We start from the raw sequence: 57,671 nt of genomic DNA on the forward strand, positions 1-57,671 counted from the left end.
AAAGATCCCGGCGGTGAAGGCCGTGTTCGACGATATCCGCGCGACGCGGAAATCCGACTTCGTCAACAATTTCTGGCGCGGGCTGGCCAATGATCCGGCGTCGCTGAAGCGGGTGTGGGAGCAGCTCAAGGTGGTGATGGTTGCTGATAGCGCCATCGATCCGTTGACCAAGGAGATGATCTACATCGCGGTGTCGACGGCCAATGGCTGCTCCTACTGCGTTCATTCGCACACGGCGGCGGCACGCGCGAAAGGTATGACCGATGCGCAGCATGGCGAGCTGGTGTCGATCATCGGGCTCGCCGGCCAGACCAACCATCTGGTGACGGCGATGCAGATCCCGGTCGATTCGCAATTCGAGGTGAAGTGAGCCGGACTTTCCGCTGCGCCGCCACAAGATTGTGAGCGCGGCCGATGTGTAATCGAACTGCGGCAAACGCCTGAAATCTATTCGGTTTCCCGCGCTGCGGCGATCTTCGCTGAGCCTCTTCGTCGGCAGCTGTTCGCAATTGCACAATTTATCCCAGCCGCTGTTAAGGAAGTGACATGGAACGGCACTAAGGAAGCCCCATGCGATGCCGCTCGCCTGGGGGCGCGGCTCGCATGGTGGAGCCGGCATGAAAATCGTTCAGATCACAGACACCCATTTCAGCCCGACCAAGCCGCACTTCAACGGCAATTGGCAGCCGCTCGCCGCCTGGATCGAGCAGAGCGGCGCCGACCTTGTCATCCACACCGGTGACCTCAGCGTCGACGGTGCCGACAGGGACGACGACATCGCCTTCTGCATGGACCTGATGCGGGAAATCACCAAGCCGATGCTGCTGGTACCCGGCAATCACGATGTCGGTCATCTCCCGGGTTCCCTGCAGCCGGTCAATGCCGGACGCCTCGAGCGCTGGCGCCGGCTGGTCGGCCCGGATTACTGGATGGAGGACACTGGCAACTGGCGTTTTATCGGGCTCGACAGCCTGCTGATGGGTTTTGACGATGCCGAGGACGAGGCGCAGTTCGACTGGCTGCGGACCGTGCTGGAAAGTCGGGGCGGCCGGCGCGTCGCGATGTTCGCTCACAAGCCGCTGTTCATCGATGAGCCCGGCGAGGGCGATACCGGCTACTGGAGCGTCAGGCCGGCCCAGCGCCAGCGCCTCTACGATCTGATAGCGGCTCACGATGTCGCGCTGTTTGCAAGCGGCCACCTGCACCGGGCTTGGCAAGGCCAATACGAAAACACGTCGCTGGTATGGGGGCCGTCGGCCGCCTTCGTCGTCGGCGACATGGAGCGCGACATGCCGGGCGAGCGGCTGCTTGGCGCCGTGATTCATCAATTCGGGCATCAATCCGGCGACACGGTCGCCAGCGAGATTGTCGCCATCCCCGGCATGACTATCTATGCCCTCGATGACGTCGTTGCCGAGGTCTATCCGCACGAGGCGCACAAGGTTCGAAAGCGGGTCGCGTCATGAGCGCGCTGTCGCTTCGCGGTCTCAAAAAATCCTTCGGCGGCAACGTCATTCTGAATGGCGTGAGCCTCGATGCCGAAGCCGGCGAATTCATCGCTCTGGTCGGTCCTTCCGGGTGCGGCAAGAGCACCTTGCTGCGCATCCTGGCCGGTCTCGATCACGCCGACAGCGGCGACATCTTCGTCGATGGCAGGGACATGTCGCCGGTTGCCGCGGCCGACCGCAACATCGCCATGGTGTTTCAGTCCTACGCGCTTTACCCGCATTTGACGGCCGGCCAGAACATTGCCGTGCCGCTTGCCATGAAGCGGCTGAGCGGGTCGCAGCGCCTGCCGCTGGTCGGCTCGCTGCTGCCCGGCCAGAAAGCGATCCGCACCGGCATTGCGCGCGATGTCCGCGAAATGGCTGCCTTGCTCAAGATCGACCATCTGCTCGATCGCAAGCCGGGACAGATGTCGGGCGGCCAGCGGCAACGCGTGGCGCTCGCACGCGCCATGGTGCGGCAGCCCAGCATCTTCCTGATGGACGAGCCGCTCTCCAATCTCGATGCCAATCTGCGCGTTCATGCCCGCGGCGAGATCGTCGAACTGCACCGCCGTGCCGGCGTGCCGACGCTTTATGTGACGCATGACCAGGCCGAGGCGCTTTCAATGGCCGACCGCGTCGCGGTGATGATCGGCGGCAATCTGCTGCAGCTCGCCGCGCCCGAAATCATCTACAATGATCCCGCCCATATCGAGGTCGCGCGTTTCGTCGGCCAGCCGAGGATCAACATCATCCCGGCGCAGGCCGAAAACGGCCGTGTCGTGTTCGAAGGCATCCGGCTGGCCTTGCTGGAGAAAGTGGCGAACGGCCCGGTCAGCCTCGGCATCCGGCCCGAATTCGTCAAACTGTCCCCCAGCGGGCGCAGTGGCCTTGCCGGGCGGATCGAGCGCCTCGAATTCCTCGGCTCGGAAGTCATTGCCCACTGCCGACTCGACGCCTCCGACGACAGCGTCATCGCCAAGCTGGCGCCGCATGAGGCGAGGGACCTGATCGCCGGAATGCCGGTAGGCATCCTTCTGCCCCCCGAACAAGCGATGGTCTTCGGGCCGGAGGGACGGCGGCTGCGCATGGCGGATGTGGCAGGCGCGCGGCAGGAGCCGGCCTATGTCTAGCGTCGCGCTGGCGGGTCACATCCCGAGCGCCGCAGCACTGCGTCAGCGCAGCGAGAACCGGACCGCCTGGCTGCTGGCGGCGCCGGCCATCGTGCTGTTGCTGCTGTTCGTGCTGTTGCCCGTGGCTGCCGTCATCTTCCTTGGCTTCACCGACTTTGAACTCGGCTACGGCAAGTTTCGCTTCGTCGGTTTCGAGAATTACGCCCATCTCCTGAGCGACCGCACCTTTCGCCGGTCGTTGTGGAACACGTCGGTCTACACGGCGATCGTCGCGCCGGTCTCGATCGTGCTTGGCCTCGGCGTTGCCATCCTGATCGAAGGCGAGGGGCGGGCGCGCGGCTTTTTCCGCACCGTCTACTTCCTGCCGGTCGCCTCGCTGATCGTCGCCATGGCGACCGTCTGGCAATACATCTTCCATCCGACGATCGGGCCGCTCAACGCACTGCTTTCGCTGGCCGGCATTCCAGGCCCGAACTGGCTCGGCGCGTCGAACACGGTGCTCTACAGCCTGTCGATCATCGGCATCTGGCAGTCGGTCGGCTTCAACATGGTGCTGTTCCTGGCGGGCCTGACGGCGATCCCGCGCGAGCTCTATGCCGCCGCGCACGTCGACGGCGCGAAATCGGCACTCGATCGGTTCTTCCTGGTCACCTGGCCGATGCTTGGGCCGACGACGCTGTTCGTCGTCACCATCAGCATCACCAATGCGGTGAAGGTTTTCGAAACGGTGAAGATGCTGACCGATGGCGGCCCCAACAAGGCGTCGGAAGTGCTGCTTTTCACCATCTACCAGGAAGGCTTCGTCTATCTGCGCGTCGGCTACGCCTCGGCGATGACAGTCGTCTTCCTGGCGATCCTGGTCGTGCTGATGCTTCTGCAATACCGCGTGCTCGACCGAAGGGTGCACTACACATGAACAGCACCGCCATTCCGGCCGGCCGCATCATCCGCTTCGCGCTGCTTTCGCTCGGTGCGCTGATGATCCTTGCGCCCTACATCTTCATGATCTCGACGGCGGGCAAGACGCAGAGCGACATCTTCACCTCGTCGCTGACGCTCATCCCGCAGCATTTCTACTTCGCCGAGAATTTCGCCAAGGCGTTTGCCAAGGTGCCGATGGCGACGCTGCTGTGGAACGGCGTCGTCGTCTGCGGCCTGATCTTCTTCTTCCAGGTCGTGGTCGCGATCCCGTGCGCCTATGCGATGGCCAAGCTGAAATTCCACGCCGCGCGGCTGATGATGGTGCTCGTCATGCTCGGCCTGCTGGTGCCGATCCATGCCACCGCGCTGCCGCTCTATGTCGCCTTCGACAGGATGTCGCTGCTCAACAGCTACACCTCGCTGGTCGCACCCTTCACCATATCGGTGTTCGCGATCTTCATGTTCCTGCAGTTCTTCCGCGCCATGCCCGACGACCTGCTGCACGCCGCACGGCTCGACGGTATGTCCGAACTCGGCATCATCGCCCGCGTCATCGTCCCCAATGCGTGGCCGGCGGTCACTGCGTTTGCGATCTTTTCCGTCGTCGCGCACTGGAACGATCTCTACTGGCCGCTGATCGTCGTCAGCAAGCAGGCCTACGCCACGCCGCCGCTCGGCCTGATGTATTTCCGGGCCGCGGAAGCCGGCGACGACTACGGCGCGCTGATGGCCGCCACGCTGATCATCACCCTTCCTCTCGTCGCCGCCTTCCTGCTCGCGCAGAAGCGCTTCGTCGAGGGCATCACCATGACCGGTCTCAAAGGCTGATCTGCCTACAACCAATTGGGCCAACAAGGAGCAGGAGCAATGAAGCATTTTTCCAGGATTTTCGCCGCAGCGGCGGTGTCGCTGGCGGCGGCCCTTCCGGCCTATGCCGAAACGACGCTGACGGTTCACTATCCGATGCCCGGTTTCTTCAAGAACGTGATGGACACGATCTCGAAGAAGTTCATGGAGGAAAATCCCGACATCAAGATCCAGTTCGCCAGCCCGTCGGCGACCTATGAAGAAGGTATCCAGACCATTCTTCGCCAAGCCGGCACCGACGAGATGCCCGACATCACCTTCATCGGCCTCAACCGCTTGCGCATGCTCAATGAGCGGGACGTTGCCGTCGATCTCGGCCCGCTGGTCAAGAAGGAAGGCAACATGGCGGAGCTCGGCTTCTCCGACACGATCCTGAAGCTGGCACAGGTCAACGGCAAGCAGGTGGGCCTCGCCTTCGCGACGTCCAACCCGATCATGTATTACAATGCAGACCTTGTGAAGGCGGCCGGTGGCGATCCCGACAATCCGCCCAAGACCTGGGACGAGGTCATTGCGCTTGGCGGTAAGATCAAGGCGCTTGGCAACGGCGTCGACGGCATCGATTTCCGCTGGCAGGGCGACGACTGGATGTTCTCGGCGCTGCTGTTCGGCGCCGGCGGCAAGATGCTGAACGAGGACGAAAGCAAGGTCGCCTTCAACGGGCCGGAAGGCGAGAAGGCGATGGAGATTCTCGAGCGGATGGTGAAGGAGGGCGGCATGCCGGTCTTCACCAAGCCGGCGGGCGAGCAGGCCTTCGCGGCCGGCAAGGTCGGCTTCGAATTCCAGACCACGGGTGCTTTGGTCAACACGATCAAGAATGTCGGTGACAAGTTCACGCTGCGCACCGCCAAGATCCCGCTGATCGATCCGGTCAACGGCCATCTGCCGACCGGCGGCAATGCCGTGGTCATCCTGACCAAGGACGCGGCCAAGCAGGACGCCGCCTGGAAGTTCGCGAAATTCGCCGCCGGCCCCTATGGCGCTTCCGTCGTCGTGCCCGGCACAGGCTATGTTCCCAACAATGAGCTGGCTGCGAAGTCTCCTGACTATCTCGGCGATTTCTACAAGAAGAACCCGCTCTTCCAGGCCGGGCTCAGCCAGATGCCGCTGATGGTTCCGTGGTACGCTTTCCCGGGCACCAATGGCGTGAAGGTAACGCAGACGATCGTCGACAATCTGTCGCGCATCGTCGACCAGTCGGCCACGCCCAAGGAAGCGCTCACCGACGCGGCCAGCGATGTCGAAGGCATGCTGCCGACGCAGTAAGGGTTTTCCAGAGCAGCCGCCGCGCCAGCGCGGCGGCTGCTCTGTATCAGAAGGGCCTGTAAACCTTCTCCGCCGTGTTCCAGAAGATATCGGCCTCGGCCGTCGTGCCGTGCTTCGCCACCGCATTGCGGTGCGCCCTGATGAGCTCGACGTGGCTGGTCCAGAGCTTCTCGATCGGGAAGTTCGAGCCGAACATCAGATGGTCCGCGCCCAGGATATCGATCGCGTTGTCGATGATGTAGGCGATCAGGGCCGGATCGTTGCGATGGACGAAGGTGCCGAGACCGGACAGCTTTGCGTAGAAATTGGGTGCTGCCGACAGCGTGCGCAGGCCGGCTTTCCAGGCCTCTGTGGTTTCCGGCTCCATACCGGTCAGCATGCCGGCATGGGTGAGGATGAAATTGGTTTGCGGGTTTTCGCCGACCAGCGTCAGTCCGTCCTTCATCTGGGCAGGGAAGAGCTGCAGGTCGAACGATAGTCCGTAATCCTTCAGCCTCGCCACGTTGGCTCGCACTTTCGGATCGATGACCTGATCGGCAGAGGCGGCGAAGCGGAAGGCCGGCGTTTCGTGCCAGTGGAGTTGCATGCGCACGCCGCGCAACAGCTTGTATTTCGTCAGCCGGTCGATCTGCGGCCTGACATCGTCGACCGTCATGTCGGCATAGCCGACGATGGCGTGCGGCCAGCCGGTTTCATCAGCGGTCTTCTGCAGGAAGGCGACTTCCTTCTCGAAATCCTCCTTGGCCCAGTTGGTCTGGACATAGACCGCCTTTTCGACGGCCGAGCCTTTCTGATCTTCAAGGAATTCCCCGATCGGATAGTCGCGGCGGATCGGTTCGTAGGGGCCGAAGATGCGCGGCACCATCGGGCCGACCAGCCAGGGCTGATCCTTCTGGCGCCAGATGTGGAAATGCGCGTCGATGGCTTTCTGCATCACGATACCCTTTTCCAGATTGTCGATGCCGCCGGGGCAGGGCGGGCAAGCGACAGGATGAAATCGGTGAGGCTTTTTACCGACGAGCCGTCGATGAGGTCGTCGAGGTCAGGCAGGATGGCGCGAAGCGCCGCCGTGGCCGGCCGGAAGCGCGGGTCGCTGGCCAAGGGAGTCGCCAGCGACAGCCGGAAGGCGCGCGCGCTCAGCCTTCGCATCGCCGTCTCCAACTCGCCATGGCCGCCACGCTCCAGCGCGTCGGAGAGGATGACGATCGCGGCGCCGCGCGCGAAGGACGAGAAGCGCGGCACCGAGAGAAAGGCCAGTAATGTCGGTCCCATGCGGGTGCCGCCGTCCCAGTCGTCGACCTGGGCGGCCGCGCGTGCCAGCGCCTGATCGCGGTCGCGAATGCGCAATGCCGTGGTGATGCGGGTCAGCCGCGTGCCGAACGTGAAGATCTCGGCGCGGTCGGCGCCTTGCACGGCGGCATGCGCTAGCTTGAGGTAGTCCGCCGTGTGCAGTTTCATCGAGCCGGAGACATCGATCAGCAGCAGCAGCTTGCGCGGCACGCTCTGGCGGCGGCGCAGCAGCGGCGAGGGCACATCGCCATCGGCGCTGACGATTTCCCGGAGCGACCGGCGCAGGTCGAGCTTGCCGCGCGAAGGGGTGCGCACGGTGCGGAAGGAGCGGCGGGCGGGCAGGGCGGCGGAGAGTTTGCGGCGGAAGGCGGTCAGCCTGTCGTCGTCGCGCTGGAAATCGCGGGTGCTCAATTGCTCCAGAGCGGAGGATAGCTCGCCGCCTTCCTGGCTTTGCTCGGTCTCGGTCCGCTCGTCATCGGCGCCGCCATCGTCCTTGATGCGGGTTTCCTCGTCGGCATCGCCTTCGACCACGGCTGAAGTGTTGTCGTAGAAATGGCTCTGGAAATGCGCTTCGAATTCGTCGCGGCGGTCGGGCGGTGGTGCTAGCGTGGCAAGGGCGGCCTCGCGGATGTCGGCCATCGAGCGGGGGCCGAGCAGTGTCACGGCCTGCATGAAGTTGGAGATTTGCTCGGGTGCGACGGCGAGGCCGTAGCGGCGCAGCAGGCGGGCAAAGCCGAGCAGGGGGGCCGCGGCGCGGGGGAAGCTTTCCAGTCTCCGCTGGCGATGCCCCTCATCCGCCCCTTCGGGGCACCTTCTCCCCGTGGACGGGGAGAAGGGATTGTCGACGTCCCGCATCACCCCATCGCCTCCTCGACAATCCGGCCAAGCTCCGGCGCGATGTAGGACAAATCTTCCTCGTCCTTGATCAGCACACCAATGGCGCGGCGGAAGGCTTCCGGCCAAGGGCTGCCGCCTTTTTCGAGGATGGTGGCGGCGTTGGCCCATTCGACCGCCTCGGCGATGCCGGGCGGCTTGGCCAGTGGTCGAGCGCGGATGGTTTGCACCGCTGTGGCGACAGCGCGCGCGGTGGCCCCGGCCACATCGCCGGCGCGCAGCATGATGATGGCGGCCTCGCGCTCGGCATCAGGATAGCCGATCCAGTGGTAGACGCAGCGCCGTCGCAGCGCCTCGGCGAGTTCGCGGGTGCGGTTCGAGGTCAGGATGACGATCGGCTGGGCGGCAGCGCGGATTGTGCCGCGCTCGGGAATACTGATCTGGAAGTCGGAGAGGAATTCGAGCAGCAGCGCCTCGAATTCATGGTCGGAACGGTCGATCTCGTCGACCAGCAGCACGCGCTGCTCGGGCGCCCGCAACACCTGCAGCAACGGCCGGGCAATGAGAAAACGGTCGTCATAAATGTCGATCTCATGATCGCCGGCATGGCGGATGGCGAGCAGCTGGCGCTGGTAGTTCCACTCGTAGAGCGCGTGTGCTGCATCGATGCCTTCGTAGCATTGCAGCCGCACCAGATCGCGGCCGAGAAATTCGGCGATTGCCTTCGCCGCTTCCGTCTTGCCGACGCCGGGCGCGCCTTCGAGCAGAAGCGGCTTGCCCAGCCGGATGGCCAGGAAGATGGCTGTCGCCAGGCTGTCATCAGCCAGATAGCGCGAGGCGGCGAGATGCTGCGCCACCGCCTCCGGCGAGGTCGCGACCGTCTCAGCGCTTGTCCCGTTCATTTCGATCCTCAGTTCGTCGCTTGCGCCTTGAGCGCGCGCAAGATGCGCTCCGGCGTGATCGGCAACGTGTCGATGCGCACGCCGACGGCGTCGAAGACGGCATTGGCGACGGCGGGGATTTGCGGGTTGGCACACATTTCGCCTGGCCCCTTGGCGCCGTAGGGTCCGTCGGCGGAAGGCCGCTCCAGCACGATGATCTCGGTCTCGGCGAGATCGCCGGGGCCTGGCATGAGATATTGGTTGAAGTCGGTGCCGCCATGATCGCGGTTGGGATAATAGGGCTCGGTCGTTTCGTAGAGCGCGTGGCTGATGCCCATCCAGGAGCCGCCGACCAGTTGCTGCTCGACCATTTTCGGGTTCAGCGCGCGGCCGATCTCGAAGACGTTCTTCACCGTCAGCACGGTGACCTCGCCGGTCTCGTCATCGACCTCGACTTCGGCCACCGTGCAGGCATGCGCGTAGCAGGTCGACGGCTTCATCGCGCCGGTCTCTTTCTCCGGATAGGAGCGCGGGATCAGGAACATGCCGCGCCCCGAGATCGAGCGGCCACGCTTGAAATGCGCCGACAGTGCGACGTCGAAGATCGAGATCGACTTCTGCGGCGCGCCCTTGACCAGGATGTTGCCCTGGCCGTCGGTATCGAGGTCGGAGGCGTTCACTTCCAGCTCCTCGGCCGCCACTTCCAGCATCACCTGGCGGGCTTCCTTGGCGGCCTGGATGACGGCATTGCCGGCGCGGTGCGTGCCGCGCGAGGCGAAGGTGCCCATGCAGTGTGGGCCGGTGTCGGTGTCGGCGGTGTCGACGACGACGCGGTCGGTCGGCACGCCGATGGTTTCGGCGCAGATCTGCGCCATGATCTGCTTCATGCCCTGGCCGAGATCGACCGACGACAGCGTCACCATGAAATTGCCGGTCGGCGTCGAATGCACCAGCGCTTGCGTCGGGTCGCCGCCGAGGTTCATGCCCGTGGGATAGTTGATCGCGGCAACGCCGCGTCCACGCCGGATCGCCATCTCAAGCTCCGTTCTTGTAGGAGGACATCGCCATGTATTTTTCCGCCACAGGCCAGTTGGCGGCACGCGAGGCTTCCTGCATGCATTCGATCAGGGCCGCGCCCTCGGTCGGCTGGCGATGCGCCTTCATGTCGCCGTCGCGATAGGCGTTGATGAAGCGGAATTCGAGCGGGTCCATGCCGATCAGCCGCGCCAGCTTGTCCATCTGCACCTCCAGCGCGAAGTCGCCGATTGTGACGCCGAAGCCGCGCATGGCCGATGACGGCGTGCGGTTGGTGTAGACGCAATAGGTGTCGATCCAGACATTGGGGATGGTGTAGGGGCCGGGGTAGTGGCCGGCACCCTTCTGCGCGCCATAGGGCGAATGCCGCGAATAGGCGCCGGCATCGGTATAGCCGGTGACTTTCCGCGCGACGATGCGGCCGTCCTTCATGACGCCATCCTTGATAACGACCTTTTCGGCCGCGCGCGGCGAGGAGATCTGCATCTCCTCCTCACGGCTGTAGATGAAGGATACCGGCCTGCCGGTGAGTTTGGCGCCGAGGATAGCGATCGGCTCGACGATGACGTCGACCTTGCCGCCAAAACCGCCACCGACGGTGCCGCCGACGAAGTGCAATTTGCTGCCGGGCATCTGCAAGATGATCGAGGTGTTGTCCAGGGTGAAGAACATCGCCTGCGTGTTGGTGTAGCAGGTGAAGCGGTCATTGCCCTCGGGCATCACCACGCAACCGGTGGTCTCGGTCGGCGCATGCTCGATCGGCGAGGACTGGTAGCTCTGCTCCAATATGTGGTCGGCGCCGGCAAAGCCCGCCTCGACATCACCAAAACGCACCTTGCGGCATTCGCCGCTGTCATAGAGATAATAGTTCTGGCCATGATATTCGTTGACCAAAGGCGCGCCGGGCTTCAGCGCTTCCTCCATGTCGAAGACGGCCGGCAGCACCTCGTAGTCGACCTTGACCTTGGCGGCGGCTTCCTGGGCAGCGCGCTCGGTTTCGGCCAGCACCGCCACCACGGCCTCGCCCTTCCAGCGCACCTTGCCGTCGGCCAGCACCGTCTCGTCCTCCGGTCCGACCTGGATCAGGATCAGGATGGTGTAGACGTTGTGCGGCACGTCCTTGGCGGTCAGCACCTTGACCACGCCCGGATGTTTTTCGGCTTCCGAGGTGTCGATCGAGCGGATGCGCGCATGGTGATGTGGGCTGCGCACCATCTTCAAATGCAGCATGCCGGGAAAGTTGCGGTCGGCGAAATAGGCTGTCTTGCCGGTGACATGGCCGGGTGAGTCCGAACGCGGACGGGGCTGGCCTATCTCGTGCAGATCGTCCTTGCGGACATCGGCGAAATAGCTCTTGCGCAGTTCCATTCTTCTGGTCCTCAGGCCGCGTTTTGCGAATTGGCGCGAGCGGCCGTGAGCACCGCCTGGATGATCGGCTCGTAGCCGGTGCAGCGGCATATGTTGCCCGACAGCGCCTCGACCACTTCGTCGCGGCTTGGGTTGGGCGTGTGGTCGAGCAGCACCTTAGCGGCCATGATCATGCCCGGCGTGCAGAAACCGCATTGCGTGGCAAAGGTGTCGAGGAAGGCGCGCTGCAGCGGATGCAAGACGCCACTTTCCGATAGTCCCGACGTCGTGGTGATTGTTGTCCCGTTGCAAGCTTCAGCCAGTGTCAGGCAGGACAGCCGAAGCTCTCCGTCGATGATGACCGAGCAGGCGCCGCAGGTTCCCTGGTGGCAGCCGCCTTTCGGCGAGGTGTCACCGATCTTGTCGCGCAACGTGTTGAGCAGCGTCGTGCCGCCATCAATGAATTCGGCTTTTTCGGAGCCGTTGAGCGTGAACTGGACCGGGACCTTCGCCATGTTTCCTCCTTGCGCGCCTGCCCGACGGATCGGACAGGCGCGCGCCCCCCAACGGGTGATTTCAGGTCAGCAGCAGCCGGCCGAGATGGACCGGCAGGACTTCAGCGCGATACCAGGCGCTGGCGATCGGATCGGTGATCGGCGCGGTGCCTTCAGTGACTGCGGCCAGCGCTGCCGCGATGCCGTCCTGGTCGAGCGCCTTTCCCGCGAGCGCTTTTTCCGCCGCCCTGGCGCGCATCGGCCGGTCGGCCATGCAGCCAAGCGCGATGCGCGACGAAGACACGGTGCCGTCGGCAGCCTGTTCCAGAACGGCGGCGATGCTGAGCACCGAGACGCCCTTGGGCTTGACCCGCGACACTTTCAGGAAGCGGAAGCTGTCGGCCTTCGGCAACGTGAAGCTGACTGACGTGACGATGGCACAGCTGTCGTTCCGCCCAGCCAGAAACGTCTCGATAGGCAATTCGCCATCATCGGTGCTGACCATGGCGTCGAGCGCCAGCAAGGCAACGGCGAAGTCGCCATAGGGCGCCGGCGCGAACAGATTGCCGCCGATCGTCGCCATGTTGCGGATCGCCGGGCCGCCGACGGCGCGGGAGGCCTTGGCGAGCGCGCCAAGATCCGGATGGCGGGCGATGGCCGCCATCGTCACCGAGGCACCGATGCGGATCTTGCCGCCGGAGACCACGATGGCCGACAAAGCCGGGTCGGTCGACCTGACAAGGCCGGAAACCGAAACATCGCCTTCATTCGCCGCGCGGACCACGAGCGTGCCGCCGCCGAGATAGCGGGTGCCGGCCGACTTCAGCGCCACGTTCGCGTCCTTAACCGTTGCAAAAGTCTGGAGTGCCAGCGCCATGGCCCGCTCCTTCAGCTCCGGCTGGCAAAATGGCTTTTCAGCGCATTGAAGCCGCCCTGGAAGACGTTGGCGCCCATGCCCGCGGCGATCTTGTCGGCTTCTTCGGGGGGCGCATCGAAGCTGGCGGTCCATTCGGCATAGGTACGATCGCCATCGGTGACACGGCGCAATTGCAGCGTTGCCTTGTGGTTGGTGAGCGGCTGCGGCGTTTCCAGGATGGAATAGCTGACGAGGAAGTTCTCATCGGAGAAGTCGAGCAGCTTTTCACGGATGCGCGCACCGCTGGCGAGCTCGAAATTGCGCACGCAGCCGATCGTTGAGGCGTCCTTGCCGTCCTCGATATGGCTCTCGACCATGCGCGGATGCCAGCCCGGCAGGCCGTTGAAATCGCGTATGCGCGACCAGACCTTTTCGACCGGCGCGTCGATGACGCTGGAGATGGTGACTTTGGCCATATCGGTGTCCCTCGCGAATAATCGTTGCGGCAAGGGTAGGGCGGTGATGGCGGCGGCGCTTATCAATGCGTCTTGAGCGCGTATCAAGCAGTCTGAAAAAGGACTGGCGGTTCAGGCCGTTGCCCGCGCCGCCTCACGGTAAAGCGTCGGTGGCACGCCGACATGGTCGCGGAAGAAGCGCGAGAAATTGCCTTGGGTGGTGAAGCCGAGATTGCAGGCGACCGAGATCAGCGGCTCCTGCGACCACTGCAGCTGCCGTACCGCTTCTTCCATACGCAGCGTGTTCCAGTAGACGTTGGGCGTCAGATTGGTCTGTTCCTTGAACAAAGCGAAGAAATGCGGCCGCGACAGGCCGACGCTGCGCGCCACATCGTCGAAGGAGATGCGCTCGCAGACATTGGCCCGCATCAGCTGGATCGCCTTGCGGACGCGGAAATCCTGCATGGTGTTGATGCGGGTGCGCGCCTCGTGCGGCGCCGACGCGTCGGCGGCGTCAAGCACTGAGTCGATGAAGCGCTCGATCTCGTAGTTGGCGATGTCGTCGACGCTTTCATTGTCGGTCAGATGGTCGAGCAGGCTGGCGGCGGCCTGGTGCAGCCAGGGCTCCAGCGTGATCGCCGCCTGCGAAAACAGCGGCGCGGAAGAGGGCAGGTCGCGTCGCCGCCGCGCCCAGTCCGGGTCGATATAGAAGGCGAGGAACAGGCCCGACCTGCCGTTCTGCGACAGGACGTGCCTGTGCGGCTGGAAGGAATTGATGCCGGCGGCGGTGTGTGGTCCAAGCTTAACCGTTTCGCGGCCGATGGTCATCTCGCCGGCGGTGCCTTCGAGCCAGATGATCAGATGTGCCTCGACATGGGCATGGGTGACGAAGTCGCTTGCGACATTCAGGACAGAAACATGTCCGAACCGGCCCCAGTAGAGCCTGATCGCGTCCGTCATGGGCATATCCTCCCGCAGACGACCGGCCTCCCTTCGCCTGCAAGGAGATTGTGCGGCTGAGTTCGGGCACACGTCAAGGTGCGGGTCCCCCGGCCGGCTTGCCTGACGTGGCGTACGGCCGGATTTTCAGACTGAGCGATAGGAACCAAAGTGAATAACGCTTTGATTCCTGCATGGATACGTCAGTCGCTGCGCCTGAAGTTGCGGATGCGGTCGAACAGCACTGCCAGCAGGATGGCGCCGCCGATGAACACGCCTTGCCAGAAGGCGTTGATGCCGAGCAGGCCAAGGCTGTTGCGGATCACCTCGATGAGGGCAGCACCGACAATGGCGCCAAAGGCGGTGCCGACACCGCCGGCCAGATTGGCGCCGCCAATGACGGTGGCGGCAATGACCTGCAGCTCCATGCCGGTGCCGAGATTGGTGGTGACCGCACCCAGCCAACCGGTCTGGATGATGCCGGCAATGCCGGCCGCCAGCGCCGAAATCATGTAGACCGCGACCTTGATCGGCTTCACCGGGACGCCGGTCAGCGTTGCCGCGTGCTCGTTGCCGCCAATGGCGAAAATGTGGCGGCCAAATTTTGTCCAGCGCAGCACGAAGCCGGTGATCAGCGCCAGAACGATGGTGTAGAGCACCGGATTGGCAATGCCGAACACCCAGGCCCCACCGCCGAGTGCCAGCAGCTTGGCGTGGTCGGGCCCGAACTGGAAGACGACGGTGTTGTTGGAGGCAACCATGGCCAGGCTGCGGGCGATGGACAGCATGCCAAGTGTGACCACAAAGGGTGGAAATCCGATATAGGCGATCAGGATGCCGTTGAAGGCGCCGATGGCAAGCGCGGTGGCGATCGAGGCCAGGATGCCGATTTCGATCGAGTAGCCGGCATGCATGGTGACGGCCAGCACCATTGACGACAGGCACAGCACAGAACCAACCGACAGGTCGATGCCGCCGGTGATGATGACGAACGTCATGCCGAGCGCGATGATAGCGACGAAGGTGACATTACGGGTGATGTTGTAGAGGTTCTTCGAGGTGGCGAAGGCGTCGGTGGCAAACGACAGGAACAGGCAGGCGAGGATCACGGCTATCACCACCCAGAAGGTCTGGCTGGCGAACATCCTTGTCAGCAAGGATTGCTGCTTTTGCACGATCGGCTGGTCAATTGTCAGTGCCATCGTCGACCTTTACCCCATAGAGAAAACGCTTGAAAATCAGACCTGTTCGATGGCGCCGGTGATCAGCCCTGTGACTTCCTCGGGCGAGCTCGACGCGATCGTCTTGTCGGCCACCTTGCGACCGCGCCGCATGACGATGACGCGGTCGGCGACGTCGAAGACGTCGGGCATGCGGTGGCTGATCAGCACGACTGATATACCCTGGTCGCGCAGCCGGCGGATCAGGTTCAGGACCTCGGCCACCTGCCTGACGGAAATTGCCGCGGTCGGCTCGTCCATCAGCACGATCTTGGCCTGCGACAACCTGGTGCGGGCGATCGCCACCGCCTGGCGCTGGCCGCCGGACATCTGCTTGACGAGGTCGCGCGGCCGGGTCTCGGACTTCAGCTCGGCGAAGATTTGGCCGGCGCGCTTGTACATCGCGGCATAGTCGAGAATGCGGAACGGACCGATGCCGCGCCGCAACTCGCGGCCGAGATAGACGTTCGCCGCCGCGGTCAGATTGTTGCAGAGCGCGAGGTCCTGGTGGACGATCTCGATGCCGTGCTGGCGCGCCTCGACCGGCTTGTGCAGGATCAGTTCCTTGTCGTCCATGCGCATCGAGCCGTGGCTCGGCCGGAAATTGCCGGCGATCATCTTGACCAGCGTCGACTTGCCGGCGCCGTTGTCGCCCATCAGGCCGACGACCTGGCCGGGCTCGATCGACAGCGACACGTCGTTGACCGCCTGGATGGCGCCGAAATGCTTCGAAATATTCGTGAGTTCGAGAACCGCCACCAGCCTGTTGCCTCCCTATGCCTGCCTGCTTTCCCGGTCGACCGGGCGCGGCTTTCGCGGCGCTCTTCCAGCTCCTCCCGGAAGCAGCGCTGACGCGCATCTACGCAAATGCCCGCGCGGGCGTCAATTGTCAGACGAATAAGAACCGGCAATTGTCGGAGAAATAAGGTCGACGACTTCCGCGACGCGGGTTCTGCCATTTCGAAAAATCTGTTTTGTAGGACAAATGGCATTGACGTTGGCTTCGCGCCGTTATTAGCTGAGTGCTGGAGGAGTACTCTACCGACCCTGTTGGCGGTTTGCCGCGCGAGGTCTGGTGGAAATTGTCGGTCCTTGCCAGCCCACTCTGGATCTGGCTGACCGAACTGAAAAATGCTTATCGGCCTGGCTTGATGATACGAGCGCTCGCATAACGATCCTCTGTCATCGCTTCCGGGTTGGTCTGTGTGGCGGACACGCCGTGTCCGTCTGTTTCCAAGGGAGGACTGATATGAGGAAAACAGTTTTGCTTGCCGCCGTCGCCGCCATGGCGCTGGGCGCCGGGCCGGCTTTGGCCAAGAAGCAACTCGTCATCGTGGTGAAAGGTCTCGACAATCCATTCTTCGAAGCCATCCACCAGGGTTGTGAGAAGTGGAACAAGGAAAACGCCAGCTCGGAATATGAATGCTTCTACACCGGACCGGCATCGACTTCCGACGAGGCCGGCGAGGCGCAGATCGTCCAGGATATGCTGAGCAAGGCCGATACGGTAGCGATGGCGATTTCGCCGTCCAATGCGCCGCTGATCGCGCAGACGATCAAGACCGCCAATCCGACGATCCCGATCATGACCATCGACGCCGACCTCGCCAAGGAGGATGCAGCCCTTCGCAAGACCTATCTCGGCACCGACAACTATCTGATGGGCAAGAAGATTGGCGAGTACATCAAGAAGGGCAAGCCGAACGGCGGTACGATCTGCACCATCGAAGGCAATCCTGCGGCTGACAACATCCTGCGCCGCGCGCAAGGCATGCGTGACGCGCTGTCGGGCAAGGAAGGCCTCGCGGCACTTGCCGGCGAAGGCGGCTGGACCGAAGTCGCCGGCTGCCCGGTGTTCACCAATGACGATGGCGCCAAGGGCGTGCAGGCGATGACCGACATCCTCGCCGCCAACCCGAAGCTCGATGCCTTCGGCATCATGGGCGGCTGGCCGCTGTTCGGCGCGCCGCAGCCCTATCGCGACCTGATCGGACCGCTAAAGGACCGTCTGGCCAAGAACGACTTCGTCATTGGCGCCGCCGACACGATCGGCGACGAAGTGGCGATCGCCCGGGATGGGCTTGTGACCGCTCTCGTCGGCCAGCGGCCGTTCGAAATGGGCTACAAGGCGCCTTCGGTGATGATCGATCTCATCAAGGGCACCAAGGTCGCCGATCCGGTGTTCACCGGCCTTGATGAATGCACCAAGGACACGGTCGACACCTGCATCCAGAAGTAGTTTTAAGATGACGGGGCGCCCGGCAGCCGGGCGCCCCGTCAATTCCTCAATGAGACGCTGTGGCGGGGGCCAGAGGCTCCGGCTTTGACGCGTCCATGGTTTGGATTTTCGGCAACAGGATCGGCGCGCCGAGCGGGTTCGGATCCTTCCGGACGACAGACGGCCGACGCATTGGAACGTGGATGCCGGACGAGACGTCAAAGAAAAGAACCAACCGGGCCAAGGCGCAAGCCAACCGCGATCCGGTGGTCGTGCGCAGGGCGGATGCGGCGCACTTTCCTGGATCGAGCGTTCACGCCTCGCTCGCCAGCGAGATTGGTCTGCGGATCGTGCGCGGCGATTATCCGCCCGGCAGCATCCTGCCCAACGAGGCCAAATGGGCCGAAACCTTCAATGTCAGCCGCTCGGCGGTGCGCGAAGCGATCAAGATGCTGATGGCCAAGAGCCTTTTGGCATCACGTCCCAAGATCGGCAGCTGGGTCGAACCGAGGGAGCGCTGGAACCTGCTCGACCGCGACGTGCTTGCCTGGTACGCGACCGCACCCGACCGCGAAGCGTTCCTGCGCACCGTGCAGGAGTTCCGCCACATCATCGAACCGGAAGCGTCCGCCTTCGCCGCCATGCGGCGCAGCGACGAGCAAATGGCCGAGATCAGCCTGGCCTGCCGCGAGATGGGCGAGGCGGCAAACCTGCCGGAACGCATCCGCGCCGACACGCGCTTTCACCTCGCCATCCTGCGGGCCTCGGGCAACGACCTTCTGGTGCCGCTCGGTGTGCTGATCGAGTCCGCACTCGACCATCTCTTCGTCTTCACGACGCGCCAGGTCGGCGATCAGCGGCGGGCGCAGATGCTGCACGAGGCGATCGAGAAGGCCATTCGCCTCCAGCGGCCCGCTGCGGCTCGCAACGCCGTGCACAAGCTGCTCGCCGACACGGATGAAGGGATCGGAAGCCGGCGGCGGTGACGCTGGCTTGCGCCGGCCCTTCGCAGGCTCAGGGCCTTCGAAGTTCGAAAAGCCAAGCAATTGGCTTTTCGTCTGCTGCGCGGACCACTTCTCACTTCAAATCGTCTGCTTCTTGCCATCCTTCATCGGCATCAGGTCGACGCCGTTCACTTTGGCGATATGCGTTGCCAGCATCGGCACGAACTGTTCGGCGGGGCCGGTGGCATGGGCGCCAGCGAAGGAGTTCTTGGTGGCATTGCCGAGCGGGTTGGCGATGCCGGCGGCACCGGCCATGGACTCCAGATAGGTCAGGTCCTTGAAGGCGTTGGCGATGGTGAATTTGTGGGCGTCGCGGTCGCCTTCCAGCGTCCAGCGCATGAAGGTCTGGTAGAAGCCGCAATCCATGCGACCGTTGCGGATGACGCTGTCGAAACGCGGCGGTGAGATACCGACCTTTTCCGCCAGGGCCAGCGCCTCGGAATAGAGGGCGGCATAGCCCAGGGAGATGAAATTGTTGAGCAGCTTCATGCGGTGGCCGTCGCCGGTGTCGCCGATATGGACGATGCGCCCCGCCCAGGTTTCGATCACCGGCTTGACCCTGGCAAAGAGTGCGTCGGGCGCGCCGACCATGGCGTCGAGCGTGCCTTCCCAGGCCTCCTTCGGCGTGCGGCTCAGCGGCGCATCGACATAGTCGATGCCCAACGCCTTGAGCTCGGCTGCAAGGGCCACGGTCGAGACCGGGTCGGAGGTCGAACAGTCGACGACAACCGAGCCCTTCTTCAAGCCTTCCTTGAGGCCGCCGGGGCCGCGGATGATGGCTTCCACCTCGCGCGAACCGGTGACGCAGATGAAGACGATGTCGGATGCCGCCGCCACATCGCGGGAGGTCGCTGCTTCCTTGGCGCCACGGCCCAGCAGGTCCTCCGCCGGCTTGCGGTTCTTGCGGCCAAGGAATGTCAGGGGATAGCCCCTGTCGACGATGTTCTTGGCGATGCCGTGCCCCATCAGGCCTAGGCCGATGAAGCCGATATTTTCGCGCGCGGTGGTGGTGCTCATGACGTCGGTCCTATCCCGGATTATCGATAATGATGTAGCCGTTTTAGCCATATGTGGTTGCAGAACGCAATATTGTCTGACAATACACGTCAATTCCAGAGCCTGTCATGGAGACCAGAATGACGAAGCGGATCATGTTCACCGGCGGCAGCGGCAAGGCTGGGCGTCATGTCGTGCAATACCTTGTCGAACAAGGCCATCAGGTGCTCAACATCGACACCAAGCCGCTCGACAATCCCAAGGTGCGCACGCTGATCACCGACATCACCGACAGCGGGCAGGTGTTCAACGCGTTGTCGAGCTACATGGGCCTGCACGAATTCGACCCGTCGCTGCGCCCGCAGCCGGTCGATGCGGTTGTGCATTTCGCCGCCATCCCGCGCATCATGATCACGCCCGACAATGAGGTGTTCCGCATCAATGCGATGGGCACCTACAATGTTATCGAGGCGGCGGTGAAGCTCGGCATCCGCAAGGTGATCGTCGCCTCCAGTGAGACGACCTACGGCCTGGTGTTCGCCAACGAGCCGCGCGATCCCAAATATTTCCCGCTCGACGAGGAGTATGACGTCGATCCGATGGACAGTTATGCGCTGTCGAAGATCGTCAACGAGAAGACGGCTCGTGCCTTCGCGCAGCGCAATGGCACCGACATCTACGCCTTGCGCATCGGCAATGTCATCGAGCCGCATGAATATTCGCTGTTCCCGAAATGGTTCGCCGATCCGGGTTTCCGCAAGCGGATCGCCTGGAGCTATGTCGACGCGCGCGACCTCGGCCAGATCACGCTGCGCGCCATCGAAAAGGATGGCCTCGGCTATCAGGTCTTCAACGCCGCCAATGACGACACCTCGTCCGACCTGCCGACGGCTGAACTCCTGAAGCGGTTTTATCCCAACGTGCCGGTCAAGGCTGAACTTGGCGAATTCGAGACGCTGCTGTCGAACCGCAAGGCGCGCGACATGCTGGGTTTCCGCCCGGAGCACAACTGGCGCAAATATGTGAAGTAGGACCGGTGGGCGCTGGACAGCGGCCTGATCTGTGCACAGCGGACCCCTTTGGGGATGAACCCGCTTGCCGCGCTTGACAGCTTCCGTAAACCGGCCTTTCTGAAGTGTATGCGGGACGCGAAGCCGAACAAGGAAAAATCGCCGAAAAAGCCGGCAGCCGCCGAGCGGCCGGCCGGTGTTCGCCGGCCCGACGCGGCGCGCATTCCGGGCGCCAGCGTGCACGGCTCGCTGGCCAGTGAAATTGGCCTGCGGATCGTGCGCGGCGACTATCCGCCCGGCACCATCCTGCCCAATGAAGCGAAATGGTCGGAGACCTTCAGCGTCAGCCGCTCGGCGGTGCGCGAGGCGATCAAAATGCTGATGGCCAAGAGCCTGCTCGCGTCACGCCCCAAGATCGGCAGCTGGGTCGAGCCGAAGGAGCGCTGGAACCTGCTCGATCGCGATGTGCTCGCCTGGTACGCGACCTCGCCCGACCGCGAGGTGTTCCTGAAGACGGTGCAGGAATTCCGCCACATCATCGAGCCTGAGGCGACTGCCTTTGCCGCCATGCGGCGCACCGAAGAGCAGATGGCCGAGATCAGCCAGGCCTGCCGCGAGATGGGGGCGGCGACCAGCCTGCAGGAGCGCACCCGCGCCGACACGCGCTTTCATCTGGCCATCCTGCGTGCCTCGGGCAACGACCTGCTCGTGCCGCTCGGTGTGCTGATCGAATCCGCCTTCGATCATCTGTTCGCCTATACGACGCGGGCGGTCGACGATCTCAACCATGCGCAGAAGCTGCATGAGGCGATCGAGAAGAACATCCGCCTGCAGCGGCCCGACGCGGCGCGGGCGGCTGTGCGCAAGCTCCTGGCCAACACCGACCACGTCATCAAGTCGCGTTAGGCGGGTTAGTTTTCCTTGTCGCGGCCGAAAGCCACTCGCAGTTCGTCCTTGGCTGCCTCAAGCACCTTTTTGCGCGCGGCGGGAAGCTTCTTGCCGGCGCGGTTGCTGCGGGCTGAGAATGCACCGATACTGGTGCAAACGACGGCCGATTTTCGAGACCGCCGACAGGAAACGCCTTTGACCCGAACCGATCTGAGCCGGCCAAGCCCCGGCATCGACAGCTCCTACGCCTGGACGCGGCTGGCCATCTCGATGGTGCTGGCGACAATCGGCGCGGTCGGCATGTGGGCCGTCGTCGTCGTGCTGCCCGCCGTGCAGGCCGAATTCGGCGTCGACCGCGCCGCGGCGTCCATGCCCTACACCGCGACCATGGTGGGCTTTGCCGCCGGCAACGTGCTGGTCGGCCGTGCCATCGATCGTATAGGCTATTGGATCCCGGCGCTGATCTCTTCCGTCGCGCTCTCCGCCGGCCTCCTGCTCGCGGCGCTGTCGACCTCGATTCTGCAATTCACCCTTGCGCAAGGCGTGCTGATCGGTGTCGGCACGTCGGTGATCTTCGGACCGCTGATCGCCGACATCTCGCACTGGTTCAACCGCCGGCGCGGCGTCGCCGTCACGGCGGCGGCGGCCGGCAACTACCTCGCCGGAGCGCTCTGGCCAACCATCATGCCGACGCTGATCAAGGCGGAAGGCTGGCGCTTCACCTATGCGGCCATCGGCATCTTCTGCCTGGTCACCATGGTGCCGCTGGTGCTGCTGCTGCGGCGCGGGGCTCCGGACGCGGCCGCCGCAGGCTCGCCGGGAAGCCGGCCGGTGCAACCGATTCCGATGTCGCCAGCGGCGTTGCAGGGGCTGCTGGTCGTCGCCGGTCTCGGCTGCTGCGTGGCTATGTCGATGCCCCAGGTGCACATCGTCGCCTATTGCATGGATCTAGGCTACGGCATCGCACATGGCGCCGACATGCTGTCGATCATGATGGCGGCGGGCGTCGTCAGCCGGCTTGCTTCGGGTTTTATCGCCGACCGCATCGGCGGGGCGAAAACCTTGATCATCGGTTCCGTGCTGCAATGCCTGTCGCTGCTGTTTTACATCCCGTTCGACGGTCTTGCCTCGCTCTATGTCGTGTCGCTTGTGTTCGGCCTGTCGCAGGGCGGCATCGTGCCTTGCTACGCGATCATCGTGCGCGAATACCTGCCCGCCAAGGAGGCCGGGCAGCGTATCGGCATCGTCATGATGGCGACCATCTTCGGCATGGCGATCGGCGGCTGGATGTCAGGCTGGATCTACGACCTGACCGGTTCCTACGCTGCGGCATTTCTCAACGGCATCGCGTGGAATCTGCTGAACATACTGGCCATCGGGCTGTTCATGTGGAAGGCAAGGAACAGGGCCGTCATGGCCGCCTGAGGCAAGGGGCGGGCACGGCTCCTGGACATCCTCCGCTTGACAACGGACACGCAACTGCGCGACGCCAGAGGCCGAGGGGTGCGGCAACGGGCCGGTGAGATGGCGACAGCTGGGATGAATGTATTGCGGGCGCGCTTCGGCGGCTGCGAGCGGTGGCTTTGATCAAGCCGCGCTCGCGCCGGGGCGGCGGCCGCCCGACCATATCGGATGTCGCGCGCAAGGCCGGCGTCGGCGCCATCACCGTGTCGCGTGCGCTGCGCGAGCCGGAGCGTGTCTCCGAGGAATTGCGCCGACAGATCCAGGCCGCCATCGACGAGCTTGGCTATGTGCCGGACCCCAATGCGCGGGCGCTGGCCTCGGCGCGGGCCGAAGTGTTCGGCGTGCTGGTGCCGTCGCTCACCAACAACGTCTTCGCCGAAGTGGTGCGCGGCATCTATGACAGCCTGTCCGACAGTCCGTTCCGCATCCAGCTCGGCAACACGCACTATTCGGGACTGGAGGAAGAGCGGCTTTTGCAGGTGTTCGGCTCGCAGCGGCCGGCGGCACTGATCGTGGCCGGCATCGACCAGACGCCGACCTCGCGAAAACTGCTGGAAAATGCCGGCTGCCCGGTGGTGCAGGTCATGGAGACCGGACCCGAACCCGTCGACATGATGGTCGGCTTCTCGCATCTCGACGGCGGCAGGGCGGCGACCGAACATCTGATCGAGGCGGGATATCGGCGCATCGGCTTCATCGGCGCGCGCATGGACCCGCGTTCGCAGCGGCGCCTGGCCGGTTACCGCGCGGCGATGGAAAAAGCCGGCCTCTTCGACCCGCGCCTGGTCACCACCACGCCGGTGCTGTCCAGTGTGTCGCTCGGGCGCGAACTCTTCCGCGATGCGCTGGCCAAGATGCCGACACTCGACGGCGTGTTCTGCAACAATGACGACATCGCGCTCGGCGTGCTGTTCGAGTGCCATCGGGCCTCGATCGACGTGCCGAAGACGATCGGCATCGTCGGCTTCAACGATCTCGACATGATGCAGGTGGCCTTTCCCTCGATCACCAGCATCCGCACCTACCGCTACGAAATCGGCAGGCGCGCCGTCGCCATGGCACTGGCGGCAATCTCTGGCGACAGGCCGCAGGAGCGGATCGTCGACCTCGGCTTCGAGCTCAAACGCCGCGAGAGCACCGCACGCTGAACACGCTTTCGAGACCGCCCGCAAATGGCGCTTTACACAACGTCATGGTAGCGCTACCATTTTTATCGAGCGGGTATAACCACTTAGATGCTGAGCCTGTTTATTATACATAAGCAACAGCTCATGCTTGTTTATTATGTATAATATGATAGATTTCACCCCGCTGAAGGGGGGCGGCAGGGGGAGGGATCGCGGAGGCCTTCGGCACCTGGTAGGCGTGACTGGGCAAGGCGGAGGGGCCAGCCGGAAGCGCGAAAATTCCATAAAACTGAACAGACAAATCAGAACTGCAATCGGGAGGATTATCGATGATCAAGTCACTTGTTGGTGGCATCGTTGCCGCCACTGCATTCGTCATGTTGAGCTCGTCTGCGATTGCCGCAGGCCCTGAAATCGTCAAGGGCCCGGCTGCCGAGCCGGATTGCTTCTCACCCTGGGCCGCGGACACGCTGTTCTTCAAGTTCCCCAAGAAGGCCGGCCCATACCGCATTGCGCTCGCCAACGGCTATATCGCCAACACCTGGCGCATCCAGATGGTGCAGACCGCGAAGGCCTATGCCGCGCAGAAGGACGTCGCCGCGAAGCTGAAGGAATTCAAGGTCGTCTCGACCGGCGAAGACGTGCCGGCGCAGATTTCGGCGATCAACAACTTCATCGATTCCGGCTATGACGCCATCGTCGTCAACGCGCAGAACCCGACCGCATTCGGGCCCGTTATCAAGCGTGCCAAGGAAGCCGGCGTCGTGCTGGTTGCCTTCGACAATATCCTCGACACCAAAGACGCCATCAACGTCAACGTCGACCAGAAAGGCCTTGGCGAACTGTGGGGCAAGTGGCTCGTCACCCATGTGCCGAATGGCGGCAAGGTGCTCGAAGTGCGCGGCGTTGCCGGAACGTCGGTCGACACTGACCGCCACAATGGCATCCACGAGGTTCTCGACGCCTCCGGCAAGAAATGGGCGGTCACCGAGGTCGTCGGCAAGTGGGATGACGGCGTCGCGCAAAAGGCTTCGGCCGATGCGATCGCCACCAACGGCCCCTTCGACGGCGTCACGGGACAGGGCGGCGACACCGGCATCGTGCAGGCGATGATCGATGCCAAGCATCCGTTCGTGCCGTTCGGCGGCGAGACCGAGAACGGCTTCCGCAAGTTCTGCGCGGCCCACGCGGCCGACGGGTTGAAATGTTCGTCAGCCGGTACCGGCCCGGCGCAGGTGGCGGTTGCCATCAAGACCGCGATCGCAGCGCTTGAAGGCAATGTCGTCCCGCAGTCGGTCAAGCTGCCGCTGGCGATCGTCGAGGATCCCAACTTCAAGGCCGGTCAGGATTTCTTCCCCGACCAGTCCGACAATTTCTTCGTCGGTAATTCCTTCCCGACCTGCGGCATTAATTTTACTGCGCAGGAAATCATGGGTCAGACCAAGGCTGACCAGTAGGCTGTACACCCGGCGCCGCAGGATCTCCTGCGGCGCCGACCACTCGATATCCTTGGTCGTCAAAGTGCCTCGGGAGGGCCGATGGACGGTGCGGTTCCGCTCTTCCAGATGGAAGGCATATCCAAACGCTATGGCGGTGTGCGAGCGCTGGAAAAGGCGGAGCTTGTCGTCACGTCCGGCAGCATCCACGCCATCCTTGGCGAAAACGGCGCCGGCAAATCGACGCTGATCAAGGTGATGGCGGGCGTCGTCGCGGCCGACGAAGGCCGCATGATGCTGGATGGCCGTGAGGTGACCTTCGCTTCGCCGGCTGCCGCCAACAAGGCAGGCATCGTCTGCATCTTCCAGGAACTGTCGCTTGTTCCCGAACTCGGCGTCGCCGACAACATCGTCATATCAGACCCGCCCAAACGCTTCGGCATGATCGACCGCAAGGCGCAGCGCCGCATCGCCGAGGAGGCATTGGCGCGCGCGGGAGCTGCCGATATCCACCCGCTGGCATTGGTCAAGGACTTGCCCTTGTCGCGCCGGCAGATGGTCGAGATCGCCAAGGCGCTGGCCAGGAAGCCGCGCATCCTGATCCTCGACGAGGCGACATCCGCGCTCACCGCGGCGGATGTCTCGAACATTTTTGGCGTGCTGAAGCGGTTGCGCAGCGAAGGACTGGCGCTGCTCTACATCTCGCACCGCATGAACGAGATCGCCGAACTCGCCGATCAGTGCACGGTGTTCCGCAACGGTCGCAACGTCGCCAGCTACAAGGCCGGCTCGAAGAGCGACAATGAGGTGGTCGAACTGATGATCGGCCGCGAATACAGTCATATCTTCCCGCCAAAGCCGGCGACCGTGCCAGCTACAGCCGCACCCAGGCTTGAAGCCCGTAAGCTCTCGTGGACCGATCGGCTGGACAATATCTCGCTGACGATCAGGGCAGGCGAAGTGGTCGGTCTCGGCGGTCTCGACGGCCAGGGCCAGCGCGAATTGCTGCTCGCTTTCTTCGGCGTGCTGCGCGGTCTTTCCGGCGAGGTGCTGATCGACGGCAAGCCGGTGACGATCGGCAGTCCGGCCAAGGCGCGGCAGGATGGTATCGGCATGGCGCTGATCCCGGAGGACCGCAAGACCGAAGGGTTGATGCTGCCGATGACGGTGCGCGAAAACCTGTCCTTCGCCGCGCTCGACCGGCTGTCCAGGGGCGGCATCATCGACCGCGCCGCCGAACAGCGGCTGATCGACGATATGGTCGGCCTGCTGGCCATCAAGACGGCGGGCCTCGACATTCCGGTCGGCGCGCTGTCTGGCGGCAACCAGCAAAAGGTGGTCATCGCCAAATGGCTGATGCGCCAGCCGCGCATCATCCTGCTCAACGATCCGACGCGCGGCATCGATGTCGGCACCAAGCAAGAGCTCTACCAGCTGATGCGCAAGTTGGCGGATGCCGGGGCGGCGATCCTGTTCTACTCGACCGACTATGACGAACTGATCGGCTGCTGCGACCGGGTGCTGGTGCTCTATGACGGCGCCGTCAAGCGCGAGCTGGTCGGGGCCGAGATCACCGAACGGGCGCTGATAGCGAGCGCGCTCAACATCCATGGCGAGGAGAGCCCGGTGGGCCTGGGAGCAAGCGCGTGAAAGATTGGCGCTATTGGCTGGCCGAGCAGCGCGGAACGCTGCTGGCGCTCGGCATCTTCATCGTCATGTTCGTCATCTACACATCGAACCATCCGGCCGGCTTCACCGCCAATGTCGTGCAGACGGCGGCGAACAAGGGCGTGCTGCTCGCCTTCGTCGCCATGGCGCAGACACTGGTGGTGATCACCGCCGGCATCGACCTGTCCGTCGGCATGATTTTTCTCCTCACCAACTGCCTGGCGTCCTGGCTGGTGGTGGGCACGCCGATGCAGACGACGCTCGGCGTCATCGCCGTGCTGGCGGTCGGCCTTCTCTGCGGCGCCATCAACGGCGCCATCGTCATCTACGGCCGGCTGCAGCCGATCGTCGCCACCATCGCCACGGGGGCCATCTATTACGGCATCGGCCTTTTGCTGCGGCCATTCCCTGGCGGTTCGGTCAATGAGGACCTGGCCGATGCGCTGACCGGCCGCGTCTTCGATGTGGTGCCTGCGAGCCTCGTCGTGCTGCTCGCCATCGTGCTGGTGATCTGGGTGCCGTTCAGCCGCTCGGTGCTTGGCCGGGCAGCCTACGCGGCGGGATCGTCGGAGACGGCGGCCTACATGTCCGGCGTGCCGATAAGGCGCGGCAAGTTCGCCGCCTACACACTGGCCGGGCTGCTGGCCGCGATCGGCGGGCTGTTCCTCACCTTCTTCACCTATACGGGCGACGCGGCCTATGCCAGTGGCAACGCCTATACGCTGTTCTCGATCGCCGCCGTGGTGCTGGGCGGCGTCTCGCTGTTCGGCGGCAAGGGCAGTGCCATCGGCGCCATCTTCGGTGCGCTTGCCTTCCGCACAATCGGCGATTTGTTGTTCGTGTTCGATTTCGATCCGCTCTGGCAGCCGCTGTTCCAGGGCGTTATCCTGCTGATCGCCGTCAGCCTCGGCGCCTTCGCCCTGTTTCGGGTCCGCAATCGGCTGGAGTGGTTCCTGTGAGCGAAACGACGCCGATGGTTGGGAAGAGCGACGGCGGCATTGCCGGCCGCATGCCGAAATTCATCCGCCGCGCCGATCCCGCGGTCCTGACGGCGTTCGCCTGCATCGTGCTGCTGCTGTTCCTCGGCAGCCTCTATTCCAGAAGCTTCCTGTCACCTGAATATCTGCTGCAGCAGCTCAAGGTCGCCTCGTTCCTCGGCGTCATCGCCACCGGCATGATGCTGGTCGTGCTGCTCGGTCAGATCGACTTGTCTGTGCCGTGGTCGGTGGCGGCCGGCGCAATGATGGCTTGCGCTGCGGCTGCCTACGGTCCGGTCGGCGTGGCTCTAGCCATTCCGTTCGGCATCTTCTGCGGCGTCCTGATCGGCGTCGTCAACGGCATCGGCGTCGCCTATCTGCGCATTCCCTCGATGATCATCACGCTGGCCACCAACGCCGTCGCGCAAGGGCTGATGGTCGTCTACACCGGCGGCTTCTCACCCCAGGATTCGGCAACCCGCGCAATGCGCTACCTCGCGACGGGTTTTACAATTCCGGGCGTGCCCAACGCGGTCATCATCTGGGCTGTCATCGGTGCGGCGATGGTGTTCGTGCTGACCCGCACCGGCTTTGGCCGCACCGTCTATGGCATCGGCAACCGCGAGCGTGCTGCCTATCTCTCAGGCATCGACACAAGGCGCGTGGTGATGATCGCGTTTGCCGTCTCCGGCGGGCTCTCCGCTTTCGGCGGCGTGCTTCTGGCCGGCTATGCCTCCAAGGCGGCGCAGTCGATGGGCGACGCCTATCTCTTGCCGTCAATCGCCGCGGTGGTGCTCGGCGGCACCTCGATCCTCGGCGGGCGCGGTTCCTATCTCGGCACCGTCGCCGGCGTCATCCTGATCACACTCCTGCAATCCATCCTGTCGGTCATGCAGATGCCGGAGGCGGGGCGGCAGATCATTTATGGCGTCGTCATCGTCGCCATGCTGTTGCTCTACGGCCGCGCGCCGGCAAGCCGCTAGATTCAGATTTCAGGTCGAATCGACCTGAAATCTGAATCCGCCTCTAAATCAAGGAGATAGAGCATGATGTCGTCCGAAAACCGCTTCGCACTTTTCGGCACCATGCTCTAGTCGTGGACGAGGAAGCAGCGCAGGCGCCAACGAGCGCTCCCGGTTCAGTGCCTCCGGCCATCGTGGTGATGGGCGTCGCCGGCTGCGGCAAATCGGCGGTCGGCATCGCGCTGGCAGCCGCGCTCGGCGCCGTCTTCATCGAAGGCGACAGACTGCATCCACCCGAAAATGTCGCTCGCATGGCAAGCGGCGAGCCGCTCACTGACCAGTTGCGCGAGGGCTGGCTCGATGCCATCGGCGAGCGCATCGCGGCATCGGTTGGCAAAGGGCAAGGCGTGGTCGCTGCCTGCTCGGCGCTGAAGCGCAGCTATCGCGAGCGCCTGCGACGTTTTTGCCCCGAGATCGTCTTCCTTTACCTTGAGATCGATCCGGCGACGGCAAGGCAGCGGGTCGCCAGCCGCAAGGGGCATTTCATGCCGGCCAGCCTGGTCGACAGCCAGTTTGCCATTCTGGAACTGCCGGGGACGGATGAGCAGGCCCTGACGATCGACGCGACGCGTCCCGTTGCCGATGTCGTTGCGGACGCGACCCGGCTGCTGGCTAGAGCAATTCCAGGAAAAGTGTGAAGCGGTTTTCGCGGGAAAAGCGCATAGCGCTTTCCCCTGGGAATTGCGGCAAAACAAAGAGTTAGAGCGGTTCGCCGTTTCTGCGAAACGGTGAACCGCTCCAGCTCATGAGCCGCTTTCATCGCCTGTCATGGTATCGGAGGCTTCCGTCAGCCGCCCGCTGCGGGACCAGATCAGCATCTGTTCGGGAAACAGTTTCAGCGCCTCGAGCAGCTGGTCGCGCTTGAGCAGGATATAGCGTGCCTGCAGCACCATGTCCTTGGCTCCGTCCCGTCCCATCCCGGCTTCAGCCGGCAGCAGTTCCGGGCTGATGACGGCCCGGTATTCGCGGAAGGGAATGGTCTCGAAGGTCGACATGGCAAACAGCGCCGCTTTGCCCCTTGCGGCAAAATTCGCCGGTGCCGAAGCCAGATGCGTCCAGCCGCTTTCGCCAATCGCCACCTCGGTGAAAGTCGAGCCTGCATGGATGGTGTTGGTCATCAGCACCACGCCATTGCTCTTCAGGATTTTCTGGATGCGGATGGTCACCTGGTAGGCATCGTCGCGCTCGAAGACGATGCGGCTCTTCAGGTAGCGGTTCTCGACCTTGACCAGCGGCGGGTTCAGGAAACGCAGGCCGAACGCCGATTCCGAGACACCGTGGGAATTGACGCTGACCTGATGCGCCTCGATATCCGCCTCGTGCAGCGCGCGCTTGCCGAAAATGGTCTGGGAGGTGAACTGATCGCACCAGACGATGGCGCCGTGGCCGCGCCGCAAGGCCGCCTGCAGTCCTTCCTGTCCCTCCAGCCGGACGGTCGGGGACCATCGGAAGCCGGCGACGTGCGCGGCAAGCTGCAGCCGGCGCCGATGGCGCGCCGCGAGCAAGGCCTCGAACAGCTTGCGCGCGTCGATGCTGCTGCCGAGCACCGCGCGCGTGGCGTCGGCATAGGCTGGAAATTGCTTGCGCACATGGCGTTTCAGGCGAAGCTTGGAGATTCGATCGCAGATCGACGCCCACCAGCGCACGGGCACTGCAGCTGCGACCACGAGATAGAAGATGGCGAGCAGGCTTTCGCGAAGGTCCCGGTTCGAGAACCTGCGCACCCTGCCGGGGTGGACGACCTTGCGGCTGAAGAAGCGCACGCTCTCAGCTCTTTCCGGCACAGGAACGTCGGCGATGATTTCAGTTTGGAACAAGGCCGTGGCGGGCGGCCTGCGGGCAGTTTTTCGGGATTTCGCGAACTTCGACAGCCTCATCCGGCGGGCGTCCATCCGTTCTGTTGCAAAACCGCTTTATGCGCCTGAGCGCATCTTACGATGATGAACGCCGCGCGCCAGTGGTCGATCTAAAGCGCGTCGCGTTGATATGGATTCATGCGCCGCGCTTTAGTTCTTTGTTTTTATGCATGTCGTTCTCCCAAAACCGAGGTCACTTTTGGGCGACATGCATTAGATTTGCGAAGACAGCTCGACCGGAAAATCGTCGTTGTCGGCATCGCGCATGGCGGCGAGGCTTCTGTTATCAAGCACCTCCGCGATGGCCTGGCGCACTTCCAGCATCATGTGCCGGACTTGGCAGGTGGCTTCGTCGCAATCCTCGCAGCGCTGGTACTGTGTGCGGCTGGCGCAAGGTATCGGCGCCAGCGGCCCGTCCAGAACGCGCACGACATGGCCGATCTTGATCTCGGAAGCCGGGCGGGCGAGGCGATAGCCGCCTTCCTTTCCCTTGCGGCTCTGGACGAAGCCGGCATTGCGCAATTCGCCCAGGATGGCATCGAGGAATTTCTTCGGGATGTTGTTGGCGACCGCGATGTCATTGACGAAGGCCAGTTGGCCAATCGGCAGACTGGAAAGATGCACGAGGGCCTTGAGGCCGTATTTGCCTTTTTTCGTCAGCATGCCTGAGTCAACCCATGAAAACCCCAACCACCCGCATCTGGCGACTGTTTGTGTGCAAATAATGACGTTTTGATCACACGATGATGTTTCGCCAAAACAAGCCGGCCGATTGGCACATTAGGCACAAACGCGTTGATTCTTCGTAACGTTTTGCAGGAATGACGCTGATATCCAGGGATAACAGGCCTGAAACGAAAGAAGGCCGGCAAAGCGCCGGCCTTCTCGCTGAGTTCAAATGCTGAAACCGTCAGCGGCTGCCATAGGCCTGGTCGAGCAGGCCACCGGCGGCGAAATGCTCTTTCTGAATCTTGTCCCAGCCGCCGAAGACGTCTTCCACCGTCAGCAGGCGTACCTCCGGGAAGTCGGCCTTGTATTTGGCGGCAACCGCTGCGTCACGCACCCGGTTGCCATTTTGGGCGAGGATGTCCTGGCCTTCGGGCGTGTAGAGGAAGTCGAGATAGGTCTTGGCCAGATCGCGCGTGCCGTGCTCGTCGGCGACCTTGTCGACGATCGCCACCGGGAATTCGGCAAGCAGGCTGACCGAGGGCGTGACCTGCTCGAACTTGTCGTCGCCGTACTCCTTGCGGATGCCGCGCGTTTCGGACTCGAAGGTGATCAGCACGTCGCCGATCTCGCGCTGCACGAAAGTGGTGGTCGCGGCGCGCCCGCCCGTGTCGAAGATCGGCACGTTGTTGAACAGCTTGGTGATGAACTCCTTCACCTTGGCGTCGTCGCCCTTGAAGGCCTCCTTGGCGTAGGCGGTGGCCGCCAGATAGGTGTAGCGCGCATTGCCCGAGGTTTTCGGGTTGGGGAAGATCACCTGCACGTCGTCGCGCACCAGATCGTTCCAGTCCTTGATGTGCTTGGGGTTGCCGGCGCGCACGAGGAACGAAGGCAGCGAATAGAAGGGCGAGGCATTGTTGGCGAAATCCTTCTGCCAATCGGCCGAGACAAAACCCTTCTTGACCAGGAAGTCGATGTCGGTGACCTGGTTGAAGGTGACGACATCGGCGCCAAGGCCCTCGGCGATGGCGCGCGCCTGAGCGGACGTGCCGGCATGCGACTGGTCGATGGTCACGCCCGGATGCTGGGCAATGAAGGCCTTGTTGACCTGGACGAAGAGTTCGCGGCCGACGTCATAGGAGGCGTTGAGCAGCTTGTCGGCCGACCAGGCTTGGGAGGATGCGAGGAACAGGCCGGCGACGGTGGCAACGCCAAGGAAAAATCGCTTCATGAAAATAGGGCTCCGGATGCAATGCGTTTATGGGTTGAGCATAGCCGTGCGGGACGATAGGCGGCGAGGTACACAGCGCAGCATCATCGCTTTGTCGCGAGAAAAGACATCGCTGAAACGGCGAGTGCCTGGAATTCTGTTCCAGCGGGCGGTTCCCAGAGCCCGATTCTTTCTGCGCCTTGAACGGTTACGGTATTTGGCATATACATATGGCATATACAAAGCGAGGTGCCATCATGTCCCAGCACCGTCATCCAACGACGCCACCGAAGGAGGCAAAGCTCTTCCGCAACAACCGCAGCCAGGCGGTGCGCATTCCTGTGGAGTTCGAGCTGCCGGGTGACAAGGTGCTGATCAGCCGCGAAGGTGATCGCCTTGTCATCGAGCCGGTTCGCAAACCTGGCCTCAGCGCGTTGCTTGCCCAATGGGCGAAGGAGCCACCGCTCGGTCCTGACGACGAATTCCCCGAGATCAACGATGCGCCGGTCCAGGCCGAGGACATTTTTTGATGCGGTTCATGCTGGACACGAACATCATCAGCGACATGATCCGAAACCCGGCCGGCAAGGCTGCCGGCGCTATGGTGCGCGAGGGAGACGCAGCCGTCTGCACAAGCATCGTCGTCGCCTCTGAGTTGCGATATGGCTGCGCCAGGAAAGGCTCGGCCAAGCTGCTCAGGAAGGTCGAGGAATTGCTGGCCGAAATCCCTGTTCTGCCGCTCGATGTGCCGGTGGATGCAGAGTATGGCGCACTTCGCGCCGAGCTGGAGGCCATTGGCCAACCCATTGGCCATAATGACCTTTTTATTGCCGCTCACGCCTGCGTGCTGGGTACCATTTTGGTGACGGCCAACATGGGGGAGTTCACCCGGATACGGAAGCTGAAGGTCGAGAACTGGCTGGAATAGCCGTTGGCCGAGGATCAAGCGGCCGGAAACAGCTTCCAACGTCCCGGGCGGAATGCCACCCGGCTCTTCTGCGCTGCGGGATGGCCGACCGGCAGTTCGATCTCGACCCGCTGGCGCTGGCCGCCGATCTCGAGCTCGACGCGCCGCGTGCCGGCAACGCGACGGCTGGCGGCGACCGTGCCGGCGATGCAGCCGCTGCAGCCGTCGAGCAGTTCGACATCGTGCGGACGGAAGTAGAGCGTCGCATCGCCCTCTGGCGCATGCGGCGCTGCCAGTCCGATCGGACGGTCGGCAAGCCAGATTTCGCCATTCTCGACCTTGACCGGAAGCGCGTTCGATTCGCCGATGAAGCCGTAGACGAAAGGGGAGTTCGGGGTGTCGTAGATGTCGTCGGCGGTGCCGACCTGCTCGATGCGGCCCTGGCTCATCACCACGACGCGGTCGGCAAGTTCCAGCGCCTCTTCCTGGTCGTGGGTGACGAAGACGGTGGTGTGGCCGGTGCGGTCATGGATCTCGCGCAGCCAGCGGCGCAATTCCCGGCGCACCTGCGCATCGAGCGCACCGAACGGCTCGTCGAGCAGCAGCACCTTGGGTTCGATCGCCATGGCGCGAGCCAGCGCGACACGCTGACGCTGGCCGCCGGAGAGTTGCGCGGGGTAGCGCTTCTCGAGCCCTGAAAGCTGGACCAGGTCGAGAAGCTCGGAAGCGCGGCGGCGGATTTCCTGTGCCGGCGGCCGCGACGACCCATGCCGGACCTTCAGGCCGAAGCCGATATTGTCGGCCACGGTCATGTGCCGGAACAGCGCGTAGTGCTGAAACACGAAGCCGACATTGCGCTCCTGGATCGATTTCTGCGAAGCGTCCTCGTCGCCGAAGAAGATCTTGCCACGCGTCGGCCGCTCGAGCCCGGCGATCAGCCGCAGCAGCGTCGTCTTGCCGGAGCCGGACGGCCCCAGCAGCGCGATCAGTTCGCCCGACTTGATGTCGAGCGACACGTCGTGGAGCGCGGGAAACCGCTCAAACTCCTTGCGCACATTGGCAACGCGAACTTCCATACAAATCCCTCTGCTAATGTCCGCGCGTCGCGGCAAGCTCGGCGCCGTAGCGCATCTCGAGCAGTGTTTTCAAGACCAGTGTGACCAGCGCCAGCCCGGCCAGCAATGAGGCGACGGCAAACGCGCCCACTGCGTTGTACTCGTTGTAGAGGATTTCGACATGCAGGGGCATGGTGTTGGTCAGGCCCCTGATATGGCCCGACACCACCGACACCGCGCCGAACTCGCCCATGGCGCGGGCGTTGCACAAGAGCACGCCGTAGAGCAGGCCCCATTTGATGTTGGGCAGCGTCACGTACCAGAAGGTCTGCCAGCCATTGGCGCCAAGCGAAAGGGCCGCCTCCTCGTCACCATTGCCCTGTTCCTGCATCAGCGGGATCAGCTCGCGGGCGACGAAGGGGAAGGTGACGAAAACGGTGGCGAGCACAATGCCCGGCACGGCGAACAAGATCTGGATGCCGTGCATTTTCAGCCAGCCGCCAAGCAATCCCTGGGCGCCAAATAAAAGCACATAGACCAGGCCGGAAATGACGGGCGAGACCGAGAAGGGCAGGTCGATCAGCGTCGTCAGGAAGGCCTTGCCCTTGAACTCGAACTTGGCGATGGCCCAGGCAGCGGAGATGCCGAAGACGACGTTGAGCGGCACCGAGATCGCAGCGACAAGCAGTGTCAGGTGGATGGCCGAGCGTGCGTCCGGTTCGACCAGCGCTTTCGTATAGGCACCGATGCCTTTCGCCAGTGCCTCATGGAAGACGATGATCAGCGGCAAGAGCAGAAAGATGCCGAGGAAGGCAAATGCGATGGCCATCAGCACGGCTTGCGCCGGACGGCTTTCGGTCACCGCCGCCGAGCGGCTCTCATGGTAGGGTTCGTAGGATTTGATCTCGGGGTCAGCCATAGCGCTTGCGGCTCCATGTCTGCACGAGATTGACAATCAGAAGCATGACGAACGACAGAGCGAGCATGATCGCCGCGATCGCGGTCGCCGCCGGGTAATTGTATTCCTCCAGCCGGATAACGATCAGAAGTGGCGCGATCTCGGATTTGTAGGGCAGATTGCCGGCGATGAAGATGACCGAGCCATATTCGCCGACGCCGCGGGCAAAGGCCAGCGAAAAACCGGTTATGATGGCCGGCGCCAGGCCCGGGAACAGCACGCGGGTGATGATCTGGAAGCGGCTGGCGCCAAGCGTGGCTGCTGCCTCCTCCACCTCCTTGTCGATTTCCTCCATGATAGGCTGCACGGTGCGCACGACAAAGGGCAGGCCGATGAAAATCAGCGCGATGACGATGCCGAGCGGCGTATAGGCGACCTTGATGCCGAGCGGCATCAGCAATTTGCCGATCCAGCCGTTTGGTGCGTAGAGCGTGGTGAGCGCGATGCCGGCCACCGCCGTCGGCAGCGCGAAGGGCAGGTCGACCATGGCGTCGACGATGCGGCGGCCAGGGAAGCGGTAGCGCACCAGCACCCAGGCGACCAGCGTGCCGAAAACGACATTGACGGCCGCCGCGATGAAGGCGGTACCGAAGCTGATTTCAAGCGCATTCAGCGTACGGCGATCGGTGGCGATGGCCCAGAACTCGGTCCAGCCGAGTGAGGCCGAGCGCCAGACGAGCCCGGAAAGCGGGATGAGAATGATGAGGGTGAGGTAGGCAAGCGAGAAGCCGAGCGTCAATCCGAAACCCGGAATGACACTCGGCTGCTTGAAACGCCACCCCGCCTGCGCGGGTGCTGTGGTCATGTCGTCCTGATCTAGATTTAGCTCACTGGGCCGGCTTGTAGATCTGGTCGAATATACCACCGTCGCCGAAATGATAAGGCTGTGCCTTCTTCCAGCCGCCGAAAAGCGGATCGTCGATGGAGATCAGCTTGATATCAGGCGTCTTCGGAATATCCGCCGGCGCCACCAGTTCGGGCTTGGCCGGACGATAGTGGTTCTTGGCGATGATCGTCTGCGCTTCCTTGGAATAGAGCCAGCCGAGATAGGCTTCGGCTACTTTGCGCGTGCCCTTGGCATCGACATTGGCGTCGACAATCGCCACCGGCGGCTCGGCCAGGATCGAGGTCGGCGGATAGACGATCTCGAAATTGTCGGCGCCGAATTCGTCGAGCGCCAGATAGGCATCGTTTTCCCAGCCGATCAGCACGTCGCCAATGCCCTTTTGCGCGAAGGTCACGGTCGAGCCGCGGGCGCCAGTGTCGAGCACCGGAGCATTGGCGTAGAGCTTGCCGACGAATTCCTTGTTCTTGGTCTCGTCGCCGCCATCATGGGCGTTGGCGTAGGCCCAGGCGGCGAGGTAGTTCCAGCGCGCGCCGCCCGAAGTCTTCGGGTTCGGCGTGATCACCTGGACGCCGTCCTTGACCAGATCGCTCCAGTCGTGAATGCCCTTGGGGTTGCCCTTGCGGACCAGGAAGATGATGGTCGAGGTGTAAGGCGCTGAATTGTTTTCGAATTTCTTGCGCCAGTCGGGGTTGATCTTCTTCGACTTGGAGACGATGGCGTTGATGTCGCCCTCAAGCGCCAGGGTCACCACGTCGGCGTCGAGGCCGTCGATCACGGCACGGGCCTGTGCGCCTGATCCGCCATGTGACTGCTGGATGGTGACCGTCTCGCCGGTCTCAGCCTTCCAGTGGGCGGCAAACGCTTCGTCATAGGCTTTGTAGAGCTCGCGTGTCGGATCGTAGGACACGTTGAGGATGGTGGTGTCGGCAAACGCGAAACCGAGCGTGCCTGATAGAACCGATGTGACGACCAGTGCGCCGAGCAGTTTCCTGAAATGAGGTTTGGTCATTTCTGCCTCCGTTGAACCCGCGCCAAATCTACCGAATTGATAGAAATTAGATGCATCGAATGTTGCCTTTTTTGCCCTCCTGAAGAAAATCTTCGATGAGATTTTGCGGATAGGAGAAATATTTTCCCTTGTGCGCGACGATCGCGAATCCACGCCGCCACCTGACCTATCTAGAAATCCGAGGTGTCGAGGCAAGGTCGTAGGGGATTGATGGGGCGGATCACTCTGCGGAAATGGGAAAGTCGAAGCGCTGCCGGGCGAACGGTTCGTTTGTCAGCGTGAAGTGCCACCATTCGCGCGCATAGTTCTTGAAACCGCCGGCACGCATGACATCGACGAGCAGCTTGCGGTTTGCCGCTGCTACGTCGCCGAGCGGGCGGTGGTCGGTTTCGCTCATCGAGTCGAAACAGTCGAAGCCGGTGCCGAAATCGAGCGTGGCGGCGTCGATAGCGCCGCAGGCCGGTTTCGGCGCAGCCGTGCTGCCGACAGGCGCGATGGCGACATCGACTGTCGAGCCGCGGGAATGGGTTGACAGTTCGCCGACATAACCTTTGGCGATGAGGTCGCCGCGCTTGACCTTCGGATACCATTGCGGATCGGGCGGGCCACCTTCACGCGTCCATTCGCCCATGTCGGTCACCGCACGGGCAGGGCGGTAGCAGTCGAACACGACCAGCGTCAGGCCCTTCACGGCGATCGACTTCTGGACACCGGCGAGAGCTTGCGCCGCCTGCAAGGTGAGAATGCAGACCGGCGCGTCATAGCCGCTCACCTTGCGGTGCAGGAAATCATCAGATCCGGCGTAGCGGATGTCCTGGCGGATCGAGGGGTCGATATCGGCAAGCCGAACAAAGCCCGCAGGGAGGGGGCTGGCATGCGCGGGCAGAACGAAAGCCGCAACAGCCAGCGCGCAAAAGCCAATGCGTTGAATCGCCTGGCGCATTCTATTCAAGGAAGGCTTTCATTCAACAAACACTTTCACGCTCGCCGCCCGCCCGGCCGCGTCGATCACGGTCAGCGTCGAGTAGCCTGCGCCGTCTGGCAGCCAGGTCGCGGTGCGGCGGCGGTCGATACCAGCGAGCGGCTTGCCATTGGCCAGCCAGCGGAACGGCGCGCGGCCGCCTTGCAGTTTGAGCACCAGCGGCGAGGCATCGGCCGAATTCGTGGCGAGGTCGACGCGGGCGCCGTCCGGCGGGAAGATGATGGTTGGGGCGGGTTCGGTCGCTGTTGCCTGCACCAGGCCGTCGGCGCCGGCGCCGAAGCGGGCGAGCGTCACCGGCAGGTCCTCGCGCTTGGGGGTGAAGGCGCCGGGCGGCTTGCCCGGCAGCGGCACGGTGGCAAGGCCGGAGCGTACAAAGCCTTCGAACAGGATGGGGGCGGCCGAGACATAGCCGGAAAGGCCCGGCACCGCGCCGGCATCGGGGCGGCCGACCCACACGCCCAGCACATAGCGGCCGTCGAAACCGACCGACCAGGCGTCGCGGTAGCCGTAGGAGGTGCCGGTCTTGTAGGCGATGCCGCGCTGCAAGGCGCCTTCCGGCGGTTTGACCCCCGACAAGATGTCGATGATCTGCCAGTTCGCCTGGTCGTTGAGAATGGTGGCGGCGGTGCGTTCGGCATTGGCCGGCTCGGTGCCGTCATGCAACGTGTGCGTCTTGCCGCCATTGGCGAGCCCCGTATAGAGCTGGACCAGGTCGCGCAGCGTGACGCCAACGCCGCCGAGGCCGATAGCCAGGCCCGGTGCTTCGTTGACCGGCAGGATCGGGTTGACGCCGGCCTGGCGGAAGCGCGCCATCAGCCGCGCCGGACCGACCGCGTCGAGCACGCGGATCGCGGGCACGTTGAGCGACAGCTGCAGCGCCTGGCGGATGCTGACATCACCCTGGTAACCCATGTCGAAATTCTTGGGCCTGTAGCCGCCGAAATCGACCGGGCTGTCCTCGATCAGCGTTTCCTGCGCCACCAGTCCCTGTTCGAAGGCGAGGCCATAGATGAACGGCTTCAGCGTCGATCCGGGCGAGCGCACGATCTTGGTCATGTCGATCCAGCCGGAGCGGCTGGCGTCGAAGAAATTGGCGGAGCCGACTTCGCCAAGAATGTCGCCGGTGCGGGAATCGGCCAGCACCATGGCGACGGACAGACGCGGTCCAAGCTTGGTGGCGGCGTCGCGCGCCACCTGTTCCAGCCCTTGCTGGACACTTTTGCGGATCGTCAGCTTGAGCGGCTGGCCGGGAACGGCCCTGGGCAGCATCGCATAGGCGGCGTGCGCGGCGAGTGCCGGCAAGGTGCGGCGCAGGCCCGACACGTCGTCAAGTGCTGCGCGCGCCGCCTCGCGTTCGCCGATCAGGCCTGATGAGACCATGCGGGTCAGCACCCGGTCGCGGGCGGCATGCGCGATCTCCAGGTTGCGGTCGGGGCGGCGCTTTTCCGGCAATTGGGGCAGGGCGACGAGCAAGGCGGCTTCCGAGACGGTGAGCCGCTTCGGCTCCTTGCCGAAATAGGCGAGCGAGGCGGCCCGCACCCCTTCGAGATTGCCGCCATAGGGCGCCAGCGTCAGGTAGCGTTCGAGGATCTCGCGCTTGGACAGCCGGCGCTCGATCTGGATGGCGCGCAGCATCTGCTTGATCTTGGAGCCGAGGCTGCGGCTTTCGCGCGGCTCGATCAGGCGTGCGAGCTGCATCGACAAGGTCGAGCCGCCTGAGACGATGTGGCCGCTGGTGATGAGCTGGCCGGCGGCGCGGCCAAGCGCCAGCAAGTCGATACCCTCATGATCCCAGAAACGCTTGTCCTCATAGGTGACCAGCATGTCGACGAACTGCTTGTCGACCTGGTCGAGATGGGTTTCGAGCCGCCAGTAGCCGTCCGGCGTGGCGAAGGCACGCAGCAGCTGGCCATCGCGGTCCTGGACTTCGGTGGAGACCGTGAGTTCCGCCGGAAGTGGGGGCGGGAAGGCACGATCGAGTTCCCAGAGGGAAGCCGCTGAAACGGCGAGGATGCCGGCGCAGGAGGCTAGCGTTATGGCTGCCCGGCGAAGGAATTTTCTGGAGAGCATGGCGCTGCCCCCTCATCCGCCTGCCGGCACCTTCTCCCCGTCCTTGGACGGGGAGAAGGAAGCTGTCATGAGCGCAATCGCCATTTGCATGATCGCCACCATCGGCACCTTACGGGGCCTTGATCTCCATCACGCCGGTGGCGGTGCGGGCCGAGTATTGCGGCCGGTACATGTCTTCCACCGTTGCCGCCGGGTGCGCATAGGTACCAGGCGTCACGGCGCGCACGACATAGGCCATCGTCAGATTGTGGTCGTGGTCGCCGTCAGCCGGGTTGAATGCCGCGACGAACCGGTCGTCGCGGAACTCGAGGTGCGCGGCGTCGGTCTGTGCCAGCCAGGAGAAGTTCGTCAACTGGGCGCTGGAGACCAGGCCTGGATTGTCGATCTCGAAGCCGGCTGGCAACAGGTCGGTGACCAGCAGGCGCGAAGGCCAGCTGTTCTGCTCGGTGACTTTGAGCACGACGACATAGCGCTCGTTCTGGGTTGCCTCCGTCACATTGGCTTCGGTGCCATCGAGCTTGTAGTAGGTGCGGTCGATGGTGAAGCCGTCACCGCCAGCCGGCAAGGGCTGGATCGGCGACGCCACGGTGGTGACGACGGCCTGCAGCGGGGTCTTGCCGGTGTTGGCGATTTCGAGCGGGCTGTCGACCAGCTCGGAGCCGTTGACCTGGTTGGAATAGCCGCCCGAATGCGGCGCGCCATTGACCGTCAGTGTGATCGAGTCGTTGCCTTCCTTGAGCGCGCGGGCCGCCAGCAGCATCCAGGAATCGTCCTGGGTGCTGGTCCAGCGGACTTCGGCGCGTTCCCTGGTCACCAGCTTGATCAATTCGGGCACGATCGTCGATACCGGCTTCGATTCCGCCGCCAGTGAAAGCATTGCCGCGCCGTCACGCAGCGGCGAGCCATAGTCGGAGCGGTAGTAGTCGTAGTCGGTCTGCGACTTGGCGAGCTGCAGCGCGGTCTTGAACGTTGCTTCCGAGCGCTGGGTATCGCCATAGAGCGCAAGGCTCGCCGCCAGCTGGGCAACGGCCATCGGGCTCGAGAAGGCTTCGAGCTGGGTGTCCGCATAGTAGCGCAGATCGCCGATCGAGGCCTTCTTGTTGCGAGCCAGAACATAGAGGGCGTAGGCGATCTCGCTGCCGCGGTCCTGGACGCTCTGGTCGTAGCCTAGCGAGTTCTGCAGATTGCTCAGCGCCTGGTTCATGGCGAGAGCCGGCACATCGTATTTCTGCTCGCGCGCCCTGGTCAGGAATTCGCTGACATAGGCGTCGAGCCACAGATCGCCCGAACCCGGGCCCCACAGGCCGAAGCTGCCGGACGAAGACTGGTAGCTCAGCACCTTGTAGATGGCATCCTGGATGCGGCCGTGCAGGTCGGGGTCGCTTTCCATGCCGATGCCGGAGGCCATGTCATTGACATAGAGAAGCGGCATGGCGCGGCTGGTGGTCTGCTCGGCGCAACCATAGGGGTAGCGGTCGAGCGTCATCAGCAATGACGGCACGTCGAAGGCCGCGGCCTGCGAAACGCCGACACTGACGGAAGCGCCTTCAAGCAGACTTGCCGCCAGCAGTTCCTTGTCGACGCGCAATGCGCCGCCATTGCCCTTGAGGTCGACCACAAGGCGCGTGGTGACCGGCAATTGCGCCGGGCGCACCGGCACGTAGAGCGTCTGTTCGACCTTGGTGCCGTCGGCGTGCGCCAGCTTGATGGTGAGCGAGGCGTTGCCCGCCGTCTTTGCGATCAACGGCACGGTCAGTGTCTGGCGCTTGCCCTGGGCGAGCGTCAGCTTCTGGGGCAGGGGCTTGTCGCCGGTCGACAGGTCGCCCGTCGTGTCGATCGAGAAGGCATAGTCGCCGGCCGGGCCGTCGGTGTCGGCCACGTCGAGCCGCATGACGGCGTTGTCGCCAGGTGCCAGGAAGCGCGGCAGGCCGGCGGTGATGACGACGGGATCGCGCACGATGACATCCGACTGGGCATGGCCGACCGCTTCTTTGGTCCAGGCGACAGCCATGATGCGCACGGTGCCGTTGAACTGCGGGATGTCGAAGTCGATTCGAGCCTTGCCGTCGGCATCGAGCTGGACCGGGCCGGAGAAGAAGGCGACCAGCTTTTCGGTGGGCGGGCTGCCTTGCGTCTGCATGTTGGCGCCGTCACCGCCGGTCCTGAGCTTGCCGGTGGTGCCCAGCGAGCCGTCGATCAGGCGGCCATAGATGTCGCGGATCTCCATGCCCAGCATGCGCTGGCCGAAGAACCAGTTCTCCGGATCCGGTGCCTTGTAGTTGGTCAGGTTGAGGATGCCGACATCGACCGCGGCGACCATGACGTAAGCGTTGGTGCCCGGCTGCACGCCTGCCACGGAAACCGGGATCGACAACTGCTGGCGCGGCATCGTCTTGTCCGGCGGAGTCAAGGTAACGGCGAGCTTCTTCGAGCCCGGATCGACCGTCAGCCATTTCACGCCGATGGCGCGGGCCGGCATGCGCGTTTCCTGCGCATCGCCCGGCCGGAACAGGGTTGCCGTGACATAGGCGCCGGCACCCCAGTCGTCACCGACCGGAATGTCGACGGTGCTGCCGCCGACCGGCACTGACGCCGTGATGGTCTTCAGCAGCTTGTCGGAACCGATATTGATCAGAAGTTCGCCGGCAAAATGCGGCGAGATTTTCAGCTTGGCCACTTCGCCCGCGGCATAATTGTCCTTGTCGAGGGCGATCTCCAGGCCATCAGGCGTTTCAGTGGTGGTCGAGGCGACATACCAGCCGGCATCGAACTCATAGCTGGTGGCAGGCCCCTCTGGATCAGAGGTTTCGACCTCGAGCCGATACTGGCCCCAATCGACCGGCACGGAGACGGTGGCGTCGCCATCGGCGCTGAGGTCGACCTGGCCGTTGGCGATGGACTTTGTGAGGTCAACCGCCTCGTAGTTCCAGGAGTTGTTGGAGCGGTACCACTGGTAATTGCGTTCGACCTTGACCAGCGACCACTGTGCGCCCTTCAGCGCCTCACGCTTGCCGGCCGGATCGACGGCGATCAGGCTGAACTTGGCCGTGCCGCCCTGCGGCACTTCGCCGTCGGCGAAGTCCGGACGAATGCCGATCATATGGCCTTGCGGGCGGATGCCGATGTTGAGCGAGCGCTCGATGGCGCGGCCACCGGTTTCGCGCATGCGTACCGTCACCTTGCCGTTGACCAGCTTGGTGGTCGAGGGCAACTGGTCGACGGTAACAGGGAAGGTCGCCTTGCCGTCATCGCCAACCACCGGCAGGTTGGTCAGCGGCGTGACCGTGGGCTGCGCCGACTGCTCGTCGGCGAGGCCGAAGGAAAAGTTGGGGAAGCGGTCCCAGTCGCGCGCCGTCGACAGCGTCAGCTCGCCTTCCAGTGCCAGGCCCGCCGCCGGCGCGCCATAGAGGAAGCGCCCGTCAATGTTGATGTTGGCGGTTTCGCCCCGCTCGATTTCCTGCTTGTCGGCCTTCATGTCGAATTCGATGCGATCCGGCACGAAGTCCTCGACCAGGAACATCTGGCTGGCCACCGCCGGCTGCTTGGGATCGGTGTAGATCGACACCGACCAGGTGCCGCGCATGGCGTTGGGTTCGAGCGGCAGGTCGACGGCATGGCCGCCGGCCGAAGCGCCGTCGCTGACGATGCGGCGATCCTCGACACCGTCGGGACGCGAGAAGATGAAGGTCAGCGGGAGGTTTTCGACCGCCTTGGCGGCACCGTCGCGGGCAAGGGCCGCGACATGGACATCCTCGCCGGCACGGTAGATGCCGCGCTCGGTCCAGGCATAGACGTCGAGCGCGCCAGGTGCCGCGCGTCCGGTGACGCCACGGTCGGACAGGTCGAAGCCGGCCTTGGACATGTCGAGGAAGACGAAATCATTGTCGCCCTGCTTGGCCATCAGCACGGCCGGTACCATGCCGCCGTCCCCGCGCGTCAGGCCTGGGTTGAAGACGGCGTGGCCGTCCGCATCCGAGGTCGCGGTGCCGAGAACCTCGTTGTTCCTGGCAACCAGCGTCAGTTCGGCGCCGGCAATCGGCTTGGCGCTGCCCAGCGAACGGGCAAAGACATTGAGCCCGTCCTGGCCGGTATAGGTCGACAGGCCGATGTCGGAAACGACGAACCACTGCGTGGCCATCTGACCGGAATCGTCACTCTTGTCGTTGACGGCCTTGGCGGTCAGCACATAGACGCCGGGCTTGCGCTGCGGCAGCGCCTGGTCGACCGGGAACGAGGTGGTGACCTCCTTGTTGAGGTCGTTGACGATGTCGAGCTGGCCCTGCCAGACCGGCGCGCCCATCTGCTCGGTAATGTTGGAGATGTCATAGCTGTCGAGCTGGTGCAGGAACTGGTAACCCGACAGAAGCTGCGCCAGCGAACGATCGCCGATGCGGTAGAGCTTCATCTCGGCGGCGTTCATGTTGACGGTGACGATCGGGATGCCACGGCGTGCGCCGGCCGGCAGCACGAAGCTGTCGCCGGTGAAGCGGGCGGACGGCGCGCGGTCCTGCACGTAGATCGACAGCACCACGGGAGCGGCGGTCACTTCGCCGATTGCCGCCGGCAGGCCGGCGCGGAAGGTGACGTCGTAATGCTGGCCATGCTCCAGGCCCTCGACGCAGATCTGCTTGTCCTTGGCCTCGACGCCCTTCGGCGGCGCATTGTCGACGGTGACGAACTGCGCATAGTCGACACCGGTCTTGACCAGTTCCTCGGAGAACTGCGCGCATATGCGCGGCGCGCTGGTGTCGGCATCGACGCTGTGGTCGATGACACGGAAACCCTTGCGGGCCTTCAGATCGGCATAGTCGGCCTGGACGGCCGGCGACGTTACCAGAGCAAGGCTCGCCTCATAGGCCTGCAGGGCAGGGCGGTAGAGGTCACGCTTGTCGAGGCCGGCGCCGAGCAGGGCCAGCACGTCGGCGCGGGTCTTGGTGGTGCGCAGCAGCTTGTAGGCGTTGAAGGCAGCCGAAGTGCCGTTCATCGGCAAAGTGGATACTTCCGCGGTACTGGCAGTGGGCTGCACGGCGAGCGTTTCGCGGGCCAGATTGAGCCAGAGCTGGCCGTCGTCGGGCATCACCGAGACAGCGGCCTCATATTTCTGCATGGCGGCGCGATGGTCGCCTGTCTGAACCGCCTGTTCGGCGGAGCCGATCAGGGCCGCCATGCCTTCGGTGGGCTTGTTATAGGCCGGACCGAGCAGCGTGTTGCGGTATTGCTGGGCCTGATCGGCCATCCAGTTGGGGAAGAAGGCCAGTGCTGGCGGGGCGCCAATATCGGGATCGCCGTCAATGTTGACGATCTTGCCGGCGACCGCGCCGTTGAACGGCTTCAACTGGTTGTAGTCGGATTTGAGAAAGCACCATTTGGCCTTGGTGTTGTAGGTGAAGGCGCGGCAGGCCGGATCGCCAAGGCATGTCGTCTTGCACTGGTCGAGCGTGACATTCTGGTCGGATCTGAGATCAAAGCCGAAATAATCGGAATTGTCTGATGTTGCGATTCGCCGGGCCTCGGCCGCGTGCGCGACACTGTTCCAGGTTAAAACATTGGCCAAGGCGAAGAAAAGAAGGATAAGGATCGACAGACCACGAGCCGCGCGCATTGCCATAACACCCTCCAGACAACTGCAATCGTGCGGGCATGTTCAAGCTTCAGCCAAGCTTGTCAACGCGCGAACGAGGCAGGTTCCGCCTGCCAACGGTTTATTTCCCGGCCAAGGACCGGTATGCGAACAGTAACCTCCACGGGACAGGGGATCACGCTTTCTTGCGGAAACGCAGAAGGTGTGAATTCCAAGCCCGTCCTATTTCAGACAATTGGATTGTGGCCCCTTTACGAGCGCTTCAGAACTTCATTCCAATTTTAGATTTTCAACCTAGGTTGTTTTAATGCCGGCGCATGAAGAGCAGATGTCAGGAAGGACCGCGCCAGGGCGCGCCCTTCCGCGCGCCCTGCTTTTGGCTGCGATCTGTTGGGTCGCGCTAGCCGCCGAATCACAGCCTGCGGCTGCCTTCTCGATCTTTGGTATCAAGCTTTGGGGCTCTTCCAGCGACGAGGATGCCGATATCGTCGATCCCTTGCGCTATGCCGTGACCATAACGGCGCCCGACGCCGATAAGGACTTGGTCAAGAAGCTCGAAAATGCCTCGGCGTTGAAAAGTGATGTGGACCACCCCGTGTCCGGCTCGCTCGGGCTGATGGCCAAGGCGCGCAGCGACCGTGAGCAACTGGTCGCCGCACTCTACGCCGATGCCCGCTATGAAGGCGTGGTCACCATCACCATCGACGGCAAACCGCTCGACGACTTGCCGCCGGACGCCGAATTCAAGGGTCCGCAGCCTATCCCTGTGGCGGTCACTGTCGCCGCCGGCCCTAAATTCACTCTGGGCACGATCCGGCTGGAAGGCGATGCGGCAGGGCTGATGAGTGCCGATTACGGCCTGATAGCAGGCGGCGATGCCGGGTCCGGCGCGGTACTCAAGGCCGAAGCGTTGATCGTACGGACGCTGAAGGAGCAGGGCAGGCCGCTGGCCAAGGTGACCGACCGGCAGATCGTCGCCGACCATGCCACCTCGACGCTCGATGTGACGCTGACGGTGGCGGCAGGGCCGGTTGCCGGCTATGGCGCGACGACGGTGGAAGGCACCGAGAAGGTCGACCGCGACTTCACCGAATACATGACCGGGCTGAAGCGCGGCAAACAGTACTCGCCACAGGAGATCAGCGATGCGCGCGACAGGCTGCTGGCGCTCGAGGTCTTCAACAGCGTGACGTTCAAGGAAGCCGAGAAGCTCGATGCCGACGGCAACATTCCGATCGGCGTCCAGGTCAGCGAGCGCAAGCCGCGCTATTTCGGCCTAGGCGGCACCTTCTCGAACACCGAGGGCCTGGGCCTGGAAGGCTATTGGGGCCATCGCAATTTGTTTGGTCACGCCGAAAAGCTGCGCATCGACGGCGCCATCAGCGGTATCGGCAGCAACAATCTGTCCGAGCTGAACTACAATGCCGGCATCATGTTCGAGAAACCCGGCGTGATCGGACCGTCCTCGAAGTTCTTTGCCAGCCTGAAGACCGTGCTCGAGCATCCGGACGCGTACGACCATTTCTCGGTCAAGGGCAGCACCGGCCTGTCCTATGAACTCGACAAGAAGCAGACGGTCTCGGCCGAAGTCGCGCTCGACTATTCACGCATCCATGACGCCTTCGGCAAGCACAAATACCTGATCGCCAGCATTCCGCTGCAATATGTCTACGACAACAGGGATAACCGGCTGAACCCGACCCGCGGCTTCCGGGTGCTGGCCTATGCCGAGCCGAGCTATGACATCATGAGCGGGGCTGCCTTCCTGAAGGTGAAGGGCGAGGGCTCGGCCTATCAGTCGCTGGATACGGCCTCGAAATTCGTGCTGGCCGAACGCGTTGCCGCCGGCTCGATCGTCGGCACCGGGCTGCAGAACGTTCCGGCCGACCGGCGCTTCTATTCCGGCGGCGGCGGATCGGTGCGTGGCTACGCCTACCAGGGCATCGGCCCCAAGGATTTCAACGGCCAGCCGATCGGCGGCCTGTCCTTCTTCGAGACCTCGGTGGAAATGCGCATCGCCATAACCGACACGATCGGCATCGTGCCGTTCGTCGATGCCGGCACGGTGTCGACCAAGTCGATGCCGAACTTCTCCGACGTCAAGGTCGGTGCCGGTGTCGGCCTGCGCTACGTCACACCCTTCGGGCCGCTGCGCATCGACGCCGCCATTCCGCTCAACCGCGATCCCAGCGATCCGCATTTCGGCATCTATGCCGGCATCGGACAGGCATTCTGACGATGAAGATGGTCTGGCGCATCCTTCGCATTGTCCTCTACACGCTGCTGATCGTGGTCGCGGGCGCCATCGGCGCGCTGGTCGTGCTGACCAAGACCGAGCGCGGACGCGACAATCTCGCCGGCATCATTTCGCAGCTGGCCTCGAGCGACGACCGCAAGATCACGGTCAGCGGCATCGACGGCATCTGGTCGGGTGCGCTCAGCGTCGACCATGTCGTGCTGGAAGACCGCCAAGGCGCCTGGCTGGTGGCGCGCAAGGTGGCCGTCGACTGGTCGCCGCTGGCGTTGCTGTCGAAAAGTTTCAGTGCCGACCGCATCGCGGCCGAGCGCATCGAACTGGCACGCCTGCCGGTGGCAGGTCAGCAGCCGCCGGCGCAGGGCGGTACGGCGACGCTGCCGGTTTCCATCGACATCAAGCAGATCGACCTGCCGGAAATCGCGCTTGGCCAGCAACTGGCCGGCAGCGGCATCGCCGAACTTGCCGCCAAGGGAATGCTCAAGGCCGATGCCGCGCCGCTGACGGTCGAGACGGCGCTCACCGTCACCCGCCATGACGGCAAGCAAGGCAATGTCGACGCCAAGATCCACTTTGCGCCTGATGACAACAGGCTCGATCTCGACCTCAAGGCGTCGGAACCATCAGGCGGCATCATCGCCAACCTACTCAAGCTGCCCGATGCGCCGCCGGTCGACATAGCGGTCTCGGGCACTGGGCCGATCGCCAACTGGAACGGCATCGCCACGTTCACGGTCGATGGCAAGATCGTCACCCAATTGACCGGCCGTCACCAGTCGACGGACAAGGGTAATCACATCGAGGCCAAGGGCGATGGTGAGTTCGCGCCCTTCCTGCCGGAAAATCTGAGGCCGCTGTTTGCCGGCAAGACCAGCTTCGATGTCGCGGGCACCGCGACATCGGCCGGCGGCATCAGCGTCGACCGCGCCAACATCGAAAGCGATGCGATCCATGGCGCCGCGACTGGCATCGCCGATCCTGCCGGCGCTAGTGATCTCTCGGTTGAAATTGCCGCCAAGGGCGCGCCTGTGCCGATCACCGTGGGCAATGCGGCACAGCCGATCACGGTGGTCATCCGGAAGGTCACCGCCCGCGCCTTTGGTGACGGCAGGGCGCCGATCATCGACATCGGTGCCTCGCTGGTTTCGGTGGTGGCGGGCGGCACGCAGCTGAACGACCTTTCGACGCAGATCCATTCCGACGGCTTCGACATCCAGAACCGCGCCGGTCCGTTTGCCGTCAAGCTGACGGCGGGTGGGCTGAAGACAGACGTGGCGACTTTGGCGCCGCTGATCACCGGCAAGGTCGATGTCGACCTCGGGGGATCGCTGAGCAAGGATGCCATCACCATCGACCAGGGCACGTTGCGCTCCGATGCGCTCAATGCCTCGCTGACCATGACGGTGGCGCTTGCGGATCTCTCGATGCAGCTGAAGATGAATGCCGACGCGGTGTCGACCGCCTTGCCGCCGCAGATCAGCTCGGTGCTGGGCGAGCGGGTGAAATTCTCGGCCGCCGCGACGCGCGATCCGCAGGGGTCGTTTGCCGCCAATTCGATCTCGTTTACCTCCGGCTCGCTCAGCGCCAGCGGCACCGCCAGCGCGCAAGGCAACGACATCCAGGCTGACATCAAGGGCACGCTGGGCGACGTTTCGGTGCTGTCGCCGATGGTTGGCGTGCCGGTTGCCGGCGGCGTTGATTTCGCGCTGTCGGCAAGCGGCGCCAGGTCGGCCCCGGATTTCACTGTTACCGCCGACAGCGACAGCCTGATGGCCTCGGGCCGCACGGTGAAGGCGATCAAGCTGACGGCGAGCGGCAAGGCCGACATAGCAAGCCCCTCGGCCAACGTGTCGCTGACCGGCGCCGTCAACGACCAGCCGCTCGACATCAAGGCGGCACTGGTGACGAGCGAGGGCAAGCGCTCGATCAACGGCTTCCTCGTCTCGCTTGGTGACAACAAGGTTTCAGGCGACCTGGCGCTGGACGACAAGTTCATGCCGCTCGGCACGCTGACGCTCGCGGCACCCGCAATCGACCAGTTGGCGGCACTCGCCGGCCAGGCGTTGACCGGCGACATCGACGGCACCATCAACTTCGCCAAGGAGGGCGATGCACCCTCTGTCGCGATCGATGCCAAGAGCACGTCGATCGCGCGCGGCGAGGTGACGGCCAAGGCCATCACCGTCAACGCGCAGATTGCCAACTATCTCAAGGCGCCAGCCATCGCAGGGTCGATCAAGGCCGACAGCGTCACCTCGGGCGCCACCGAAATCAGCGGCATCGGCGTCGACCTGAAACGCGACGGTGACTGGACCAATTTCACCGGCGGCGCCACCATAGCTGGCATTCCGGCGACAGCGGCCGGCCGGGTGAAGATCGCCCAGGGCACCACCAGCGTCGAGATCGCCTCGGGCGAAGCCACGGTTCGCGGAATCAAGGCGGCAATCGCCGAACCCTCTGCCCTGACCATCGCCAATGGCACGACCAGCATCGAGAAGCTGGCTTTGGATGTCGGTGGCGGCGCGGTGACGCTGTCGGGCACATCAGGCCAGACGCTTGATCTCGCCGCAAAAGTCTCCGCGCTGCCGGCGGCGCTTGCCAATGATTTTGTGCCCGGGCTCGATGCCGTGGGCACGCTCGGCGGCACGGCGCAGGTGACGGGAACGCCATCCGCTCCCGAGGTTCGGTTCAACGCACAACTCGCTGGCGTCGAGACCAGCCAGACACGTCAGGCAGGGCTCGGACCGCTCGCTGTCGACGCGGCCGGCACCTATACCTTGGCCGGCGGCGTCGCCCTCGACCATGCGACGCTCTCCGGCGACAAGATTTCCGGCAAGGCCACCGGCACGATCAATCCCAATGGCGCCAGCGATTTTGCGCTTGATCTTACCTCATCCGGGCCGAGCTTGCCGCTGACCTTCGGAAGTGCCGCGAGCCCGGTGAAGATCGAGATCCAGTCCTTGTCGGCGAAGGTGGCGGGCGACAGCACAAAGGCCCGCCTGGATCTCTCCGCGAACCTGCCTTCGGTCACCACCAGCCCGGCGAAGGTGGATGGGCTCGTCCTGGCCTTGCATTCGGACGCGTTCGACCTCAAGAGCCGCGCCGGACCGGTTTCCGGCACGGTGTCGGTGGACAAGGTCGGCCTCGACAATTCCGCGATCGCACCGCTGATCGCCGGCAAGGTGACGGCCGCGCTCAACGCCCGGCTTACATCAGATGCCGTCGCCATCGACAGCGGCTCGCTCAAAAGCGATGCGCTGAACAGCCAGGTCGCCGGCATGGTTTCGCTCAGCGACGGGACCATCGACCTTAAGCTGAGTGCGGATGCCCCATCATCGGCCTTGCCGGCGGCGGCGCGCGGTGTGCTTGGCGAACGCGCGCAGATCAGCGCCACACTGAAGCGCGATGCCAATGGCGGTATCAATGTCGAGGGGCTGAAGCTGGTCTCCGGAGCACTGAGTGCACAGGGGCAGGCGAGCCTTGCCGATAACAAGCTGGCTGCCGACATCACCGGCGCCCTCACCGACATCTCGCTGTTGTCGAAAGACGCCAAGGGCGCCATGTCTTTTGCACTGAATGCTCAAGGGCCGGCAATCGCGCCTGATCTGTCGCTGACCGTCAACAGCGACCGGCTGCTGGTGGCGTCGCGCGAGATCACTGGGCTGAAGCTCACCGCCACCGGCAAGGCGGATGCCGCCAACCCGGCGGCCAATGTGCAGCTGACCGGCAATGTCGCCGGACAGGCCCTGCAAGGCAGTGCGGTGCTGGCGACGGCTGACGGCAAGAGCGCCATCAACGGCCTGCTGCTGTCGCTGGGCAAGAACAAGATCTCAGGCGATCTGGCGCTGGACGACAAGTTCGTGCCGGAAGGCACGATCTCGCTCGACCTGCCCGATATCGGGCCGCTCGCCGCACTGGCGCTCGAAAAGGCCGAGGGCGATGTGCGCGGTACGATCGTCTTCTCCAGGAATGGCGCGGCACCGCAGGTCGCGGTCAAGGCGGCGACCGCCTCGATCACACGCGGCGACCTGCAGGCGAAGGCCGTTTCCATCGATGCGCTAATCGCCAACTATCTCGCTGCTCCGGTGATTTCCGGCAAGATCCGCGCCGACACGGTGACATCGGGCGGCACTGTGATCAGCGGCATCAATGTCGATCTGAAGCGTGACGGCGACTGGACCGGCTTTTCCGGTGGCGCCACCGTCAAGGGCATTCCGGCGCAGGCCGCGGGCCGCGTGAAGGTGGCCAATGGCACCACCACCATCGAGCTTGCTTCCGGCCAGGCGACCGTCCAGGGCATCAAGGCGGCCATAGCCCAGGCTTCGACCGTCAGCATCGCCAATGGCACGACGACGCTGGACCGGCTGGTGCTCAACCTTGGCGGCGGCACGGCGACGGTGACCGGCAAGGTCGGGCAGGCGCTCGACATCAACGCGACGCTGGCGGGAGTGCCGATGTCGCTCGCCAACAGTTTTTCGCCGGGCCTCGATGCAGCCGGCTCGATCTCGGGCACGGCGAAAGTGACGGGCGCACCTACTAGTCCCGCAGTTGCCTTCAACATCAATGCAGCCGGCGTGCAGACGTCACAGACCCGGGGTGCCGGTGTCGGGGCGGTGAGTGTTTCCTCGTCGGGCACCTTTGCCGGCAACAAGCTGACCTTCAACGCCAATGTCAGCGACGGAGCCGGCCTCGGCCTCAAGGGCGGCGGCACGGTGACGACGGCAGGAACGCCGGCGCTGGTGCTCGACTTCAACGGCGCCGTGCCCTTCGGCATTCTCAGCGAGAAGCTTGCCGCGCAGGGCCTGTCGCTGACCGGAACCGCCAACGTCAACGTTCAGGTGCGCGGTCCGGCGACATCGCCCGTCATCGGCGGCACGGTGAGCGCGTCCGGCGTAAGGCTGGTGGATGCCAATTCGGGCCTTGCGGTCAACAACATCGCCCTCGACGTCTCGATCGGCAGCGGCGTCGCCAGGATCAACCGGCTGACGGGAACATTGTCGACGCGCGGCAGCCTGTCGGCCAGCGGCACGGTCGGCATCAACCCGGCACAAGGTTTCCCGGCCGACCTGTCGATCAAGCTTACCGATGGCCGCTACACGGACGGCCGCGTGGTGACCGCCAATCTCGGTGGCGACCTGACGATCAAGGGGCCGCTCGTCTCCGCGCCGGTCATCGCCGGCACCGTAAACCTCGCCAAGACCGTGATCACGGTTCCGGACAAATTGCCGGGCTCGCTTGCGGCGCTCGACGTCAAGCACAAGAATGCACCGGGCGCGGTCAAGGCGCAGGACAAGGCGCTGCGCCCGGCGACGACATCAGGCAAGAGCGGTGGCAGTGGCCTCGCGCTCGATGTCACCGTCAACGCACCCAACCAGATCTTCATCCAGGGCAGGGGTGTCGACGCCGAACTCGGCGGCTCGCTCAAGCTGACCGGCCCGGCCTCGTCGCCGCAAGCGGTCGGCACCTTCACCCTGCAGCGCGGCCGGCTGTCGATCCTGGGCAAGCGGCTGACCTTCACCGAAGGCACGGTCGGCTTTTCCGGCTCGCTGGTGCCCTATCTCAACCTGACGGCGACAACGACGACGACCGGCGCCACCGTCACCATCGTGGTTTCGGGCGAGGCGACCAATCCGAAATTCACCTTCTCCTCGGTTCCGGCTCTGCCGGAGGACGAGGTGCTGGCGCAACTGATCTTCGGGCGGTCGATGTCGAACCTGTCGCCGCTGCAGATCGCGCAGCTGGCCGAGGCAGCCGCGCAACTGGCCGGTGTCGGCGGCTCGACGTCCCTGCTGGAGAACCTGCGCAGCGCCATCGGCGTCGACGATCTCGACGTCACCACCGATGACCAGGGCGGCACGGCGGTCTCGGCCGGTAAGTACCTTAACGACCGCACCTACGTGACGATCCAGAAGGGCGACAAGCCGGGTTCGGGCAAGGCGACCATCGACCTCAATGTCGGGCGCGGCGTCAAGCTGCGCGGCGAGGCGACGGACGCCGGCGAAGCCAAGGGCGGCATCTTCTACGAGAAGGAATATTGACGCTTCAGGTCGGCTTTGGCCTCATGACAGCGTGGGTTTGGCGCTGTCCAGACCTGAGCAAATTTCTCAGTTTAATCGCCCAAGGAGATTTTGGCGGAATCTGGGCGCATTAGCAATTTTGCGTCAAGACTGTCGCTATCACGCGTACCGCTCCCTTTTCAAAGTTGCACATTCGCTAACATGTTCCCAATCCATGCCGTCTTTGACATCATGGCCTGGATGCGGAATGTTAATCGGCGGAAAGCCAACAATGGGAGTTAGTCATGACAATTTATAAGAGCGGTGGCGACAGCGTTCCGGATCACATCCTGGCAATGGCCGAAGAAGCCAAGGCAGGAACGGTGGATCGTCGCGAATTCCTGGCACTCGCCAGCATTTTCGGCGCGTCGACGGCGATGGCCTATGGCCTGCTCGGCCTTGCCGCCCCGACCCCGGCCAAGGCCGAAGACGTGCAGGGCAAGAAGGGCGGCGTGCTGAAGGTCGCCATGTCCGTCAAGGATCCCAAGGATCCGCGCACGGCCGACTGGTCGGAGATCTCAAACGCCGAACGTCAGTCGCTCGAGCCGCTGGTGAAGTACACCCACCAGTACACGTTCGCGCCGTACCTCCTGGCGAGCTGGGACATCAACGACGACGCCACCGAGTACACGCTGCATGTGCGGCCCGGCGTCGAATGGAACAATGGCGATAAGTTCACCGCCGACGACGTGATCTACAATTTCACCCGCTGGGCCGACAAGAACGCGGCCGGCAATTCGATGCCGGGCCGCCTCGGCAGCCTCGTCGATGAGAAGACCAAGAAGTTGAGCGAAGGCTCGATCACCAAGGTCGACGACATGACGGTCAAGCTGAAGCTCACCAAGCCCGACATCGCGCTTATCGCCAACCTGACCGATTATCCGGCGCTGGTCGTGCACAAGACCTTCGACGAGAAGGGTGCAAACTTCAAGAGCTGCCCGATCGGCACCGGTCCGTTCGAACTGGTGTCCTATGACGTTGGCCAGAAGGTGGTCTACAAGCGCCGCACGACCGGCAAGTGGTGGCAGGGCGAGGCTTTCCTCGATGGCGTCGAGTTCATCGACTACGGCACCGATCCGGCCGCGACGGTCTCTGCCTTCGAATCGGGCGAAGTGCAGACCAACCATGAGACGACCGCCGACTATGTGAAGATCATCGAAGGCGTCGGCGCACCGGCTTCGGAAGTTGTGACCGCGGCCACCGTGGTTTCGCGCTTCAACATCAATGCCAAGCCTTATGGCGATCAGAAGGTGCGTCAGGCGATGTGCCTGGCCGTCGACAATTCGGTGGTGCTGCAGCTCGGCTACGGCAATGCCGGCACGCCGGCGGAAAATCACCATGTCGCGCCGATCCATCCGGAATATGTCGCTCTGCCGAAGATCCCGCGCGACATCGCCAAGGCCAAGCAGATGCTGACGGAAGCCGGCGTGATCGATTTCGAACACGAGCTGATCAGTAATGACGAAGACTACCACAAGAACACCACGGACGCGATCGCGGCCCAGCTGCGCGAAGCCGGCATCAAGGTGAAGCGCACCGTGCTGCCGAGCTCGACCTTCTGGAATGACTGGACGAAATATCCGTTCTCGGAAACCAACTGGAACATGCGTCCATTGGGCATCCAGGTCATCGCCATTGCCTACCGCTCGGGTGAAGCCTGGAACGAGACGGCCTACGCCAATCCGGACTTCGACAAGAAGGTCAACGAAGCCCTCGGGATCGCCGATGCGGAGAAGCGCAAGGTGGTGATGAAGGATGTCGAGCAGATCCTGCAGGATTCCGGCATCATCATCCAGCCTTACTGGCGCAAGCTCTACATCAACATCAAGCCCGAGGTGAAGAACCACTCGATGCACCCCACCTACGAGCACGATTTCGGCAAGGTCTGGCTCGATCAGGCGTGATCCACAGCTTGAAGAATATGAGGGGTGTGAGCCCCTCATATTCTCAGGATCGTCGCCGTTGCATGAGATGCAGCGGCGGCGTGACGTCGAAAGGTTTTCGAAACAGGGTTGACCATATCTGACCCCAACCCGGCCGGCAGGGGGGCACAATGTTCTCATTCATCATCAGACGCATCGGCACGATTCTGCTCACGATGCTGTGCCTGACGCTGGTCGTCTTCTTCCTCGTCAATCTCGAACCCAATCTGAAGAAGCTGGCGATCAGCCAGACGGAAATGCACACATCGGCCGAGCAGCTCGAAAGCTGGCTGGTCGACCACGGCTATCGGCAGAACTTCTTCGCCCGCTACGGCCAGTGGCTCGGTGTCCTGCCCAAGCAGCCGGTCACCGATCCGGCAACCGGCAAGCCCGCGCAGCGCTTCTCCTTCTGCAACGACCCGACCGTGCCGACATTCTCCGGCGTGATCGAGGGCGATTTTGGCTGTTCGACCAAGTTCAAGACCACGGTCGGGGCCAAGCTTTTCCCGGCACTCGGCGCCACCGGCATCCTGATGTTGTGCGTGCTGGGGGTGATGGTGCCGGTTTCGCTTTTGATCGGGATTCTCGCCGGCATGCGCGAGGGCTCGCGCACGGATCGCGTCCTGTCGGTGGCCTCGATCGCCTCGACGGCCACGCCTGAATATGTGTCGGGCGTCATCTTCACCGTCATCTTTGCTTCGTGGCTGGGCTGGCTGAACGGGTCGGCCGCATCGGCCAGCCAAGGCATCACCTTCTACAATTTCACGCTGCCGGTGATCACGTTGGCCATCTACGGCATCGGCTACATCGCCCGTATGACACGCGCCTCGATGGTCGAGGTGATGACGCAGCAGTATATCCGCACCGCTCGGCTGAAAGGCCTCTCCTTCAAGAGCGTGGTGGTCAAGCATGCGCTGCGCAACGCGCTGATCGCGCCGTTCACCGTCATCATGCTGCAGTTTCCCTGGCTGCTCACCGGCGTCGTCATCGTCGAGGTGATGTTCCGCTATCAGGGTTTTGGCTACACACTGGTCGAGGCCGCCGGCAATAACGACATCGATCTTCTGCTCGGCTGTTCACTGGTCTCGGTGTTCATCGTCCTGATTACGCAGCTCATTTCCGATGTCGGCTACGCATTCCTCAATCCACGCATTCGTGTTCAGTAGGGGAGAAGGCGCATGCAAGCTCAATATATCGGCGCCTCCACCATCATCCTCGAAGTGCTCTGGCGCTTCTGGCCGGTCTGGGTCGCGCTCGCCATCGTCATGGGGGCGAGCTTCCTCTACAAAAAGAAGCTGGCGCTCTACGGCCAGCTGTTCGACAGCGGCGTCGGCATCGCGGGTGTCTTCATCTGCCTGTTCTGGCTGTTCACGGCGATCTTCGCCTCGACCATCTCGCCCTTCGATCCGCTGGGCCAGATCCCGATCATGAAGGACACGCTGCCCGGCGCCATCGAACCGCAA

The 57,671-nt window shown here is 63.6% G+C and carries 48 protein-coding genes (2 of these 48 running past the window's edge); 25 read left to right on the forward strand and 23 right to left on the reverse strand.

All coding sequences use genetic code 11. From position 1 onward, the window contains the following. The 6 genes from EB235_RS17145 to EB235_RS17170 all read left to right on the forward strand — a co-directional run. Nucleotides 1-370: the 3' portion of a carboxymuconolactone decarboxylase family protein gene (locus tag EB235_RS17145; protein ID WP_027029839.1), read on the forward strand. It extends 38 nt beyond the left edge of the window; the window shows 370 of its 408 coding nt (coding positions 39-408); the start codon falls outside the window, past its left edge; it ends in the stop codon at nucleotides 368-370. 247 nt (nucleotides 371-617) lie between these two features. Further along, on the forward strand, nucleotides 618-1,466 hold the full coding sequence (locus EB235_RS17150) for a metallophosphoesterase family protein (protein ID WP_027029838.1): 849 nt from the start codon (nucleotides 618-620) through the stop codon (nucleotides 1,464-1,466). Beyond that, nucleotides 1,463-2,620 (forward strand): ABC transporter ATP-binding protein, encoded by a 1,158-nt coding sequence (locus tag EB235_RS17155; protein WP_027029837.1) that lies wholly within the window; start codon nucleotides 1,463-1,465, stop codon nucleotides 2,618-2,620. Before EB235_RS17150 ends, EB235_RS17155 begins: the two co-directional genes overlap by 4 nt. Continuing rightward, the gene (locus EB235_RS17160; RefSeq protein ID WP_027029836.1) at nucleotides 2,613-3,536 is read left to right on the forward strand and encodes a carbohydrate ABC transporter permease; all 924 of its coding nucleotides are present in this window, start codon (nucleotides 2,613-2,615) and stop codon (nucleotides 3,534-3,536) included. The genes EB235_RS17155 and EB235_RS17160 overlap by 8 nt, the downstream gene beginning before the upstream one ends. Beyond that, complete coding sequence (locus EB235_RS17165) at nucleotides 3,533-4,369, forward strand: carbohydrate ABC transporter permease (RefSeq protein WP_027029835.1); 837 nt, start codon at nucleotides 3,533-3,535, stop codon at nucleotides 4,367-4,369. Before EB235_RS17160 ends, EB235_RS17165 begins: the two co-directional genes overlap by 4 nt. Before the next feature lie 39 nt (nucleotides 4,370-4,408). Further along, nucleotides 4,409-5,674, forward strand: a complete 1,266-nt coding sequence (locus EB235_RS17170) for an ABC transporter substrate-binding protein (protein ID WP_027029834.1) — start codon at nucleotides 4,409-4,411, stop codon at nucleotides 5,672-5,674. Nucleotides 5,675-5,720: 46 nt separating this feature from the next. On the opposite strand, the gene EB235_RS17175 is transcribed toward EB235_RS17170, so the two are convergent. The 11 genes from EB235_RS17175 to EB235_RS17225 all read right to left on the reverse strand — a co-directional run bounded on the left by EB235_RS17175 (nucleotide 5,721) and on the right by EB235_RS17225 (nucleotide 15,784). Beyond that, on the reverse strand, nucleotides 5,721-6,608 hold the full coding sequence (locus tag EB235_RS17175; protein ID WP_027029833.1) for an amidohydrolase family protein: 888 nt from the start codon (nucleotides 6,606-6,608) through the stop codon (nucleotides 5,721-5,723). After that, the gene (locus tag EB235_RS17180; protein ID WP_432431139.1) at nucleotides 6,608-7,819 is read right to left on the reverse strand and encodes a vWA domain-containing protein; all 1,212 of its coding nucleotides are present in this window, start codon (nucleotides 7,817-7,819) and stop codon (nucleotides 6,608-6,610) included. Before EB235_RS17180 ends, EB235_RS17175 begins: the two co-directional genes overlap by 1 nt. Beyond that, nucleotides 7,819-8,700, reverse strand: a complete 882-nt coding sequence (locus tag EB235_RS17185; RefSeq protein WP_027029831.1) for an AAA family ATPase — start codon at nucleotides 8,698-8,700, stop codon at nucleotides 7,819-7,821. Before EB235_RS17185 ends, EB235_RS17180 begins: the two co-directional genes overlap by 1 nt. 8 nt (nucleotides 8,701-8,708) lie before the next feature. Then, complete coding sequence (locus tag EB235_RS35105; protein ID WP_027029830.1) at nucleotides 8,709-9,713, reverse strand: xanthine dehydrogenase family protein molybdopterin-binding subunit; 1,005 nt, start codon at nucleotides 9,711-9,713, stop codon at nucleotides 8,709-8,711. A 1-nt stretch (nucleotide 9,714) separates the two neighbouring features. After that, nucleotides 9,715-11,082, reverse strand: a complete 1,368-nt coding sequence (locus EB235_RS35110) for a xanthine dehydrogenase family protein molybdopterin-binding subunit (protein ID WP_027029829.1) — start codon at nucleotides 11,080-11,082, stop codon at nucleotides 9,715-9,717. Between the two features lie 11 nt (nucleotides 11,083-11,093). Further along, nucleotides 11,094-11,576: a (2Fe-2S)-binding protein gene (locus tag EB235_RS17200; protein WP_027029828.1), complete on the reverse strand. Its 483-nt coding sequence runs from the start codon at nucleotides 11,574-11,576 to the stop codon at nucleotides 11,094-11,096. 61 nt (nucleotides 11,577-11,637) lie between these two features. Next, nucleotides 11,638-12,432, reverse strand: coding sequence for an FAD binding domain-containing protein (locus EB235_RS17205; RefSeq protein WP_027029827.1), 795 nt, complete (start codon nucleotides 12,430-12,432; stop codon nucleotides 11,638-11,640). A gap of 11 nt (nucleotides 12,433-12,443) precedes the next feature. Further along, entirely contained in the window at nucleotides 12,444-12,887 is a 444-nt protein-coding gene (locus EB235_RS17210; RefSeq protein WP_027029826.1) for an SRPBCC family protein, read from the reverse strand. Nucleotides 12,888-12,998: 111 nt separating this feature from the next. Continuing rightward, nucleotides 12,999-13,826 (reverse strand): AraC family transcriptional regulator, encoded by an 828-nt coding sequence (locus EB235_RS17215; RefSeq protein WP_027029825.1) that lies wholly within the window; start codon nucleotides 13,824-13,826, stop codon nucleotides 12,999-13,001. A gap of 182 nt (nucleotides 13,827-14,008) precedes the next feature. Next, nucleotides 14,009-15,007: an ABC transporter permease gene (locus tag EB235_RS17220; protein WP_027029824.1), complete on the reverse strand. Its 999-nt coding sequence runs from the start codon at nucleotides 15,005-15,007 to the stop codon at nucleotides 14,009-14,011. A gap of 36 nt (nucleotides 15,008-15,043) precedes the next feature. After that, a complete protein-coding gene (locus EB235_RS17225) occupies nucleotides 15,044-15,784 on the reverse strand; it encodes an ATP-binding cassette domain-containing protein (protein WP_027029823.1) in 741 nt (246 codons plus the stop codon). A gap of 490 nt (nucleotides 15,785-16,274) precedes the next feature. Here EB235_RS17225 and EB235_RS17230 point away from each other — a divergent pair, with 490 nt between their 5' ends. After that, a complete protein-coding gene (locus EB235_RS17230; protein WP_027029822.1) occupies nucleotides 16,275-17,264 on the forward strand; it encodes a sugar-binding protein in 990 nt (329 codons plus the stop codon). A gap of 182 nt (nucleotides 17,265-17,446) precedes the next feature. After that, nucleotides 17,447-18,229, forward strand: coding sequence for a FadR/GntR family transcriptional regulator (locus tag EB235_RS17235; protein WP_027029821.1), 783 nt, complete (start codon nucleotides 17,447-17,449; stop codon nucleotides 18,227-18,229). A 96-nt stretch (nucleotides 18,230-18,325) separates the two neighbouring features. Here EB235_RS17235 and EB235_RS17240 read toward each other — a convergent pair whose 3' ends face one another. Further along, nucleotides 18,326-19,264: an NAD(P)-dependent oxidoreductase gene (locus EB235_RS17240; RefSeq protein WP_027029820.1), complete on the reverse strand. Its 939-nt coding sequence runs from the start codon at nucleotides 19,262-19,264 to the stop codon at nucleotides 18,326-18,328. Nucleotides 19,265-19,383: 119 nt separating this feature from the next. Between EB235_RS17240 and EB235_RS17245 the strand changes: the two genes are divergently transcribed. Together EB235_RS17245 and EB235_RS17250 are read left to right on the forward strand one after the other, a co-directional pair. Next, nucleotides 19,384-20,274, forward strand: a complete 891-nt coding sequence (locus tag EB235_RS17245; RefSeq protein ID WP_027029819.1) for an NAD-dependent epimerase/dehydratase family protein — start codon at nucleotides 19,384-19,386, stop codon at nucleotides 20,272-20,274. Between the two features lie 108 nt (nucleotides 20,275-20,382). Continuing rightward, nucleotides 20,383-21,159, forward strand: a complete 777-nt coding sequence (locus EB235_RS17250; RefSeq protein WP_027029818.1) for a FadR/GntR family transcriptional regulator — start codon at nucleotides 20,383-20,385, stop codon at nucleotides 21,157-21,159. Between the two features lie 5 nt (nucleotides 21,160-21,164). Here EB235_RS17250 and EB235_RS35285 read toward each other — a convergent pair whose 3' ends face one another. Next, nucleotides 21,165-21,374: a DUF3175 domain-containing protein gene (locus EB235_RS35285; RefSeq protein ID WP_032925433.1), complete on the reverse strand. Its 210-nt coding sequence runs from the start codon at nucleotides 21,372-21,374 to the stop codon at nucleotides 21,165-21,167. Here EB235_RS35285 and EB235_RS17260 point away from each other — a divergent pair. The 7 genes from EB235_RS17260 (at nucleotide 21,337) to EB235_RS17290 (ending at nucleotide 29,473) form a co-directional block, all read left to right on the forward strand. After that, the gene (locus EB235_RS17260; RefSeq protein ID WP_027029817.1) at nucleotides 21,337-22,566 is read left to right on the forward strand and encodes an MFS transporter; all 1,230 of its coding nucleotides are present in this window, start codon (nucleotides 21,337-21,339) and stop codon (nucleotides 22,564-22,566) included. The genes EB235_RS35285 and EB235_RS17260 overlap by 38 nt on opposite strands. A 158-nt stretch (nucleotides 22,567-22,724) precedes the next feature. Continuing rightward, a complete protein-coding gene (locus EB235_RS17265) occupies nucleotides 22,725-23,753 on the forward strand; it encodes a LacI family DNA-binding transcriptional regulator (RefSeq protein WP_027029816.1) in 1,029 nt (342 codons plus the stop codon). A gap of 308 nt (nucleotides 23,754-24,061) precedes the next feature. Further along, nucleotides 24,062-25,189: a sugar ABC transporter substrate-binding protein gene (locus EB235_RS17270; protein ID WP_027029815.1), complete on the forward strand. Its 1,128-nt coding sequence runs from the start codon at nucleotides 24,062-24,064 to the stop codon at nucleotides 25,187-25,189. A gap of 81 nt (nucleotides 25,190-25,270) precedes the next feature. Further along, nucleotides 25,271-26,818: a sugar ABC transporter ATP-binding protein gene (locus tag EB235_RS17275; protein ID WP_027029814.1), complete on the forward strand. Its 1,548-nt coding sequence runs from the start codon at nucleotides 25,271-25,273 to the stop codon at nucleotides 26,816-26,818. After that, entirely contained in the window at nucleotides 26,815-27,795 is a 981-nt protein-coding gene (locus EB235_RS17280) for an ABC transporter permease (protein WP_027029813.1), read from the forward strand. Before EB235_RS17275 ends, EB235_RS17280 begins: the two co-directional genes overlap by 4 nt. Nucleotides 27,796-27,809: 14 nt before the next feature. Then, complete coding sequence (locus EB235_RS17285) at nucleotides 27,810-28,796, forward strand: ABC transporter permease (protein ID WP_155256506.1); 987 nt, start codon at nucleotides 27,810-27,812, stop codon at nucleotides 28,794-28,796. Nucleotides 28,797-28,909: 113 nt separating this feature from the next. Continuing rightward, on the forward strand, nucleotides 28,910-29,473 hold the full coding sequence (locus EB235_RS17290; RefSeq protein WP_032925432.1) for a gluconokinase: 564 nt from the start codon (nucleotides 28,910-28,912) through the stop codon (nucleotides 29,471-29,473). A 105-nt stretch (nucleotides 29,474-29,578) separates the two neighbouring features. Here EB235_RS17290 and EB235_RS17295 read toward each other — a convergent pair whose 3' ends face one another. Beyond that, a complete protein-coding gene (locus tag EB235_RS17295) occupies nucleotides 29,579-30,598 on the reverse strand; it encodes a hypothetical protein (RefSeq protein ID WP_245268776.1) in 1,020 nt (339 codons plus the stop codon). Between EB235_RS17295 and EB235_RS34780 the strand changes: the two genes are divergently transcribed. Then, nucleotides 30,579-30,776 carry a hypothetical protein gene (locus EB235_RS34780; protein ID WP_245268775.1) on the forward strand — a complete coding sequence of 66 codons (198 nt, stop codon included), beginning with the start codon at nucleotides 30,579-30,581 and terminating at the stop codon, nucleotides 30,774-30,776. The genes EB235_RS17295 and EB235_RS34780 overlap by 20 nt on opposite strands. A 128-nt stretch (nucleotides 30,777-30,904) precedes the next feature. Here EB235_RS34780 and EB235_RS17300 read toward each other — a convergent pair whose 3' ends face one another. Together EB235_RS17300 and EB235_RS17305 are read right to left on the reverse strand one after the other, a co-directional pair. After that, a complete protein-coding gene (locus EB235_RS17300) occupies nucleotides 30,905-31,354 on the reverse strand; it encodes an RrF2 family transcriptional regulator (protein ID WP_027029809.1) in 450 nt (149 codons plus the stop codon). A 247-nt stretch (nucleotides 31,355-31,601) separates the two neighbouring features. Further along, nucleotides 31,602-32,588, reverse strand: a complete 987-nt coding sequence (locus EB235_RS17305; RefSeq protein ID WP_027029808.1) for a sulfate ABC transporter substrate-binding protein — start codon at nucleotides 32,586-32,588, stop codon at nucleotides 31,602-31,604. 236 nt (nucleotides 32,589-32,824) lie between these two features. Between EB235_RS17305 and EB235_RS17310 the strand changes: the two genes are divergently transcribed. Together EB235_RS17310 and EB235_RS17315 are read left to right on the forward strand one after the other, a co-directional pair. Then, nucleotides 32,825-33,097, forward strand: coding sequence for an AbrB/MazE/SpoVT family DNA-binding domain-containing protein (locus tag EB235_RS17310; protein WP_027029807.1), 273 nt, complete (start codon nucleotides 32,825-32,827; stop codon nucleotides 33,095-33,097). After that, the gene (locus EB235_RS17315) at nucleotides 33,097-33,495 is read left to right on the forward strand and encodes a type II toxin-antitoxin system VapC family toxin (protein ID WP_027029806.1); all 399 of its coding nucleotides are present in this window, start codon (nucleotides 33,097-33,099) and stop codon (nucleotides 33,493-33,495) included. The genes EB235_RS17310 and EB235_RS17315 overlap by 1 nt, the downstream gene beginning before the upstream one ends. Nucleotides 33,496-33,509: 14 nt before the next feature. Here EB235_RS17315 and EB235_RS17320 read toward each other — a convergent pair whose 3' ends face one another. From EB235_RS17320 to EB235_RS17350, 7 genes are all read right to left on the reverse strand, one after another. Continuing rightward, nucleotides 33,510-34,550 carry a sulfate/molybdate ABC transporter ATP-binding protein gene (locus EB235_RS17320; RefSeq protein ID WP_027029805.1) on the reverse strand — a complete coding sequence of 347 codons (1,041 nt, stop codon included), beginning with the start codon at nucleotides 34,548-34,550 and terminating at the stop codon, nucleotides 33,510-33,512. 13 nt (nucleotides 34,551-34,563) lie between these two features. Beyond that, complete coding sequence (gene cysW / locus EB235_RS17325; RefSeq protein WP_032925431.1) at nucleotides 34,564-35,448, reverse strand: sulfate ABC transporter permease subunit CysW; 885 nt, start codon at nucleotides 35,446-35,448, stop codon at nucleotides 34,564-34,566. Further along, nucleotides 35,441-36,292, reverse strand: coding sequence for a sulfate ABC transporter permease subunit CysT (gene cysT, locus EB235_RS17330; RefSeq protein ID WP_027029803.1), 852 nt, complete (start codon nucleotides 36,290-36,292; stop codon nucleotides 35,441-35,443). Before cysT ends, cysW begins: the two co-directional genes overlap by 8 nt. A gap of 22 nt (nucleotides 36,293-36,314) precedes the next feature. Continuing rightward, nucleotides 36,315-37,343 carry a sulfate ABC transporter substrate-binding protein gene (locus EB235_RS17335; protein WP_027029802.1) on the reverse strand — a complete coding sequence of 343 codons (1,029 nt, stop codon included), beginning with the start codon at nucleotides 37,341-37,343 and terminating at the stop codon, nucleotides 36,315-36,317. A 220-nt stretch (nucleotides 37,344-37,563) separates the two neighbouring features. After that, nucleotides 37,564-38,286, reverse strand: coding sequence for a M15 family metallopeptidase (locus EB235_RS17340; RefSeq protein WP_051429598.1), 723 nt, complete (start codon nucleotides 38,284-38,286; stop codon nucleotides 37,564-37,566). A gap of 18 nt (nucleotides 38,287-38,304) precedes the next feature. After that, entirely contained in the window at nucleotides 38,305-40,395 is a 2,091-nt protein-coding gene (gene pbpC / locus EB235_RS17345) for a penicillin-binding protein 1C (RefSeq protein WP_027029800.1), read from the reverse strand. A gap of 109 nt (nucleotides 40,396-40,504) precedes the next feature. Continuing rightward, the gene (locus EB235_RS17350; RefSeq protein ID WP_027029799.1) at nucleotides 40,505-46,003 is read right to left on the reverse strand and encodes an alpha-2-macroglobulin family protein; all 5,499 of its coding nucleotides are present in this window, start codon (nucleotides 46,001-46,003) and stop codon (nucleotides 40,505-40,507) included. A 280-nt stretch (nucleotides 46,004-46,283) separates the two neighbouring features. On the opposite strand from EB235_RS17350, the gene EB235_RS17355 reads away from it, so the two are divergent. The 5 genes from EB235_RS17355 to EB235_RS17375 form a co-directional block, all read left to right on the forward strand. Continuing rightward, nucleotides 46,284-48,212: an autotransporter assembly complex protein TamA gene (locus tag EB235_RS17355; protein WP_027029798.1), complete on the forward strand. Its 1,929-nt coding sequence runs from the start codon at nucleotides 46,284-46,286 to the stop codon at nucleotides 48,210-48,212. Between the two features lie 2 nt (nucleotides 48,213-48,214). After that, nucleotides 48,215-54,268 carry a translocation/assembly module TamB domain-containing protein gene (locus EB235_RS17360; protein WP_027029797.1) on the forward strand — a complete coding sequence of 2,018 codons (6,054 nt, stop codon included), beginning with the start codon at nucleotides 48,215-48,217 and terminating at the stop codon, nucleotides 54,266-54,268. Nucleotides 54,269-54,531: 263 nt separating this feature from the next. After that, nucleotides 54,532-56,190: an ABC transporter substrate-binding protein gene (locus EB235_RS17365; RefSeq protein ID WP_027029796.1), complete on the forward strand. Its 1,659-nt coding sequence runs from the start codon at nucleotides 54,532-54,534 to the stop codon at nucleotides 56,188-56,190. A 149-nt stretch (nucleotides 56,191-56,339) separates the two neighbouring features. Next, a complete protein-coding gene (locus EB235_RS17370) occupies nucleotides 56,340-57,374 on the forward strand; it encodes an ABC transporter permease (RefSeq protein WP_027029795.1) in 1,035 nt (344 codons plus the stop codon). A gap of 12 nt (nucleotides 57,375-57,386) precedes the next feature. Further along, nucleotides 57,387-57,671, forward strand: partial view of an ABC transporter permease gene (locus EB235_RS17375; RefSeq protein ID WP_027029794.1) — the 5' end (the start) only. 873 nt of this gene lie beyond the right edge of the window; the window shows 285 of its 1,158 coding nt (coding positions 1-285); the start codon lies at nucleotides 57,387-57,389; the stop codon falls past the right edge of the window.

It is taken from the genome of Mesorhizobium loti R88b (genome assembly GCF_013170845.1).
Lineage (GTDB): Bacteria > Pseudomonadota > Alphaproteobacteria > Rhizobiales > Rhizobiaceae > Mesorhizobium > Mesorhizobium loti_B.

Coding starts and splice junctions, on each gene's coding strand:
- EB235_RS17150 (WP_027029838.1), top strand. CDS start 618: ATGAAAATCGTTCAGATCACAGACACCCATTTCAGCCCGACCAAGCCG.
- EB235_RS17155 (WP_027029837.1), top strand. CDS start 1,463: ATGAGCGCGCTGTCGCTTCGCGGTCTCAAAAAATCCTTCGGCGGCAAC.
- EB235_RS17160 (WP_027029836.1), top strand. CDS start 2,613: ATGTCTAGCGTCGCGCTGGCGGGTCACATCCCGAGCGCCGCAGCACTG.
- EB235_RS17165 (WP_027029835.1), top strand. CDS start 3,533: ATGAACAGCACCGCCATTCCGGCCGGCCGCATCATCCGCTTCGCGCTG.
- EB235_RS17170 (WP_027029834.1), top strand. CDS start 4,409: ATGAAGCATTTTTCCAGGATTTTCGCCGCAGCGGCGGTGTCGCTGGCG.
- EB235_RS17175 (WP_027029833.1), bottom strand. CDS start 6,608: ATGCAGAAAGCCATCGACGCGCATTTCCACATCTGGCGCCAGAAGGAT.
- EB235_RS17180 (WP_432431139.1), bottom strand. CDS start 7,819: ATGCGGGACGTCGACAATCCCTTCTCCCCGTCCACGGGGAGAAGGTGC.
- EB235_RS17185 (WP_027029831.1), bottom strand. CDS start 8,700: ATGAACGGGACAAGCGCTGAGACGGTCGCGACCTCGCCGGAGGCGGTG.
- EB235_RS35105 (WP_027029830.1), bottom strand. CDS start 9,713: ATGGCGATCCGGCGTGGACGCGGCGTTGCCGCGATCAACTATCCCACG.
- EB235_RS35110 (WP_027029829.1), bottom strand. CDS start 11,082: ATGGAACTGCGCAAGAGCTATTTCGCCGATGTCCGCAAGGACGATCTG.
- EB235_RS17200 (WP_027029828.1), bottom strand. CDS start 11,576: ATGGCGAAGGTCCCGGTCCAGTTCACGCTCAACGGCTCCGAAAAAGCC.
- EB235_RS17205 (WP_027029827.1), bottom strand. CDS start 12,432: ATGGCGCTGGCACTCCAGACTTTTGCAACGGTTAAGGACGCGAACGTG.
- EB235_RS17210 (WP_027029826.1), bottom strand. CDS start 12,887: ATGGCCAAAGTCACCATCTCCAGCGTCATCGACGCGCCGGTCGAAAAG.
- EB235_RS17215 (WP_027029825.1), bottom strand. CDS start 13,826: ATGACGGACGCGATCAGGCTCTACTGGGGCCGGTTCGGACATGTTTCT.
- EB235_RS17220 (WP_027029824.1), bottom strand. CDS start 15,007: ATGGCACTGACAATTGACCAGCCGATCGTGCAAAAGCAGCAATCCTTG.
- EB235_RS17230 (WP_027029822.1), top strand. CDS start 16,275: ATGAGGAAAACAGTTTTGCTTGCCGCCGTCGCCGCCATGGCGCTGGGC.
- EB235_RS17235 (WP_027029821.1), top strand. CDS start 17,447: ATGCCGGACGAGACGTCAAAGAAAAGAACCAACCGGGCCAAGGCGCAA.
- EB235_RS17240 (WP_027029820.1), bottom strand. CDS start 19,264: ATGAGCACCACCACCGCGCGCGAAAATATCGGCTTCATCGGCCTAGGC.
- EB235_RS17245 (WP_027029819.1), top strand. CDS start 19,384: ATGACGAAGCGGATCATGTTCACCGGCGGCAGCGGCAAGGCTGGGCGT.
- EB235_RS17250 (WP_027029818.1), top strand. CDS start 20,383: ATGCGGGACGCGAAGCCGAACAAGGAAAAATCGCCGAAAAAGCCGGCA.
- EB235_RS35285 (WP_032925433.1), bottom strand. CDS start 21,374: ATGCCGGGGCTTGGCCGGCTCAGATCGGTTCGGGTCAAAGGCGTTTCC.
- EB235_RS17270 (WP_027029815.1), top strand. CDS start 24,062: ATGATCAAGTCACTTGTTGGTGGCATCGTTGCCGCCACTGCATTCGTC.
- EB235_RS17275 (WP_027029814.1), top strand. CDS start 25,271: ATGGACGGTGCGGTTCCGCTCTTCCAGATGGAAGGCATATCCAAACGC.
- EB235_RS17285 (WP_155256506.1), top strand. CDS start 27,810: ATGGTTGGGAAGAGCGACGGCGGCATTGCCGGCCGCATGCCGAAATTC.
- EB235_RS17300 (WP_027029809.1), bottom strand. CDS start 31,354: ATGCTGACGAAAAAAGGCAAATACGGCCTCAAGGCCCTCGTGCATCTT.
- EB235_RS17305 (WP_027029808.1), bottom strand. CDS start 32,588: ATGAAGCGATTTTTCCTTGGCGTTGCCACCGTCGCCGGCCTGTTCCTC.
- EB235_RS17310 (WP_027029807.1), top strand. CDS start 32,825: ATGTCCCAGCACCGTCATCCAACGACGCCACCGAAGGAGGCAAAGCTC.
- EB235_RS17315 (WP_027029806.1), top strand. CDS start 33,097: ATGCGGTTCATGCTGGACACGAACATCATCAGCGACATGATCCGAAAC.
- EB235_RS17320 (WP_027029805.1), bottom strand. CDS start 34,550: ATGGAAGTTCGCGTTGCCAATGTGCGCAAGGAGTTTGAGCGGTTTCCC.
- cysW (WP_032925431.1), bottom strand. CDS start 35,448: ATGGCTGACCCCGAGATCAAATCCTACGAACCCTACCATGAGAGCCGC.
- cysT (WP_027029803.1), bottom strand. CDS start 36,292: ATGACCACAGCACCCGCGCAGGCGGGGTGGCGTTTCAAGCAGCCGAGT.
- EB235_RS17335 (WP_027029802.1), bottom strand. CDS start 37,343: ATGACCAAACCTCATTTCAGGAAACTGCTCGGCGCACTGGTCGTCACA.
- EB235_RS17340 (WP_051429598.1), bottom strand. CDS start 38,286: ATGCGCCAGGCGATTCAACGCATTGGCTTTTGCGCGCTGGCTGTTGCG.
- pbpC (WP_027029800.1), bottom strand. CDS start 40,395: ATGCTCTCCAGAAAATTCCTTCGCCGGGCAGCCATAACGCTAGCCTCC.
- EB235_RS17350 (WP_027029799.1), bottom strand. CDS start 46,003: ATGGCAATGCGCGCGGCTCGTGGTCTGTCGATCCTTATCCTTCTTTTC.
- EB235_RS17355 (WP_027029798.1), top strand. CDS start 46,284: ATGCCGGCGCATGAAGAGCAGATGTCAGGAAGGACCGCGCCAGGGCGC.
- EB235_RS17360 (WP_027029797.1), top strand. CDS start 48,215: ATGAAGATGGTCTGGCGCATCCTTCGCATTGTCCTCTACACGCTGCTG.
- EB235_RS17365 (WP_027029796.1), top strand. CDS start 54,532: ATGACAATTTATAAGAGCGGTGGCGACAGCGTTCCGGATCACATCCTG.
- EB235_RS17370 (WP_027029795.1), top strand. CDS start 56,340: ATGTTCTCATTCATCATCAGACGCATCGGCACGATTCTGCTCACGATG.